The sequence below is a fragment of the Pseudomonas sp. Leaf129 genome (assembly GCF_001423465.1).
GTDB lineage: Bacteria > Pseudomonadota > Gammaproteobacteria > Pseudomonadales > Pseudomonadaceae > Aquipseudomonas > Aquipseudomonas coleopterorum.
Genome location: NZ_LMOC01000001.1, coordinates 511390 through 569060 on the forward strand (window position 1 = coordinate 511390; position 57671 = coordinate 569060).

47 protein-coding genes and 1 tRNA gene (2 of these 48 only partly in view) are annotated in these 57671 nt (G+C 62.9%); 27 read left to right on the forward strand and 21 right to left on the reverse strand.

Annotation, left to right across the window (positions count from 1 at the left end):
* Positions 1-190: the final stretch of a porphobilinogen synthase gene (gene hemB, locus ASF66_RS02275; RefSeq protein WP_056842544.1), read on the forward strand. 785 nt of this gene lie to the left of the window's left edge; the window shows 190 of its 975 coding nt (coding positions 786-975); its start codon lies beyond the left edge, outside the window; it ends in the stop codon at positions 188-190.
* Between the two features lie 8 nt (positions 191-198).
* Here the strand turns inward: hemB and ASF66_RS02280 are convergent, their stop codons facing one another.
* The gene (locus tag ASF66_RS02280; RefSeq protein ID WP_056842545.1) at positions 199-627 is read right to left on the reverse strand and encodes a DUF4174 domain-containing protein; all 429 of its coding nucleotides are present in this window, start codon (positions 625-627) and stop codon (positions 199-201) included.
* 112 nt (positions 628-739) lie between these two features.
* On the opposite strand from ASF66_RS02280, the gene ASF66_RS02285 reads away from it, so the two are divergent.
* The 16 genes from ASF66_RS02285 (at position 740) to ASF66_RS02360 (ending at position 25861) form a co-directional block, all read left to right on the forward strand.
* On the forward strand, positions 740-1069 hold the full coding sequence (locus ASF66_RS02285) for a hypothetical protein (RefSeq protein ID WP_056842546.1): 330 nt from the start codon (positions 740-742) through the stop codon (positions 1067-1069).
* Between the two features lie 235 nt (positions 1070-1304).
* The gene (locus ASF66_RS02290) at positions 1305-2240 is read left to right on the forward strand and encodes a hypothetical protein (protein WP_156463112.1); all 936 of its coding nucleotides are present in this window, start codon (positions 1305-1307) and stop codon (positions 2238-2240) included.
* Positions 2241-2570: 330 nt separating this feature from the next.
* On the forward strand, positions 2571-3491 hold the full coding sequence (locus tag ASF66_RS02295) for an aldo/keto reductase (protein ID WP_056842548.1): 921 nt from the start codon (positions 2571-2573) through the stop codon (positions 3489-3491).
* Positions 3492-3503: 12 nt separating this feature from the next.
* Positions 3504-4805: an NTP/NDP exchange transporter gene (locus ASF66_RS02300; RefSeq protein ID WP_056842549.1), complete on the forward strand. Its 1302-nt coding sequence runs from the start codon at positions 3504-3506 to the stop codon at positions 4803-4805.
* An 82-nt stretch (positions 4806-4887) separates the two neighbouring features.
* Positions 4888-6849 carry a putative bifunctional diguanylate cyclase/phosphodiesterase gene (locus tag ASF66_RS02305; protein WP_056843402.1) on the forward strand — a complete coding sequence of 654 codons (1962 nt, stop codon included), beginning with the start codon at positions 4888-4890 and terminating at the stop codon, positions 6847-6849.
* Positions 6850-7001: 152 nt separating this feature from the next.
* Entirely contained in the window at positions 7002-8279 is a 1278-nt protein-coding gene (locus ASF66_RS02310; protein ID WP_056842550.1) for a serine/threonine transporter, read from the forward strand.
* Between the two features lie 88 nt (positions 8280-8367).
* Positions 8368-8862 carry a hypothetical protein gene (locus ASF66_RS02315; protein ID WP_049860176.1) on the forward strand — a complete coding sequence of 165 codons (495 nt, stop codon included), beginning with the start codon at positions 8368-8370 and terminating at the stop codon, positions 8860-8862.
* A gap of 249 nt (positions 8863-9111) precedes the next feature.
* Positions 9112-9375 carry a DUF1652 domain-containing protein gene (locus ASF66_RS02320; RefSeq protein WP_056842551.1) on the forward strand — a complete coding sequence of 88 codons (264 nt, stop codon included), beginning with the start codon at positions 9112-9114 and terminating at the stop codon, positions 9373-9375.
* A gap of 126 nt (positions 9376-9501) precedes the next feature.
* Positions 9502-10002, forward strand: coding sequence for a thiol peroxidase (gene tpx, locus ASF66_RS02325; RefSeq protein ID WP_056842552.1), 501 nt, complete (start codon positions 9502-9504; stop codon positions 10000-10002).
* 322 nt (positions 10003-10324) lie between these two features.
* Positions 10325-11620 (forward strand): MdtA/MuxA family multidrug efflux RND transporter periplasmic adaptor subunit, encoded by a 1296-nt coding sequence (locus tag ASF66_RS02330; RefSeq protein WP_056842553.1) that lies wholly within the window; start codon positions 10325-10327, stop codon positions 11618-11620.
* Entirely contained in the window at positions 11617-14772 is a 3156-nt protein-coding gene (locus tag ASF66_RS02335) for an MdtB/MuxB family multidrug efflux RND transporter permease subunit (RefSeq protein WP_056842554.1), read from the forward strand. Before ASF66_RS02330 ends, ASF66_RS02335 begins: the two co-directional genes overlap by 4 nt.
* Positions 14769-17876 carry an efflux RND transporter permease subunit gene (locus ASF66_RS02340; RefSeq protein WP_056842555.1) on the forward strand — a complete coding sequence of 1036 codons (3108 nt, stop codon included), beginning with the start codon at positions 14769-14771 and terminating at the stop codon, positions 17874-17876. The genes ASF66_RS02335 and ASF66_RS02340 overlap by 4 nt, the downstream gene beginning before the upstream one ends.
* Positions 17873-19312 carry an efflux transporter outer membrane subunit gene (locus ASF66_RS02345; protein WP_056842556.1) on the forward strand — a complete coding sequence of 480 codons (1440 nt, stop codon included), beginning with the start codon at positions 17873-17875 and terminating at the stop codon, positions 19310-19312. The genes ASF66_RS02340 and ASF66_RS02345 overlap by 4 nt, the downstream gene beginning before the upstream one ends.
* 67 nt (positions 19313-19379) lie before the next feature.
* Positions 19380-21470 (forward strand): putative bifunctional diguanylate cyclase/phosphodiesterase, encoded by a 2091-nt coding sequence (locus tag ASF66_RS02350; RefSeq protein WP_056842557.1) that lies wholly within the window; start codon positions 19380-19382, stop codon positions 21468-21470.
* 128 nt (positions 21471-21598) lie between these two features.
* Positions 21599-24433, forward strand: a complete 2835-nt coding sequence (locus ASF66_RS02355) for a bifunctional diguanylate cyclase/phosphodiesterase (RefSeq protein WP_082484548.1) — start codon at positions 21599-21601, stop codon at positions 24431-24433.
* A gap of 30 nt (positions 24434-24463) precedes the next feature.
* Positions 24464-25861, forward strand: a complete 1398-nt coding sequence (locus ASF66_RS02360; protein ID WP_056842559.1) for an FAD/NAD(P)-binding protein — start codon at positions 24464-24466, stop codon at positions 25859-25861.
* A 36-nt stretch (positions 25862-25897) separates the two neighbouring features.
* Here ASF66_RS02360 and ASF66_RS02365 read toward each other — a convergent pair whose 3' ends face one another.
* Positions 25898-27004 (reverse strand): Gfo/Idh/MocA family protein, encoded by a 1107-nt coding sequence (locus tag ASF66_RS02365; RefSeq protein WP_056842560.1) that lies wholly within the window; start codon positions 27002-27004, stop codon positions 25898-25900.
* A gap of 105 nt (positions 27005-27109) precedes the next feature.
* A tRNA-Leu gene (locus ASF66_RS02370) sits at positions 27110-27195 on the reverse strand.
* Between the two features lie 235 nt (positions 27196-27430).
* Here ASF66_RS02370 and ASF66_RS02375 point away from each other — a divergent pair.
* From ASF66_RS02375 to ASF66_RS02385, 3 genes are all read left to right on the forward strand, one after another.
* On the forward strand, positions 27431-29698 hold the full coding sequence (locus ASF66_RS02375; RefSeq protein WP_056842561.1) for an ATP-binding protein: 2268 nt from the start codon (positions 27431-27433) through the stop codon (positions 29696-29698).
* A gap of 3 nt (positions 29699-29701) precedes the next feature.
* Positions 29702-30163, forward strand: coding sequence for a response regulator (locus tag ASF66_RS02380; protein ID WP_056842562.1), 462 nt, complete (start codon positions 29702-29704; stop codon positions 30161-30163).
* Positions 30164-30270: 107 nt separating this feature from the next.
* Complete coding sequence (locus ASF66_RS02385) at positions 30271-32649, forward strand: hybrid sensor histidine kinase/response regulator (RefSeq protein ID WP_056842563.1); 2379 nt, start codon at positions 30271-30273, stop codon at positions 32647-32649.
* Here the strand turns inward: ASF66_RS02385 and csrA (ASF66_RS02390) are convergent.
* Positions 32646-32852: a carbon storage regulator CsrA gene (gene csrA / locus ASF66_RS02390; protein WP_056842564.1), complete on the reverse strand. Its 207-nt coding sequence runs from the start codon at positions 32850-32852 to the stop codon at positions 32646-32648. The genes ASF66_RS02385 and csrA (ASF66_RS02390) overlap by 4 nt on opposite strands.
* A 197-nt stretch (positions 32853-33049) precedes the next feature.
* Between csrA (ASF66_RS02390) and ASF66_RS02395 the strand changes: the two genes are divergently transcribed.
* Complete coding sequence (locus ASF66_RS02395; protein ID WP_056842565.1) at positions 33050-33382, forward strand: hypothetical protein; 333 nt, start codon at positions 33050-33052, stop codon at positions 33380-33382.
* A 77-nt stretch (positions 33383-33459) separates the two neighbouring features.
* Here ASF66_RS02395 and csrA (ASF66_RS02400) read toward each other — a convergent pair whose 3' ends face one another.
* The 3 genes from csrA (ASF66_RS02400) to ASF66_RS02410 all read right to left on the reverse strand — a co-directional run bounded on the left by csrA (ASF66_RS02400) (position 33460) and on the right by ASF66_RS02410 (position 36524).
* The gene (gene csrA / locus ASF66_RS02400; RefSeq protein ID WP_056842566.1) at positions 33460-33657 is read right to left on the reverse strand and encodes a carbon storage regulator CsrA; all 198 of its coding nucleotides are present in this window, start codon (positions 33655-33657) and stop codon (positions 33460-33462) included.
* 256 nt (positions 33658-33913) lie between these two features.
* The gene (locus tag ASF66_RS02405; protein ID WP_056842567.1) at positions 33914-35731 is read right to left on the reverse strand and encodes a glycoside hydrolase family 15 protein; all 1818 of its coding nucleotides are present in this window, start codon (positions 35729-35731) and stop codon (positions 33914-33916) included.
* Entirely contained in the window at positions 35724-36524 is an 801-nt protein-coding gene (locus ASF66_RS02410; protein WP_056842568.1) for a glucose 1-dehydrogenase, read from the reverse strand. The genes ASF66_RS02405 and ASF66_RS02410 overlap by 8 nt, the downstream gene beginning before the upstream one ends.
* 153 nt (positions 36525-36677) lie before the next feature.
* Here ASF66_RS02410 and ASF66_RS22715 point away from each other — a divergent pair, with 153 nt between their 5' ends.
* Positions 36678-36830, forward strand: a complete 153-nt coding sequence (locus ASF66_RS22715) for a hypothetical protein (protein ID WP_177331280.1) — start codon at positions 36678-36680, stop codon at positions 36828-36830.
* A gap of 41 nt (positions 36831-36871) precedes the next feature.
* On the opposite strand, the gene uvrA is transcribed toward ASF66_RS22715, so the two are convergent.
* Together uvrA and ASF66_RS02420 are read right to left on the reverse strand one after the other, a co-directional pair.
* On the reverse strand, positions 36872-39376 hold the full coding sequence (gene uvrA, locus ASF66_RS02415; RefSeq protein ID WP_056842569.1) for an excinuclease ABC subunit UvrA: 2505 nt from the start codon (positions 39374-39376) through the stop codon (positions 36872-36874).
* An 81-nt stretch (positions 39377-39457) separates the two neighbouring features.
* Positions 39458-40483 (reverse strand): DNA topoisomerase IB, encoded by a 1026-nt coding sequence (locus ASF66_RS02420; RefSeq protein ID WP_056842570.1) that lies wholly within the window; start codon positions 40481-40483, stop codon positions 39458-39460.
* Positions 40484-40919: 436 nt separating this feature from the next.
* Between ASF66_RS02420 and ASF66_RS02425 the strand changes: the two genes are divergently transcribed.
* From ASF66_RS02425 to ASF66_RS02435, 3 genes are all read left to right on the forward strand, one after another.
* A complete protein-coding gene (locus tag ASF66_RS02425; RefSeq protein ID WP_049860194.1) occupies positions 40920-41546 on the forward strand; it encodes a response regulator transcription factor in 627 nt (208 codons plus the stop codon).
* Positions 41547-41596: 50 nt separating this feature from the next.
* Positions 41597-45184, forward strand: coding sequence for a transporter substrate-binding domain-containing protein (locus ASF66_RS02430; RefSeq protein ID WP_056842571.1), 3588 nt, complete (start codon positions 41597-41599; stop codon positions 45182-45184).
* A gap of 104 nt (positions 45185-45288) precedes the next feature.
* The gene (locus ASF66_RS02435; RefSeq protein ID WP_162240067.1) at positions 45289-46497 is read left to right on the forward strand and encodes an EAL domain-containing response regulator; all 1209 of its coding nucleotides are present in this window, start codon (positions 45289-45291) and stop codon (positions 46495-46497) included.
* Positions 46498-46909: 412 nt separating this feature from the next.
* Here ASF66_RS02435 and modC read toward each other — a convergent pair whose 3' ends face one another.
* The 11 genes from modC to tusD all read right to left on the reverse strand — a co-directional run bounded on the left by modC (position 46910) and on the right by tusD (position 54677).
* On the reverse strand, positions 46910-47989 hold the full coding sequence (modC, locus tag ASF66_RS02440) for a molybdenum ABC transporter ATP-binding protein (RefSeq protein WP_056842573.1): 1080 nt from the start codon (positions 47987-47989) through the stop codon (positions 46910-46912).
* 1 nt (position 47990) lies between these two features.
* Positions 47991-48674: a molybdate ABC transporter permease subunit gene (gene modB / locus ASF66_RS02445; RefSeq protein ID WP_056842574.1), complete on the reverse strand. Its 684-nt coding sequence runs from the start codon at positions 48672-48674 to the stop codon at positions 47991-47993.
* Positions 48674-49423 carry a molybdate ABC transporter substrate-binding protein gene (modA, locus tag ASF66_RS02450; protein WP_056842575.1) on the reverse strand — a complete coding sequence of 250 codons (750 nt, stop codon included), beginning with the start codon at positions 49421-49423 and terminating at the stop codon, positions 48674-48676. Before modA ends, modB begins: the two co-directional genes overlap by 1 nt.
* Positions 49424-49526: 103 nt before the next feature.
* Positions 49527-50369: a bifunctional DNA-binding transcriptional regulator/O6-methylguanine-DNA methyltransferase Ada gene (gene ada / locus ASF66_RS02455; protein WP_056842576.1), complete on the reverse strand. Its 843-nt coding sequence runs from the start codon at positions 50367-50369 to the stop codon at positions 49527-49529.
* A 73-nt stretch (positions 50370-50442) separates the two neighbouring features.
* On the reverse strand, positions 50443-51093 hold the full coding sequence (alkB, locus tag ASF66_RS02460; protein WP_056842577.1) for a DNA oxidative demethylase AlkB: 651 nt from the start codon (positions 51091-51093) through the stop codon (positions 50443-50445).
* 5 nt (positions 51094-51098) lie between these two features.
* The gene (locus tag ASF66_RS02465; RefSeq protein ID WP_056842578.1) at positions 51099-52106 is read right to left on the reverse strand and encodes a glutathione S-transferase family protein; all 1008 of its coding nucleotides are present in this window, start codon (positions 52104-52106) and stop codon (positions 51099-51101) included.
* 179 nt (positions 52107-52285) lie between these two features.
* Entirely contained in the window at positions 52286-53302 is a 1017-nt protein-coding gene (locus ASF66_RS02470; protein WP_056842579.1) for a glycosyl transferase family protein, read from the reverse strand.
* Positions 53299-53634 carry a TusE/DsrC/DsvC family sulfur relay protein gene (locus ASF66_RS02475; RefSeq protein ID WP_056842580.1) on the reverse strand — a complete coding sequence of 112 codons (336 nt, stop codon included), beginning with the start codon at positions 53632-53634 and terminating at the stop codon, positions 53299-53301. Before ASF66_RS02475 ends, ASF66_RS02470 begins: the two co-directional genes overlap by 4 nt.
* Positions 53631-53924: a sulfurtransferase complex subunit TusB gene (gene tusB / locus ASF66_RS02480; protein WP_056842581.1), complete on the reverse strand. Its 294-nt coding sequence runs from the start codon at positions 53922-53924 to the stop codon at positions 53631-53633. The genes ASF66_RS02475 and tusB overlap by 4 nt, the downstream gene beginning before the upstream one ends.
* Positions 53924-54283, reverse strand: coding sequence for a sulfurtransferase complex subunit TusC (gene tusC, locus ASF66_RS02485; protein WP_056842582.1), 360 nt, complete (start codon positions 54281-54283; stop codon positions 53924-53926). Before tusC ends, tusB begins: the two co-directional genes overlap by 1 nt.
* A 1-nt stretch (position 54284) precedes the next feature.
* Positions 54285-54677: a sulfurtransferase complex subunit TusD gene (gene tusD / locus ASF66_RS02490; protein WP_056842583.1), complete on the reverse strand. Its 393-nt coding sequence runs from the start codon at positions 54675-54677 to the stop codon at positions 54285-54287.
* Between the two features lie 594 nt (positions 54678-55271).
* Between tusD and ASF66_RS02495 the strand changes: the two genes are divergently transcribed.
* Positions 55272-55556, forward strand: a complete 285-nt coding sequence (locus ASF66_RS02495; RefSeq protein ID WP_049859760.1) for a hypothetical protein — start codon at positions 55272-55274, stop codon at positions 55554-55556.
* A gap of 7 nt (positions 55557-55563) precedes the next feature.
* On the opposite strand, the gene ASF66_RS02500 is transcribed toward ASF66_RS02495, so the two are convergent.
* Complete coding sequence (locus tag ASF66_RS02500) at positions 55564-57102, reverse strand: sensor domain-containing diguanylate cyclase (protein WP_056842584.1); 1539 nt, start codon at positions 57100-57102, stop codon at positions 55564-55566.
* 214 nt (positions 57103-57316) lie between these two features.
* On the opposite strand from ASF66_RS02500, the gene ASF66_RS02505 reads away from it, so the two are divergent.
* Positions 57317-57671: the beginning of a 2-hydroxyacid dehydrogenase gene (locus ASF66_RS02505; RefSeq protein WP_056842585.1), read on the forward strand. 605 nt of this gene lie beyond the right edge of the window; 355 of the gene's 960 nt are visible here — the first part of the coding sequence; its start codon is at positions 57317-57319; the stop codon falls past the right edge of the window.

Consider the following 57671-nt stretch of genomic DNA (forward strand, 5'->3'; position numbering starts at 1 on the left):
CGAAGCCTCGCGCCTGCCTCTCGCGGCGTATCAGGTCAGCGGCGAATACGCCATGATCAAGTTCGCCGGCCAGGCCGGGGCAGTGGACGAGCAGCGTATCGTGCGCGAGAGCCTGGGCGCCATCAAGCGCGCGGGCGCGGATCTGATCTTCACCTACTTTGCCATGGACATTGCCCGCGAAGGCATCTAAGGCTCGGTTCACTGCCCTTGGCGCATCGGCATGCGATCGATGGTAGTGAACAGCGACTCGGGATCGACCGGCCCTGGCCGGTCGACCTTGATCCCACCGTCCTTGCCCACCAGTATCACCCGCGCCCCGGCATCGCCCCGATGCCCGACTGCCTGCAACAGTGCTGCACTGGCTGAACCGTTCAGCGGCTGGCCATTGCGGCTGGCGGCACCCGCGACGATCTCGTAGAGCACCATCTCCCGTTCGACGAACCCTTCACGGGCGGCTGGCTTGCCGAGTGCTTCGCGCAGGTCCACCAGCGTTGCGTCTTGAGCATTGGGGACGATCACGATCAAAGGACGGCTCTGCCATCGCTCCGCCACCAAGGGGTTACTATCACTGGCCTCGGCCGCGGCCAGTCCAAGGCTCAATGCAAGCGCTGTGATCGTTGTTTTCATGTTCAATCTCCCGATGGGCCGAAGTCACGACTCGATAGTGTCATTCCCGGTAGAACTTGGTGATGGGCATGGGGTTCAAAGCCTCACCGCTCCTTCGCAATGGATCTACGCAATGACACTCCGAATTCAGCAACAAGACATCGAACGAGCGAATCTGCGCACCGTCAGCGAAATTTGGCTGGCCGGGCCGAAGTGCACCTATGACGTGGAGAGCGAGGTAGATAGCAAATGCTTCTGGCGCGGACAACCTACCGTCAGCCACGACATGCTCAGTGAAGGGACTCACGAACAGAATCTGCAGCGTCTGTGGCTAGTGGTCGCCAACGTTGACGATGACGCCGAGGTGGGTGCAGCCGAAGCCTTGCTCCGTGCGTCCCTGGAAAAACAGAACATGGAAGGGGAGTTCTACCCGGCAGAGCAGAAAAACACCACGGCTCAGTGATCTCTGCGATGCAATAGTCAATCTATTTTACGTGTCAAAATAATGCAAAACGCCCGGTCAGCCAGCGTCGATTCGGGCATTATGCCTGAAGCTGCTTCTAGCTTTGGCTTTTAAGTGGCTGAATTATAAAGGCATCTGTCAGTAATAGACTGGCATGCTGTGTGCACTGTTATCCCTGGCAAACCGTACGTGAGCGATCACACAGGTTCAACCTGCTAGGAGCACGACAACAATGATGAGCCCTGCCGAACACCTTCCTCCTGCCGCGCTATCCGCCTCCGCGGACAGCTCCAATCACTCGGGAGTCTCCTGGGCCGCGATCTTCGCCGGCGCTGCTGCTGCCTCCGCGCTTTCCATGATTCTCGTCGTACTGGGCTTCGGCCTGGGTTTCTCGGCCGTATCGCCGTGGGCTGATAAAGGCGTGAGCGCCACAACCCTCGGTGTCTCGACCGTCCTGTGGCTGACTTTTACGCAGATCGTCGCATCGGGCATGGGCGGCTATCTGGCCGGCCGGCTGCGGGTCAAGTGGGCCAATATGCATGGCGATGAAGTGTACTTCCGCGACACCGCCCATGGCTTCCTGGCCTGGGCCGTTGCTTCGCTGGTCACCGCCATGCTGGTGTTGGGTTCGGTGGGCAGTGCGATCGGCAGCGGTGTGCAGGCCACTGCCAGCGTCGCCGGTGGGGCATCCGTCGCAGCCGCGAGCTCCAACAGCGATAGCGCGAGTGACCCCTATGGTTACTTCGTCGACATGCTGTTTCGCGACAACCGTCCCGTCGCGGTCAGCGATGATGCGGCACACGCCGTGGTGACCCGCATCTTCGCCCGTACCGTGAGCAACGATGGACAACTCGCCGTCGAAGACCGTGCTTACCTGGCACAGCTGGTCAGCCAGCGCACCAACCTGACTCAAGCCCAGGCCGAACAGCGTGTGGATCAGGTCTACGGTCAAGCGTTGAAATCGGTGCAAGACGCTGAACTGGCTGCCCGCCAGGCCGCCGACACCGCCAAGAAAGTCGCTGCCGCCACTGCACTGTGGACCTTCGTTGCCTTGCTCTGCGGCGCGTTCTTCGCCAGCTTCGCAGCAACCTTCGGTGGCCGCAGCCGCGATGCCGTGGTCTGGCATGAACGCGACCGTACCCGCACTCACACACCCACTTCGATTCGCTGATCAAGGAGTACTACCATGCGCTCGATTCTCTTGTTCTTTCTCGGTGTGCCTATCCCGATCATCATCCTGATCGCGCTGTTCATGCATTGAGTCCCGCCGTATCGGCCGCTTGACCGGGTCGATATTCCGCACAACGCCCCTGGCGTAATTTCATTGCCCGGGGGCTTTGTGTTTGTGCCAGGCGAAATGCGGTGAGTGGCGAATTTTTATCTTCATGTTTCATCAGCAGACATCGGCGCCCCTTGTGACCGGTACTTCGCCATACTCAGTTCCACCCCTCTGTAGGAAGTCTCCCCACATTCCGCGTGAAAGATCTCAAGGAGCAGCGCCATGCCGACCCGCCGTCAGTTCGTTCAATACACCGCCGCGCTTGGCGCCCTGGCCAGTTGTGGCCCGCTGATGTCGCGCCTGGCGTTCGCGGCGCAGCCGCTGCTGCAACGCAAGATACCGGCGACCGGTGAGTTGCTTCCCGTGATCGGACTGGGTACGTCCCAGACATTCAACGTGGACCCGGAGTCGGCGGACATGGCCCCTCTGCGCGAGGTGCTGGCGGCGTTCGTAGCGGGTGGCGCCAAGGTCATCGATACGGCGCCCAGCTACGGCCGGGCGGAACGGGTCAGCGGCGAGCTGGTGGCTCAAGCCGCCGCACGCGACGAGGTGTTTCTGGCGACCAAGGTCTCGTCCACTGGTCGTGAGGCCGGCATGCGTCAGATCGAGGCCAGCTTCAAGGCGCTGCGCACCGACAGGATTGATCTGATTCAGGTCCACAACCTGCAGGACACCCGCACGCAGTTGGCGCTGCTGCGCGAACTCAAGGCCTTGGGCCGCATCCGCTACATTGGCGTGACGCACTACGTGGAGTCGGCCCACGATGAGCTGTTGGCCGTGCTCAAACAGGAGCCCGTCGACTTCGTGCAGATCAACTACTCGATCGGCGCGCGCAATGCCGAGCGCAAGCTGCTGCCGTATTGCGCCGACAAGGGTATCGCCACCCTGATCAATCGGACGTTCGAAGCCGGCCGCCTGTTCGCCAAGGTCAAGGGTCGTGCGGTACCTGAATGGGCCAGCGCCGAGCTGGATGCCAGTTCCTGGGCGCAGTTGATGCTTAAGTTCGTCCTGGCCAATCCTGCGGTGACCGCCGTCATTCCCGCCACGTCGCAACCCCGTTATGTGCTCGACAACCTGCTCGCCGGCCAGGGTCGTTTGCCCAATGCCGAGCAACTCAAGCGCATTGCCGCCGAGTTTGCCTGAGGTGCGTCTTCCATGACCCCCGTCGCTGCGCGCTTCACGCAGGTGATCAATGCCCGTCCTGGGGAGGGGCAGGCCGCGTTGGCCGGGTTCGCGTTGTTCTTCTGCCTGTTCTGCGGCTATTTCATGCTGCGACCGATCCGCGAGTCGATGGGCATTCAGGGCGGTGTGGAGAACCTGCAATGGCTGTTCACGGCCACCTTCATCGCCATGCTGGTGGCGGTGCCGCTGTTTGGCTGGCTCAACTCCAGGGTGGCCAGGCTTCACTATATCGATTGGGTGTACGGCTTCTTCTGCGGCAATCTGTTGCTCTTCGCCGTTGCATTCGGCGCAGCCGAACAGGGCATCTGGCTAGCCCGGGTGTTCTATGTGTGGATCTCGGTCTACAACCTGTTCGTCATCTCGGTGGCCTGGAGCCTGATGGCCGACGTCTTCGATGGCGCACAGGCCAAGCGCCTGTTCGCGTTCATTGCCGCTGGCGCGAGCGTCGGCGGTCTCGTCGGCCCGGCCCTGAGCGCCTTGCTGGTGGGTGTCATGGGCCCCAGCGGGCTATCGGTACTGGCCGCGCTGTTGCTTGCCATTGCCATCGCCCTCAAGCACCTTTTGATGAGCTGGCGCGCCGTGCACGGGGCAGGGCGGCCCGGCGCCGCTCAGGCCGAGAACCCGCGCCGGCCAGTGGCTGGCAATCCGTTCAGCGGGCTGACGCGTGTGCTGCAATCGCGCTACTTGCTGGGCGTCTGCGCCTTCGTGGTGTTATTGGCCACGGTCAGCACCTTCCTCTATTTCGAGCAGGCACGCCTGGTGGCCGAGTTGTTCCCCAGTCGCGAGGAACAGGTCCGGGTATTCGGCATCATCGATTTCGTCGTTCAGGCCGGCGCACTCACCGCGCAGCTGTTCATCACCGGCCGGCTGGCGCAGCGACTGGGGGTTAGGACCTTGCTGGCCTTGGTGCCGGCACTGGTGTGCCTGGGTTTCATCGGCCTGGCGCTGGCGCCGAGCTTCGCCATGCTGGCGGGGCTGATGATCGCCCGGCGCATCGGTGAATACGCGTTCGTGCGACCTGGGCGCGAGATGCTGTTTGCGCCGCTGGACGCAGAAACCAAGTACAAGGCGAAGAACTTCATCGACACCGTGGTTTACCGCGGTGGCGATGCCTTCAGCGGCTGGGTCAAGAGCCTGCTCGACCTGCTCGGTCAGGGCGTGGTGCTGATCGCGCTAGTGGGCGCCGCCTGCGCCGCGCTGTGGGGTGTGGTGGGCTGGTACCTGGGCGGTAAAGCCGACGCCGCCAGCGCCCAGCCTGTCGGGCCACACAAATAAACCGCCTCGATCGCGTCCGGTTGGCTACAGTAAAGCTGAGTTCGGCCGACACCCTCTGATTACACCCATACGTTCGGACATGATGTCTACGACCAGACGCTTTTCCTGCACCGGCCTGTTCGCTCTGATCAAACGGCTGTGCAGCGTACCTCAAGGCAACTCGCGTCTGCTCGCGGCCCAGTACAAGGCCCTGGCCAGGCAGATTCCTCTGATGTACTTCATCCTGCTGATCAACAGCTGGGCACTGGCCTTTACCCACATGGCCAGTTCGCCGGTGTGGATGACCGTGCACATCCCTCTGGTGTTGACCATCATCAGCCTGGTGCGGGCGGTGGCTTGGCGTCGAGGCTGGCAGCAGCAACCCGATGACGTCGAGGTCGCTCAGGCGCTGGCGCGCACCAACCGTATCTGCTGCGTGGTCGCCATCGGTTTCACGGTCTGGGCCCTGGCGCTGTTTCCCTATGGTGACAGTTACGCCAAGGCGCACGTGGCCTTCTACATGGCCATTACGGTAATCGGCTGCATTTTCTGCCTGATGCACCTGCGCTCCGCGGCCCTGATGACGGCGGTGGTGGTCAACGTCGCCTTCGTCGCATTCTTCGCCTCCACCGACAACCCGACCTTCATCGCCACCAGCGTCAACGTGCTGCTGGTCACCGGCATCATGCTGGTGGTGCTGCAGAACAACTATCGCAATTTCACCGGACTGGTGAACGCTCAAGCGCGCAGCGAAGCCCTCAGTGACGAAAACTTCCTGCTGGCCAACAAGGACAGCCTGACCGGATTGCCCAATCGGCGCTGGTTCTTCAACTGCCTGGACACCTGCCTGGCCAAGGCGGGCGAGGAGGGGCAACGCCTGGGTGTGGGCATCCTCGACCTCGATGGCTTCAAGCCGGTCAACGACCTGTACGGTCACAGCGTCGGCGACCGCCTGCTGGCCGAGGTCGGTACACGCCTGGCTGCGCTGCTGCCCGATAACGTCCAGGTTGCGCGCCTGGGAGGGGACGAATTCGCGCTCATCCTGCCTGACTGTGGCGACAACCTGGAGATTTCCCTGTTCGCCGAACGTATCTGTGTGGAGCTGAGCAAACCGTACCTTCTGGTCGATGTGCCGATCCAGGTGGGCGCATCCATGGGCCTGGCGACCTTTCCCGATCTGGCTGGCAATGCCCATGAATTGTTCGAGTACGCCGATTACGCGCTGTACCAGAGCAAGCACCATTTTGTCGGCCATATGTCGCTGTTCTCGGCTGCGCACCGCAAGCAGTTGCAAAGCGCGATCATCACCGAACAGGCCTTGCGACGGGCGGATCTTGAGGGTGAATTCCATGTCGCCTTCCAGCCCATCGTCGATCTGCAGACCGGTGCCACCGTCGCCTTCGAGGCCTTGGCGCGCTGGCAGAGCGTGGAGCTGGGGCCGGTTCCGCCCGGCCAGTTCATCCCGGTCGCCGAACGCAGCGGCATGATCAATCGCCTGACCCTGCCGTTGCTGGCCAAGGCCTTGCGGGGCGCCGCCGCCTGGCCGGCGCCGATTCGTCTTTCCTTCAACCTGTCGGCCCATGACTGCGGTTCGCCCGAAGCGGTCCAAGCCATCGTCAAGCTGCTCACCAGCGGGCTTCTCGATCCGAGTCGGGTCGACCTGGAGATCACCGAGACGGCGACCCTCAAGGATCTGGACCTTGTCCAGGAGGCGATCGCCACCCTGCGCTCGTTGGGTTGCGGCATTTCTCTGGACGATTTCGGCACCGGGTATTCAAGCCTCAGTCACTTGCATGCGCTGGCATTGACCAAACTCAAGGTCGATCGCAGTTTCGTCGCCCGCCTGCACGAGAAACCGGCCAGTTACAAAATCGTCAAATCCCTGCTCGCGTTGACCCAGGACATGGACCTGGATTGCATCTTCGAGGGCGTGGAGACCCGGGAAGAGGTGCAAGCCCTCGTGGCGCTGGGCTGTCGCTTCGTCCAGGGCTACTACTTCGCCCGCCCCATGTCCGCGCAGGATACCGAGGACTGGCTGGCTCTGAGCCCCGCAGCGCTCGATTAGGCCGCTTTGGCGCACCGTTGCTCGAGTAACCCTTTGCTTTCCTTGCACAATCTTGGACAATCACGCCCCTTTTCAAGGCCGGAGCGCTGCCAGCTGCACGTTTTTCCGCTTCCGGCCATCGATTGAACACCGGCAAGCGGAGATTCGAACGGATGAACGAGCAAGCCAACAGCCTTGACCCCCGATACGCGCAGGCGCCCGCCGCGCTGACGCCCTGGAACCGCCACGACACCACATGGATGCTGGGCCTGTTCGGCACCGCGATCGGCGCCGGCACGCTGTTTCTGCCGATCAACGCCGGCCTCGGCGGCTTCTGGCCACTGATGATTCTCGCAGTGCTCGCTTTTCCGATGACCTACTACGCGCATCAGGGCCTGACTCGCTTCGTGTTGTCCGGACGCGCCGGGACCGACATCACCGATGTAGTGGAAGAGCATTTCGGCATCAAGGCCGGGGCGTTGATTACGCTGCTCTATTTCTTTGCCATCTTTCCGATCTTGTTGATCTACAGCGTCGGCCTGACCAATACCGTCGGCAGCTTCATGGAGCACCAACTGGGCCTGCAGACCCCGCCGCGGGCGGTGTTGGCGCTGGTATTGATCCTGGGCCTGTTGATCGTGGTGCGTTGTGGCGAGCAATTCATCGTCAAGGCGATGAGTCTGATGGTTTATCCGTTCATCGTTGCACTGTTGCTGCTGGCCTTGTACCTGATCCCCCATTGGAACGGCGGCATCCTTGCCACCGCAGGTGAGATGCCCGCGCCGGGGGCGTTCATTCATACCCTGTGGCTGGCGATTCCAGTCATGGTGTTCTCGTTCAACCACTCGCCGATCATCTCGGCCTTCGCGGTGGACCAGAAACGCCGCTACGGGGAGTACGCCGACCAACGCAGCAGCCAGATCCTGGCCCGCGCCCATGGCTTGATGGTGGTGCTGGTGCTGTTCTTCGTGTTCAGCTGCGTGCTGACCCTGTCGCCTGCGCAGTTGGCCGAGGCCAAGGCGCAGAACCTGTCGATCCTGTCCTACCTGGCCAATCACTTCAGCAACCCGGTGATCGCCTTCGCCGCGCCATTGATCGCGATCGTGGCGATCGCCAAGTCGTTCCTGGGCCACTACATCGGCGCCAGCGAAGGCATCAAGGGCCTGGTGCTGAAGTCCGGCCGCCGTCCCAACCCCAAGGCCCTTGATCGTTTCACCGCATTGTTCATGTTGCTGGTCTGCTGGCTGGTCGCCACGCTCAACCCGAACATCGTGCGCATGATCGAGAGCTTCGGGGGACCGGTCATTGCCGCCTTGCTGTTTCTCATGCCGATGTACGCGATCCGTCGCGTGCCGGCCATGCGCAAGTACGCTGGTCACATGTCCAACGTATTCGTGACGCTGGTCGGCCTGGTGGCCATCTCGGCGCTGGTCTATTCCCTGAGCGTGTGACCAAGCCTGTTACACTGACCACCGATGCCCGACCTGCGGCGGCCGATTTGCGGTCAGTCCAGGGCGGGCGCGCACCGAGGTGGTAGCGATGGACGAAGTACAGCAACTGGCTGACATGCTCCAGCAACATGCCGCAACCCAGCAACGTCAGCAACAGGCGTTCAAGGATCAATGCCAGCACTGGCGGGACAGTATCCAGGCTCTGTTCGCTCAGATCGAAACCTGGCTGGCGCCGCTCACCGAGCGGCAACTGCTGGTGATCGAGCGCACGCCTTGGGTGGCCACCAGCAGCACCTACCCCAGCGATCACTCGCCCTTCATCAGCGAGTCCCTGGCGATCATCCTGGCGCAGCGTCGGGTCGAGCTGGTGCCTCAGGTCATGGGGCAGGGCGGGGCGATGGTCATTGCCGTGGCAGGCCTGACCTCGGATCGGCACGGCAGCATTTCCATCGTCAAGGACTCGGCCGACGGCGCCTGGTTCTGGCGCAAGGATCGCGGTACCAAAGAGGCGGAATCCAGCCAGCTGGACGCGCACTTCTTCGCCCAGCAGTTGCAGGGGCTGATTCCCAAGTCTCGCGACTGATCAGGGCTGCGCTGTCGACGACGGGTGTACAGGTCTTGAAGTGCTGAAACGCTTCTTCGAATGATCTGTACAACTATTTTATATCCTTATGTTTCAGCAGCTTATCGGAATCTTGGGGTGGGCTGAAAACTTCCGTTGCGCCTGCGTGAAAGCAGGTATATACCTTGAGAAACACGAAACGTTCTGCAGTCCCGAGACCGAATGCGTCACGGGTGGGACGCCAATCACCGGCTCCAAAGGAGATTGACCATGCTGCCCCCCGGACTCAGCGCGCTGGAACTGCGCAGGCTCGTCGAACTGGCGTTCCTGCCCCAGAAATGCGTGTGTACAGTCACTGGCGATCAGTCAGTGTGCGTGAAGTTGATGAATCCCCAGACCGATGAAGTCGAGATGGTTAGGGCGGACATTCCTCTTGACCGCGTCACCAATGCCCGCGAGCGCGCAAGGCTGGTTCTCGAACTGCGAGCGCGGCCCCGGCCAACAACGGCAGAGTCCCACGCCAGAGCCGGTTGATGCATTTCTGCGGCCAGCCTGAGTGCATCTCAGTACGGAACGTTTATTTTCACTTTTCGCGTAGGCCAGGCACTCGTTTTCATGCTTAACTTTGCCCTTTCTCATTCCCGAAAAAGGATAAGGTTCATGGCTCAAGTGACGCACAAAGGCAACGCGATCAAAGTCGACGGTGAGCTTCCACAGGTCGGCGCCCAAGGTCCGGCGTTCACTCTGGTGGGTGGCGGTCTGGCCGACGTTTCGCTGCAAAGCCTGGCCGGCAAGCGCAAGGTACTGAACATTTTCCCAAGCATCGACACGCCGACCTGCGCCACTTCCGTGCGCAAGTTCAACGCCCAGGCCAACGACGTGGCCAATACTGCAATACTGTGCATCTCGGCTGACCTGCCGTTCGCCCAGGCCCGTTTCTGCGGTGCCGAAGGCCTTGAGAACGTGCAGAACCTGTCGACCTTCCGCGCCCATGACTTCCACCGCGCCTACGGCGTCGACATCGCCGAAGGCGCCCTCAAGGGCCTCACCGCCCGCGCCGTCGTCGTCCTCGACGAGAACGACAAGGTGCTGCACAGCGAACTGGTTCCGGAAATCGGCCAGGAACCTGACTACGCGGCGGCCCTCGCTGTCTTGAAGTGACTCACTCCCTGTAGCAGCGGCGCAAGCCGCGTCCGATGGCACCGCGTAAGGTCAGATGCTCCGCGTAGCTCGTGTCGCGGCTCGCGCCGCTGCTACAGGGGTGCGATGTTGCTGTAGCAGCGGCGCAAGCCGCGTCCGGTGGCACCGCGTGGGGTCAGATGCTCCGCGTAGCCTGTGACGCGGCTCGCGCCGCTGCTACAGGTTGATCGCCTGTAACCCTCGCTGCATTTCCGGCCAAGGTAAATTGCCCGTAAAGGCGCTTTGATTATGCCCGCCGGTTCCTTATCGTTCAGCCTCCTCAAAGTAGAAGTCCTCCCGCACAATGGTCGATCATTCAATGCAGTCCCCAGGTCCCCGTAAATCGCGTCGCTGGCTGTTCGGCCTGTTGATGGTGCTGGTTGTCGCCGTGTTGTGCTGGTGGTTCTGGCCGGCCAAGAAAAGCCCGGAGAACGGCGCCGCCGCACCCGCCAGTGCAGGGCGCAATGCAGGTTCCGCGCGCCCCGGTTTCGGCGGTTCGGCCGAGCCTACCCCGGTGCGGGTAGCGGATGTGGTCACCGGTGACTTCCCGGTGTACTACAAGGCGCTGGGCACGGTGACCGCGATCAATACTGTCAATGTGCGCAGCCGTGTGGCCGGGGAGCTGGTCAAGGTCAACTTCCAGGAGGGGCAGCGGGTCAAGGCCGGCGACCTGCTGGCGGAAATCGACCCGCGCAGCTATGAAATCGCCTTGCAGCAAGCCCAGGGAACGCTGGCGCAGAACCAGGCACAACTCAAAAACGCGCAGATCGACCTGCAGCGTTACAAAGGCCTGTTCGCCGAAGACAGTATCGCTCGCCAGACCCTGGATACCCAGCAGGCGCTGGTGGGGCAGTACCAGGGCACCATCCAGACCAACCAGGCGGCGGTCAACGACGCCAAACTCAACCTGGACTTCACCCGCATTCGCGCACCCATCGCCGGTCGGCTGGGACTGCGCCAACTCGACATCGGCAACCTGGTAGCTGCCAACGACACCAGCGCGCTGGTGGTGATCACCCAGGTACAACCGATCACCGTGGCTTTCACCCTGCCTGAAAGCGAACTCACACCAGTGCTGGCGCGTTACCGCAGCGGCGCCAAGCTGACCGTGGAAGCCTGGGACCGGGGCGATACGCGCAAGCAGGCCACCGGCGTGCTGGGCAGCCTGGACAACCAGATCGACACCACCACCGGTACCCTGAAGTTCAAGGCTCGCTTCGATAACCAGGACGAGGCCCTGTTCCCCAACCAGTTCGTCAACGTGCGTCTGCTCTCGGATACCCTCAAAGGGGTGGTGCTGGTGCGCTCGGCAGCCGTTCAGTACGGCGTCGACGGCACCTTCGTCTACGCCATGGACGGTAACGACAAGGTCAAGATCCGTCAGCTCAAGGTGGGCCCCACCGACGGCACCAATACTGTAGTCGAACAAGGTCTGGCCCAAGGTGATCGGGTCGTGCTCGAAGGCACCGATCGGTTGCGCGATGGCAGCCGGGTCGAAGTGGTCGATGACAGCGCCAAGGTTCCTACCACGCCGGGGCAGCATCTGCAGGGGCAGGATGGCGCCGGTGTGCCGGGCGAGAAGGGCAAGACCGGGGCATGAATATCTCGCGGCTGTTCATCCTGCGCCCTGTCGCAACGACCTTGACCATGCTCGCCATCGTATTGGCGGGCGTGCTCGCCTATCGATTGCTGCCGGTGTCGGCGCTGCCGCAGGTCGACTACCCGACGATTCGCGTCATGACGCTGTACCCCGGCGCCAGCCCGCAGGTAATGACCAGCGCGGTCACCGCGCCGCTTGAACGCCAGTTCGGGCAGATGCCCGGCCTGACCCAGATGGCCTCGACCAGCTCGGGCGGCGCGTCGGTGCTGACCTTGCGCTTCAGCCTCGAGATCAACATGGACGTTGCCGAGCAGCAGGTGCAGGCAGCGATCAACGCCGCCAGCAACCTCCTGCCCTCGGACCTGCCTGCGCCGCCGGTGTACAACAAGGTCAACCCGGCCGACACCCCGGTGCTGACCATCGCCATCAGTTCCAAGACCATGCCGCTGCCCAAGCTCAACGACCTGGTCGACACCCGCATGGCGCAGAAGATCGCGCAGATCAGCGGCGTGGGCATGGTCAGCATCGCCGGTGGTCAGCGTCAGGCGGTCCGGATCAAGGTCAACCCCGAAGCGCTGGCGGCCAATGGCTTGAACCTGTCCGACGTGCGCACCCTGATCGGCGCGTCCAACGTCAACCAGCCCAAGGGCAATTTCGATGGCCCCACACGGGTGTCGATGCTCGACGCCAACGACCAGCTGCGTTCGCCCGAGGAATACGCCAACCTGATCCTGGCGTACAACAACGGCGGCCCGCTGCGTCTGCGTGACGTTGCGCAGATCGTCGACGGCGCCGAAAACGAACGGCTGGCTGCCTGGGCCAACCAGAATCAGGCGGTGTTGCTCAACATCCAGCGTCAACCGGGCGCCAACGTCATCGACGTGGTCGATCGGATCAAGGCGCTGCTGCCCTCAATCACCGACACCATGCCGGCCGGGCTCGACGTTACCGTGCTGACCGACCGCACCCAGACCATCCGCGCGTCGGTGACGGACGTCCAGCACGAACTGCTGATCGCCATTGCCCTCGTGGTGATGGTCACGTTCCTGTTCCTGCGCCGCTTCAGCGCGACCCTGATTCCCTCCATCGCCGTGCCGTTATCGCTGGTAGGCACCTTCGGGGTGATGTATCTGGCCGGGTTTTCGATCAACAACCTGACCCTCATGGCCCTGACCGTGGCCACGGGCTTCGTGGTCGACGATGCCATCGTGATGCTGGAAAACATCTCGCGCCACATCGAGGAAGGCGAGACACCGATGCAGGCTGCGCTCAAGGGTGCGCGGCAGATCAGCTTCACCCTGCTGTCGCTGACATTTTCGCTGATTGCGGTGCTGATCCCGCTGCTGTTCATGGCTGACGTGGTTGGCCGCCTGTTCCGTGAATTCGCCATCACCCTGGCCGTGGCCATCCTCATTTCCCTGGTAGTCTCGCTGACGCTGACCCCGATGATGTGCGCACGCCTGCTCAAGCGCGAGCCCAAGGATGAAGAGCAGAGCCGCTTCTACAAGGCCAGTGGCGCCTGGATCGACTGGCTGATCGCCCGTTACGGCGGCGGCCTGCGTTGGGTGCTGCGGCACCAGCCGCTGACGCTGCTGGTTGCCGTCGCCACCCTGGGCCTGACTGTGCTCCTGTACCTGGTGGTGCCCAAGGGCTTCTTCCCCGTGCAGGACACCGGCGTCATCCAGGGCATCTCGGAGGCGCCGCAGTCGATTTCTTTCAAGGCCATGGGCGAGCGACAGCAGGACCTGGCCAGGATCATCCTGCAGGACCCGGCCGTCTCCAGCCTGTCTTCGTACATCGGCGTGGACGGTGACAACGCTACGCTCAACAGTGGACGCTTGCTGATCAACCTCAAGCCCCACAGCGAACGCGACCTCACCGCCAGCCAGGTGATCGCGCGCCTGCAGCCGGAGGTCGACAAGCTGCTCGGCGTGCGCCTGTTCATGCAGCCGGTCCAGGACCTGACCATCGAGGATCGGGTCAGCCGCACTCAGTACCAGTTCAGCCTGTCCTCCCCGGACGCCGACCTGCTCGCAACCTGGAGCGCCCGTCTGGTGGACGCGCTGAAGCAGCGCCCTGAACTCACCGATGTGGCCAGCGACCTGCAGGACAAAGGCCTGCAGGTTTACCTGGTGATCGACCGCGATGCGGCCAAGCGGGTCGGGGTGGATGTCGCCGATATCACCGACGCGCTGTACGACGCCTTTGGTCAGCGACAGATTTCCACCATCTACACCCAGTCCAGCCAGTACCGGGTGGTGCTGCAGGCCACAGACGCCAGCACCCTCGGGCCGCAGGCGTTGGAGCAGATCTACGTCAAGGCCAGCGTCAATGGCACGGGCACGACCAATCAGACGGCCGACAGCGACACTACTGCCACCAGCGGCACCCAGGTGCGCCTGTCGAGCCTGGCCCACATCGAACAGCGCCAGGCCCAGTTGGCCATCGCCCACATCGGTCAATTCCCGGCAGTGATGATGTCATTCAACCTCGCCGATGGCGTAGCGCTGGGCAAGGCGGTCGACGTCATCGAGCAGGTGCAGCGCGACATCGGCATGCCACTGGGCGTGCAGACTCAGTTCCAGGGCGCGGCCGAAGCCTTCCAGGCGTCGCTGCAGAGCACCTTGCTGCTGGTGTTGGCGGCCATCGTCACCATGTACATCGTGCTGGGCGTGCTCTACGAGAGCTATATCCACCCCATCACCATTCTTTCGACCTTGCCCTCGGCGGCGGTAGGCGCCTTGCTGGCGCTGCTGATCAGCGGTAACGACCTGGGCATGATCGCCATCATCGGCATCATCCTGTTGATCGGTATCGTCAAGAAGAACGCGATCATGATGATCGACTTCGCCCTGGAGGCCGAACGCAATCAGGGGCTGGATCCCGAGACCGCGATCTACCAGGCGGCGCTCCTGCGTTTCCGGCCGATCCTCATGACCACCATGGCCGCGCTGTTCGGCGCGGTGCCGCTGATGCTTGCCAGCGGCTCGGGTGCCGAGTTGCGCCAGCCGCTGGGCCTGGTCATGGTCGGCGGGCTGCTGGTGAGTCAGGTGCTGACGCTGTTCACCACGCCTGTCATCTACCTGTACTTCGACCGCCTGGGTCGACGCTGGGGGCGCCGACCAGCCGCCGTGGAACAGGCTGAATCATGAACCTGTCCGGACCTTTCATCCGTCGTCCGGTGGCGACCTTCCTGATGAGCGTGGCGATCATGCTGCTGGGCGGGGTCAGTTTCAGCCTGTTGCCGGTCTCGCCGCTGCCCAGCATGGATTTCCCGGTGATCGTGGTGTCGGCCAACCTGTCCGGCGCCAGCCCCGAGGTCATGGCCTCGACCGTGGCCACGCCGCTGGAGCGATCGTTCGGCGCCATTCCGGGCGTGACCACCATGAGCAGCCGTTCCAGCCAGGGCTCGACCCGGGTCATTCTGCAGTTCGACCTGGACCGCGACATCAATGGCGCGGCGCGGGAAGTGCAGGCGGCGATCAACGCGTCGCGCAACCTGCTGCCCAGTGGCATGCGCAGCATGCCGACCTACAAGAAGATCAACCCGTCCCAGGCGCCGGTCATGGTCCTGTCGCTGACCTCCGATGTGCTGGCGAAGGGTCAGCTGTATGACCTGGCGTCGACCATCCTGTCCCAGAGCCTGTCCCAGGTACCGGGCGTAGGCGAGGTGCAGATCGGTGGCAGCTCGCTGCCGGCGGTGCGTATCGAGCTCGAGCCGCAACTGCTCAACCAGTACAACGTCTCGCTCGATGACGTGCGCACCACCATCGACGGGACCAACGTGAGGCGCCCCATCGGCTTCGTCGAGGACGGCGAGCGCCAGTGGCAGGTGCAGGCCAACGACCAGTTGGACAAGGCCGACGACTACAAGCCGCTGATCATCCGCTATCAGGACGGGTCGGTACTGCGCCTGAGCGACGTCGCCAAGGTCACCGACGGTGTCGAGGACCGCTACAACAGCGGGTTCTACAATGACAATTCGGCCGTGCTGCTGGTGATCAACCGCCAGGCCGGGGCCAACATCATCCAGACCGTCAGCCAGATCAAGGAACAGCTGCCGGCCCTGGAAGCGTTGTTGCCGGCCAGTGTCGAACTGAACATCGCCATGGATCGCTCGCCGGTGATCACCGCTACCCTGCACGAAGCCGAAATGACCCTGCTCATCGCCGTGGTCCTGGTGGTGCTGGTAGTGTTCCTGTTTCTCGGCAATTTCCGCGCCTCGCTGATTCCCACACTGGCCGTGCCGGTGTCGCTGGTGGGGACGTTCGCGATCATGTACCTGTGGGGGTTCTCCCTCAACAACCTGTCGTTGATGGCGCTTATCCTGGCAACCGGGCTGGTGGTGGACGACGCCATCGTGGTGCTGGAGAACATTTCCCGGCACATCGATAACGGTGTGCCGCCATTGCGCGCGGCCTACCTGGGCACCCAGGAAGTCGGCTTCACCCTGCTGTCGATGAACGTCTCACTGGTGGCGGTGTTCCTGTCGATCCTGTTCATCGGCGGGATCATCGAGAGCCTGTTCCGCGAATTCTCGATCACCCTGGCGGTGGCCATCGTCGTTTCCCTGTTCGTCTCGCTGACCCTGACGCCCATGCTCTGCGCGCGCTGGTTGACCCCGCACCAGCCCGAACAGGACAACCGCCTGCAGCGCTTCAGTCACCGCGTCAACCAGCGCATGGTCGCTGCCTACGACCGCAGCCTGGGCTGGGTTCTGCGTCACCGCAGGCTGACCCTGCTTAGCTTGCTGCTGACCATCATCGGCAACGTGGCCCTCTACGTGGTGGTGCCCAAGACCTTCATGCCGCAGCAGGACACTGGCCAGTTGATCGGCTTCGTGCGCGGCGACGACGGTCTTTCGTTCTCGGTCATGCAGCCGAAGATGGAAACCTATCGCCGCGCATTGCTCGCCGACCCGGCGGTCGACAGCGTGGCCGGCTTCATCGGTGGCAACAACGGCAGCAACAACGCGACCATTCTGGTTCGCCTCAAGCCCATCGAAGAACGCAAGATCAACGCGCAGCAGGTGATCGAGCGTCTGCGCAAGGAAATGCCCAAGGTGCCCGGCGGCCGCCTGATGCTGATGGCCGACCAGGACCTGCAGTTCGGCGGTGCCCGGGAGCAGAGCACCTCGCAGTATTCGTACATCATCCAGAGCGGCGATCTGTCCGCGTTGCGCACCTGGTACCCGAAAATCGTCGCGGCCTTCCGCGCGCTGCCGGAACTGACCGCCATCGATGCCCGCGAAGGCCGCGGTGCCGCCCAGGTGACTCTGATCGTCGACCGTGACAAGGCCAAGCGCCTGGGCATCGACATGAGCACCGTGACCTCGGTGCTCAACAATGCCTACAGCCAACGGCAGATTTCCACCATCTACGACAGCCTCAACCAGTACAAGGTGGTGATGGAGATCAACCCCAGATACGCGCAGGATCCGATCACCCTGGAGCAGGTCCAGGTGATCACCACGGACAACAAGCGCGTGCCGCTGTCGAGCATCGCTCACTACGAAAACAGCCTGGCCGATGACAGCGTCAGCCACGAGGGGCAGTTCGCCTCGGAGAGCATTTCCTTCGACCTGGTCAGCGGGGTGACCCTGGACGTTGCCACGCCACTGATCGAGCGCGCGCTGGTGCGTGTCGGCCTGCCCGAGGACATCATCGTCAAGGTCGCGGGCACCGGCGATGCTTTCGCGGCCGCGCAGAAAAGCCAGCCTTTCATGATTCTCGGCGCGCTGGTGGCGGTGTATCTGGTGCTGGGCATTCTCTATGAAAGCTACATTCACCCGCTGACCATTCTCTCGACCTTGCCATCGGCGGGGGTAGGGGCCTTGCTGAGCATCTACCTGACCGGTGGCCAGTTCAGCCTGATCTCGCTGCTGGGCCTGTTTCTGTTGATTGGCGTGGTGAAAAAGAACGCGATCATGATGATCGACCTGGCGCTGCAGCTCGAACGCAATGAAGGGCTGGGCCCGGCCGAATCCATTCGCCAGGCCTGCCTGCTGCGCCTGCGGCCCATCCTGATGACCACCATGGCGGCCATTCTCGGCGCGCTGCCGTTGATGTTCAGCACCGCCGCAGGCGCCGAGATGCGTCGTCCGCTGGGCCTGACCATCATCGGTGGCCTGGTGTTCAGCCAGATCCTCACGCTCTACACCACTCCGGTGGTTTACCTCTATCTTGACCGCCTGCGCCACCGCTTCAACAAGTGGCGCGGCGTGCGTACCGATGCCGCTCTGGACACTCCGCTATGACCGATTCCATTTTTTCGCGCGTCTCGCGCCTGGCCAGTGTGGCACTGTGCAGCTTGATGCTGGGCGCCTGCACTCTGGGCCCGGACTACCAACGCCCGACGATCACAACGCCGGTGCAATTCAAGCAGGCCGATGGCTGGCGTCAGGCCAATCCCAGCGATGCCATGGCGCGCGGCGCCTGGTGGGAGCTCTATGGTGACCGCCAGCTCGATGCCCTGGTGCTCAGGCTCAACCGCTCCAACCAGACGGTTGCCCAGTACGAGGCGCAATACCGGCAGGCCCAGTCGCTGGTCCGCAGCACCCGCGGCGCGCTGTTTCCGACCGTCGACCTGAGCGCGGGCAAGACCCGCTCCAGTCAGGGGACCGGCAGCAGCGGTTCGAGCCTGAGCCAGTCGAGCAGTGGTATTCGCGATACCTACAACACGCAGCTGGGTGTGAGCTGGGAAGCCGACATCTGGGGCAAACTGCGCCGCGGGCTGGAGGCTGATCGGGCCAGTGCCCAGGCCAGCCTTGCGGATCTAGCCGCGATGCGCCTGAGCCTGCAGTCGGAGCTGGTGCAGAACTACCTGCAATTGCGGGTCATCGATGAGCAGAAGCGCCTGCTCGAAGCCACGGTACAAGCCTATCAGCGCTCGCTCGACCTGACTCAGAACCAGTACCGGGCAGGGATTTCCGGCAAGGATGCGGTGTTCCTGGCGCAGACCCAGCTCAAGAGTACCCAGGCCGACCTGATCGATCTGGCCTGGCAGCGAGCCCAGCTGGAAAATGCCATTGCCGTGCTCATCGGCATGGCACCGGCCGAGTTCAGTCTGGCCGCGAGCACCGAGATCCCGGCGTTGCCGGCGATCCCGCTGGCCGTCCCGTCGCAGCTGCTCGAGCGACGTCCCGACATTGCCGCCGCCGAGCGCTCGGTGATGGCGGCCAATGCCGAAATCGGCGTGGCCAAGACCGCCTACTTTCCCGATCTGACCTTGAGCCTCTCCGGCGGTTACAGCAGCAGCAGCTTTAGCAACTGGATCTCGCTGCCCAACCGTTTCTGGTCGGTCGGCCCGCAACTGGCGATGACCCTGTTCGACGGCGGCCAGCGTGCGGCGGAGGTGGACCGCAGCGAGGCGGCCTACGACCAGACGGTCGCGCAGTATCGTCAGACCGTGCTCGACGGGTTCCGTGAAGTCGAAGACTACATGAGCCAGTTGAAGGTGTTCGACGAAGAAGCGTCGGTGCGCAACGAGGCCTTGCAGGCGGCCCGCGAGTCGTTGCGCCTCACATCAAACCAATACAAGGCCGGGCTTATTGGCTATCTTGACGTGGTCAACGTACAGGCAACGGCGTTGAGCAACGAGCGCAGCGTGCTGACCCTGATGCAGAGTCGGCTGGTCGCCAGCGTGCAGTTGATCGCGGCGCTGGGCGGCGGCTGGCAGGAACCGGCACAATAGGCCAGCGGCGTCGGCAACCGCGTTTCGTACCACCTCTGAAACCCCGCACGCCCTGGTCAAGATATCGATGCTGATTGGTACCTATTCCTCCGCCCTCGTGGCCGTATCGCTGTGTGTCGCCATCCTGGCGTCCTATACCGCACTCGATCTGGTCGGGCGCATCGCCACGGCGCAGGGTCGGGCGATCTATCTGTGGATGAGCGGCGGTGCGCTGGCGTTGGGTATCGGCGTGTGGTCGATGCACTTCATCGGCATGCTCGCCTTCGAATTACCTATCCAACTGGGCTACGACCTCGGCCTGACCGCCGCGTCGCTGCTCATCGCTGTCCTGAGCTCAGGGTTTGCCCTGTGGCTGGTCAGCCAGCCGCTGCTGCCCTGGCCACAATTGGCCGGCGGCGCGCTGATCATGGGCGCAGGCATCGGCAGCATGCACTACACCGGCATGGCGGCGTTGGAGATGCAGCCAGGCATCGTCTACGACCCGGTGCTGTTCGTTGCCTCCCTGGCCATTGCCGCGGGCGCTTCCGGCGCAGCGCTGTGGATCGCCTTCCGCCTGCGGCGCAACCGGCCGAACGTGCGACTGGCCCGGGCTGGCGCGTCGGTGGTGATGGGTATCGCCATCGTCGGTATGCACTACACCGGCATGGCAGCAGCCAAATTTCCCGAGGGCAGCGTGTGTGGTGGCGCCCTCGATGGCCTTACCGGGGATGGCCTCGATTACCTGGTGTTGGTCACGACCCTGGCGATCCTGGGCATGACCTTGCTGACTTCGGTGCTCGATGCGCGCCTGGAGTCGCGCACTGCGGCGCTGGCCAATTCCTTGACCCTGGCCAACCAGGAACTGACCCAACTGGCCCTGCACGACAACCTGACCGGCTTGCCCAACCGTATTCTCCTGGCCGACCGCATTGGCCAGGCGATCAGCCAGATCGATGCGGTCGGCGGTTGTCTGGCAGTGATGTTCATCGATCTGGATGGTTTCAAGCCGGTCAACGACGCCTTCGGCCATCACATGGGCGACCAGCTGCTGCGCGCCGTCGCCTCGCGCCTGCGCACCAGCCTGCACGGCCAGGACACCCTGGCGCGCATCGGTGGCGACGAGTTCGTCCTGCTGGTAAGCCTTGAAGCAGCGGCCTATGCCAAAGGTATCGCCGCGCGCCAGGTTCACCTGATCGGCCAGACGTTCGAAGTCGCCGGACACAGCCTGCATATTTCCGCCAGCATCGGTATCGCGCTGTACCCCGGCAACGGCATCGACCAGAACGAGCTGCTGATGAATGCCGATGCGGCCATGTACCACGCCAAGAGCATTGGCAAGAACGGCTACAGCTTTTTCGAAAACTCGATGAACACCAATGCCCGCAAGCGCTTGCAGCTGCTGCAGGAGTTGCGTCTGGCGGTGGCCGAGCGTCAGTTGCGGCTGTTCTACCAGCCCAAGTTCGATGCCCGCAGCGGCAAACCGGTCGGTGCCGAAGCGCTGTTGCGCTGGGAACACCCACGCATGGGCCTGCTGGCGCCTGCAGCGTTCATCGACCTGGCGGAGACCACCGGGTTGATCATCGACATCGGCCACTGGGTGCTTGACGAGGCCTGTCGGCAGATGCGCGAATGGGTCGAGCTGGGCTTCCATGACTGGCGTGTCGCGGTCAACCTGTCGGCCCTGCAGTTCGGCCACGCCGGACTGGTGCGCAGCGTTGCCGTCACCCTGGCGCGGCACGGGCTGGCAGCTGCCAATCTGACTCTGGAAATCACCGAGAGCACCGCCATGAGTGACGCCGATGCCAGCATGACGGTGCTGCAGCAGCTGTCGGACATGGGCGTCGATCTGTCCATCGACGATTTCGGTACAGGCTATTCCAGCCTCATGTACCTCAAGCGCCTGCCTGCCAACGAGCTGAAGATCGATCGCGGCTTCGTTCGCGACCTGGAGCAGGACGGTGACGACGCTGCGATCGTCTCGGCAATCGTGGCGCTGGGTCAGGCGTTGGGCCTGCGTATCGTCGCCGAGGGCGTGGAGACCAGTAACCAGCAATTGTTCCTGACCCAGCTGGGGTGTGATTCCCTTCAAGGCTACCTGCTCGGACACCCGCTGCCGGCGGAGCGATTCATGCATGACATCCAGGCCGCCAGGCACATCGAAAGCGTCACTCGGGCCTAGGGCCGCTCGCGGGGCTTGCCATTAGATGGCCATAGGCTCGAAGATGTAGACCGTTGGTTTTCAGGCATGGAGCGTCTATGAGTTCCGATCCCCCGACCTTTGCCAAGTTCGGCAAAGGCTCCACGTCCATGCTCGATGCCGCTTCGCTCGAAGCGATTCTGCAGCAGGCCCGTGACTGGTCCCACAGCACCGCGTGGGCCTGGTACCGGGCCGGTGAACAGTTGCACCTGGAAGGTCAGGGTGACCCGCAGCGCCATTGGCCGCTGGTCCTGGCCAACCACGAGCTGCAGCGTTTCTGCGACAGCTGTGGGCTGCAGCTATGGCCAACCGGGCAGGGCGAGGCGGTGCTCGGCTGGCTGATGGCGCCATTGCATATTCCCCATGACGGCGCTTTGGCCGACCTTGCCACAGCGATTGGTCGGCAGGTCCAGACCGATGCCCTCGCCCGGGCGCAGATCACCCAGCGCGTGCTTTACGAAATCACCTACCTGGCCAGCTCCACCCGTGACCGTGGGATCTTCCTGGTGGGTGTGCACAAGCTGCTGGCCACCTTGATCGATGCGGAAAACTTCTACCTCGCGCTCTACGATGAGCAAAGCGGCAAGATCACCTACCCTTATTACGTCGATGTGATCGATGTCGAGGCGCTCGAAGCAGAGAACTACGAGTACCTCATTCCCGACCACCTGTCGTTGACCGGCCAGGTGTTGACCAGCGGCCAGCCACTGTTGATCGACGCCAAGGGCATTGCCCTGGCCGGGCGTCAGGGACGTTTCCACTGTGTCGGGCATATTCCCGAATTCTGGATGGGCTCGCCGCTCAAGAATGCCCGTGACGAAGTGTTCGGCATGATCGCCATGCAGGTCTACGACGTCGAGCGTGCATACAGTGCCGAAGACCGCGCCTTGTTTCTGGTCGTGGCCCGGCATGTGGCCATGGCGCTTGACCGTATCCTGCACCGCGCCGACCTGGAAGAAACGGTGTCGCGCCGTACCCAGGAGCTGTCCCAGCTCAACGCGGCGCTGCGCCTGGAAGTCTCGGAGCGCAAACGTGCGGAGCATTTGCAGGTGGCGCTGTTCCAGATCGCCGAGTTGTCGAGCAAGCCCGGCGAACTCGATGGCCTCTATCACAGCCTCCACGTAATCGTCGGCGACCTGCTGTATGCGCGCAATTTCTACATCGCCATCTTCGACGGCGAAAGTGGTGAAGTGAGCTTTCCCTATTACGTCGACGAACAACTCACCGGGCGACCGCAGCCGCGTCGTGGCCGGCGTGGCCTGACCGAGTATGTGATTCGCCAGCGCTGCGCTTGCCTGATCGACTTCGACGCGGCCACCCGCTTGATGATCCAGGGCGAAGTCGATGACACCCGCGAACCGATCCGCTCGCAATCCTGGCTGGGCGTTCCGCTGTTCGATGACGACCGCGTACGCGGCGTCCTGGTGGTGCAGAGTTACGCCAGCGAAGTGCACTACACCCTGCGCGACCAGGACCTGCTGACGTTCGTGTCGCGCCACATCGATACCGCACTGTCCCGGCGCAGCGCGGCCGAAGCCATCTATGAGGCGAACCTGCGCCTGGAAGCCCGTGTCCAGAGCCGAACTCGCGAGCTCGACCACGCCAATGCCAAGCTGCAGTACGAAAACGCCCACGACGCCCTGACTGCGCTGCCCAACCGCATCCATCTGCAACAACGTCTGGCACAGGCGTGGCATGAGTATTGCGCCAATGACCGTGAGTTGGTGGTGATGTTCATCGATCTTGACCGTTTCAAAATGGTCAATGACAGCTTTGGCCATCATTTCGGCGACCAGCTGCTCCTGGAAGCAGGGGCCCGCCTGCGCAGTTGCCTGCGCGAGGATGACCTGCTGGCCCGCTTGGGCGGCGATGAGTTCGCCGTGCTGGCACCGGGCTCGAGCCTGGAGGAGGCCGTGGAGATCGCCGAACGCATCCTGGTGGCCTTCGATCGCCCGTTCTTCATCAATGGGCACGAAGTGTTCTCGTCTTGCAGCATCGGCATCGTCGGCGCCGACAGTCAGTTCCACAGCGAACCCGCCGACCTGTTGCGCGATGCCGACAAGGCCATGTACCGGGTCAAAAGCGCCGGCCGCGACAGCTATGCGGTGTTCAACCAGGCACTGCGCCGTGAAGTGTCCGACCAAGTCGAACAGGAAGGCGCGCTGCGCAATGCGCTCAAGCGCAGTGATGAGTTGCTGCCGTATTTCCAGCCGATCGTCGATGTCCAGACCGGTGAGGTGCAGGCACTGGAAGCATTGATTCGCTGGCATCAGCCGGATGGACGCATCATCGCGCCAGGACACTTCCTGCCGGCGCTCGAAGGTCTGCGGCTGATCGGTCGTCTCGACCTGTACATGCTTACCCGCGTGGCGCAGATTCTTGCCGAACCCGCCCACGCACACTGGCCTCCGGTGCATGTGAACTGTTCCAGCTACAGCATCACCCGCAGCGGTTTTGCCGATGAAGTGCTCGCCGTACTGGCGCGCCACCAGGTGGACGCCTCACGGATCTGCTTGGAGTTGACCGAGGGTGCGCTGGTGGCCGAGCCGGCCATGGCCCAGCGCACCATGCAGCAGTTGGCCGAGCATGGCATGAGCGTGGTGCTGGACGACTTCGGCGCCGGTTTCTCTTCGCTCAGTTACGTCCACCAATACCAGTTCAATGGCCTGAAGATCGACAAGTCGTTCATTCTCGAGTTGACCGGCAGTTCGCGCAGCCGGGCCATCGTCCGCGCCATCGTGCGCATGGCCGAGTCGCTGGGCTTGACCGTGGTGGCCGAAGGGGTAGAGGACCTGGCCACTCTGCAGCTGCTGCGCGAGATGGGTGCATCTCAGGCGCAAGGTTATTACTTCGCCAAACCCGCTGCCATGCAGGACCTTGATCTTACAGGGTGGAAGGCTGTCGTGACGGCAGTGCCACGGCCTGGCGTATTACATGACCTATGATCGGCGAAATCGTATTTTGAGAAACCAACCATGACCAACGTTGCAGCCAGGTACGCCGATGTGGTGATCATCGGAGGTGGCCTGAGCGGGACCCTGCTGGCCGTGCAGTTGCTCAGGCAGCCGCGCGGACAGCGTATTGTGATCATCGAGCCGCGTACCGAGTTGGGCCGTGGGGAGGCCTACAGTGCTACCGAACTGGGCCACACCCTGAACGGCAACGCAGCGCGCATGAGTGTCGACCCGGACAATGCCGACGACCTGACCCAATGGCTTACCCAGTTCGTCGACAATGGTGGTTGGCCCGAATCGGCCGAGCAGAATCTGCCTGTCGCGGAACTGTTTCCACCGCGCGGCATCTTCGGGCTCTACGCCCAGCAACGCCTGGCTGAGGCCCGCGCCCTGGGCCTCCGCTACGGCTCTACGGCGGAGCATGTGCAGGCGGAGGCGATCGACGTGCAGACGCACGGTGAGCAGGTCGAGGTGACTCTGGATGAAGGTCAAGTGTGGTTTGCACCCCACGCCGTGCTCGCCACCGGTATGTTTCCCGCTGCACGCACTGCTGTGAAGGCGCCCGGCGGACTGAACGCCGCCGCTATCGATCCGTGGGACGTGCAAACCATGCGAACGCTGGATCCGCAGGCGCGGGTGCTGATCATCGGTTCGGGGCTGACGATGGTCGATGCGGTGGTCTCCCTCGACCGCGCCGGTCACCGCGGCCCGATCACGGTGATCTCGCGGCACGGCTTGTGGCCTCATGTGCGTCGTCAGCCGCCGGCCTGGCCAGACTTTCTGGCGGCAGCCAGCGACTTGAGAAGCCCGCGCCAGCTCATGGCCGAGGTGCGCAATCAATGCCGCCAGGCGTTGCAGCAGGGAGTCGACTGGCAAGCGCCGCTGGACACCGTGAGGGTGCACATCGCACGGCTCTGGAGCCAGGCCAGCGAGCGGCAGAAACGGCAGTTCGTGCGCCATGTACGGCCATGGTGGGAAAGCCACCACCACCGCTCGCCACCGCCGAGCGATGCGCTGCTGCAGAAGGCCATCGCCGAAAGGCGGCTTACCCTGCAGGCGGCCTGCTACCTGAGCGCCGAAGGCACGACCTTGACCATCCGCCGCAGGGGTGAGTCGGCGCCTGTGCAACTGCACGGTGACGTACTGATCAATTCCAGCGGTATCGAGTATGACTGGCGTCGCGTCGATAAGCCGTTGCCGCGCCAGCTATTGGCGCGTGGTCTGGTCAAGCCCGGGCCGCTCGCATTGGGCCTGCTGGCTGACGATGAAGGGGCCTTGCTGGACAGCGACGGGATTGCCAGTCGGCGTCTGTTCGCCATGGGGCCGCCGCTGCGTGGGATGTGGTGGGAGAGCACTGCAGTGACGGATGTGGCGGCTCAAGCCAAACGGCTGGCCACCACCTTGCTGGAGCCCGACTGAAGCAGGGGCGGTGGACGCCGCTGCTTCACGGGTCGATCAGTCGTTGGGTTCGGTCGTGTTGACGTAAGGCGGGACCTTGGCCAACGGCAAGTGTCGGGCTTGATCGGCTTGTATCCCCTTGCGTGATGGCAGCGGTTCCAGCTTCTGCACCTCGCCGGTCTGCAGCGAGCGCTCGATGGCTGCCAGCACCCGCACATCACGCCAGCCTTCGTCGCCGTCCGCTTCAGGCTGGCGATCCTCCAGGATGCACTGGGAGAAATACTCGGTTTCGCCACCGAACTGATCGACGACCGGGAAGGTATGTTCCTGCTTTTCGCCGTCGATGATCGAACGATAGGCGATGGCCACGCCCTCGCCGAAACCGAAGCACGGCGAGGCCTCGAATTCACCTTGAGTGCCGATCAGTTGGAAGCGCTCGGTCGCCGGCAGGCTGAAGCTGACGGTGAAGGTCGCTTGCCGTTGTTCGGCGAAGCGTAGCGTGACGCTGACGGTGTCGGACGTATTGATGGGACGCCCGGGTGTTAGTGCGCCCACGGCGTGCACTTCCAGCGGCTCGCCGCCGAACAGGTTGCGCACGGCATTGAGCGGGTAGGGCCCCATGTCGGCAGCCGGGCCGGCCCAGAAACCACTTTTCATTCGATGATTTTCCGCATCGGTGTGCTGAGTGAAGGTGGCGGTAAACAACCGGGGCTCGCCAATATCACCGTTGCGCACCCGCTGTACCATCTCCACGGTGCCGGGCTCGCAGTGCAGGCGGTAGGCGATCATCAGCTTGGCGTTGCCCCGTTCGGCGGCGGCGTTGATCGCCAGGCAATCTTCCTCGCTGGCTGCCATGGGCTTCTCCAGCAAGACATGGATACCGGCTTCCAGCGCCGGAACAGCGAATTCGCGATGGCGGAAATTGGGCGTGGCCAGGTAGATCGCATCGATTTCGCCGGACGCCAGCAGTTCGGGAAACTGCTCGTAGCTGTAGCTCTTGAGGTCATACAGCGCGGCCAGTTCGTCGGCCTTGATCGGGTCGCCGGTCACCAGTGCGGTCATCACCGAGTTGCGGGTCTGGTCCACACCGGGCATGAATGCACCTTGCGAAATCCAGCCGCCGGCAACCACGGCATAACGAATCTTACCCTGAGCATCAGGCATGGTTTGGGCCTCCTTGTATCACCCGCGAAATGCGTAGTGTCTAGGAAGTCGGCAAGCACGAAGGGCAGGAGTTCCCGAAGATTGGGAGGAGGGGGTGAATCGAGGTGGTGCGAGGTGCGGGAATCGAACCCGCACAACCAAAGGTCGTCAGATTTTAAGTCTGATGCGTCTACCAATTTCGCCAACCTCGCATGCTCGCGCATCATACTGATAAGGCTGGGAAATGTCATGCCCTAATGCCGCGCAACGATTGTCTGCGGTGAGCTCCCACATGCTAATAATCATTTCGCCATTATTGCGTGCGAACCTCCCGGTCCTCGCCTTTGTTTGCTAAAGTGGTCGCTGATTGAAAAAAGTTTTCATATGCCACGGTTGGCGACCATGCAATGGCTTGCAGCGCGCTGATGGGCCGCCAGGAGATACACTGTGACATCCAGCCAGACTTCGGTGTTGCTCGCCGCTGCCCTCGAGCAGTGCGCGCGCGAACCCATCCGCACACCGGGCAGCATTCAGCCGCAGGGCTTCATGATGGCGCTCGATGCCGCCGCCGAGCGCGTGCTGCAGGTCAGCGACAACGTGCGTCATTGGTTGCAGCTCGAGCCTGCGCACGTGCTCGAATGCGCCGTTGCAGACCTCTTCGAGCAGGGCAGTAACCTTTCGGCGCGCCTGGCCGCCTGGCCCGGAGAGGAGCGGCAGCCGTTCCATTTCGCCGATGTGCGTTTCGTGCCAGGCGGCCACCCGCGCGCCATGGCGATGATGGTGCACCGTGCCGACGGCGTCATCATTGCCGAGTTCGAGCCCGCCGCCGACGAGGCCCATGCCTATGGTGCCCTGTATCCGTTGGTGCGGACTTTCATCAGCCAGTTGCACAATGCGGCAGACATCATCGAGCTGTGTCAGCGCTCGGTGGTCGAGGTCAAGCGCGTGACCGGCTTCGGCCGCGTCAAGGCCTACAGCTTCGATGCGGCCGGTAACGGCACGGTGCTGGCCGAAGTGCGCGATGACAACTATCCCAGCTACCTGGGGCTGTGCTTTCCGGCCTCGGACATTCCAGCCCAGGCCCGGGAGCTCTATTGCAGCAACCGTATCCGGGTGATCGAAGACGCGAACTATCAGGCCTCTCCGCTGGTGCCGTCCGACAACCCCCTCACCGGCGCGCCGCTGGACCTGAGCCTCGCGGCCTTGCGCAGTGTTTCGCCGGTACACCTGCAATACATGCGCAACATGCAGACCATGGCCTCGATGTCGATCTCGATCGTGGTCGACGGTCAACTCTGGGGTCTGATCTCCTGCCACCACGACCAGCCCCATGCGGTGGGCTTCCAGACCCGTACGGCCTGTGAGCTGTTGGGCAGCGTACTGTCGCTGCAGATCGAGACCAAGACCGTCCACGCGCAGAACGAGCGCATGCTCGAACTGCGCCGCCACATCGTCCAACTGCTCTCGGCCATGGCCGACAGCGATAGCGTGCGTGCCGGCCTGATGGCTTTGCCGGAAACCTTTCTGGGCTTTACCCGCGCCAGTGGCGCGGCGATCATCGCCGAGGCGCGCTGCGAGTTGCTAGGCGATACGCCGCCCCAGGCGATGGTCGATGCTTTGGCGCTGTGGTTGGCTGAGCGCGGCGGACAGGAAATCTTCCACAGCGACAACGTTGGCCGCGACGTCCCCGATCTGCCGGAGCTGGCTCGGTACTGCGGCGGTGTCCTGGCCGTAGCCATTTCCGAAATCCATTCGCACTACCTGATCTGGTTCAAACCCGAGCAGGCCCGTACCGTCACTTGGGCGGGCCGTGCGGAAAAGAGTCTGGACAGTTCCGGGGTACTCAACCCGCGTGCCAGTTTCGAGAGCTGGCGCCAGGAAGTCAGTGGCTTCTCCAGCCCCTGGGATGCGCTTGAAATCGAAGGCGTACATGAGCTGCGCACTGCCGTGCTGGGCATTGTGCTGCGCAAGGCCGAGGAACTGGCGCAACTGGCGGGGGAACTGAAGAAGTCCAACAAGGAACTCGAAGCGTTCTCCTACAGTGTTTCCCACGACCTGCGTGCACCGCTGCGGCACATCGCCGGCTATGCCGAACTGCTCACCGACTTCGAAGGGCCCAAGCTGTCCGAACGGGGCTTGCGCTTCCTGGAACACATCGGCGAATCGGCACGGTTCGCCGGGACCTTGGTCGACAACTTGCTGAGCTTTTCCCAGATGGGGCGTTCGGCCTTGCGCTTCACCGACGTCGACCTGAATGCGCTGGTCGAATCGATCCGCCTGGAGATGCGACCCGACTACGAAGGTCGCGATCTGCAATGGCACGTCGGACCCTTGCCGCGTCTGGTGGCCGATGCCGCTTTCGTGCACCTGGCGCTGCGCAATCTGCTGTCCAACGCCATCAAGTACAGCCGCACCCGCGAACACGCCGTGATCGAAGTGGGTGCCTACCAGCAGGACGCCGAGACGGTCATTTTCGTACGCGACAACGGCGTCGGTTTCGACATGGCCTACAGCGGCAAGCTGTTCGGCGTGTTCCAGCGCCTGCACCGCATGGAAGAGTTCGAAGGCACCGGCATCGGCCTGGCGAGCGTGCGCCGCATCATCGAACGACACGACGGCCGAGTCTGGGCCGAAGGTGCCCTGGATCAGGGTGCAACTTTCTACATGGCGTTGCCCAGACGCGCACATTCCGCCAGCACGAATCAACCGAGGTAAGCGATGCTCAAACCCATTCTTCTGGTCGAGGACAATCCCAAAGACCTGGAGCTGACCCTGGTAGCGCTGGAGCGCAGCCAGCTGGCCAATGAAGTGATCGTCATGCGCGACGGCGCCGAAGCGCTGGATTACCTGCTGCGCCGTGGCACCCATGCCAAACGCGACGAAGGTAACCCAGCGGTGTTGCTGCTTGATCTGAAGCTGCCGAAAGTCGATGGTCTGGAAGTACTCAAGATCGTGCGCGAGACCGCTGAGCTGCGGAGCATCCCTACTGTCATGCTGACCTCCTCCAAAGAGGAGCCTGATCTTGAGCGCGCTTACTCATTGGGAGTGAACGCCTACGTGGTGAAGCCGGTCGAATTCAAGGAGTTCGTCTCGGCCATATCCGATCTGGGCATCTTCTGGGCGGTCCTGAACGAGCCCCCACCGGGTTCGTCGCGAATCATTCGCCGTCCCGGCTCCTGATCCCGGATCACGCTGCCAGCGGTCCGGATCGCAACCGCACGCAGCGTGCCCAATGGCGCACGGATGGCGCACAGAGCGCCATACTCCAGTCACGTTTTCGGAATTCTATGTCGCCCAAGCCCTTGCAATTGCTGTTTGTGGAAGACAGCACTCACGACGCCGAGCTGGCGCTGCTGAATCTGGAGCGCGCCGGTCTGTCCGTCGAGCCTACTTTGGTGTTCAATCATCAGGCCGTAGAGCAGGCGCTGGCCAATGGCACGTTCGACCTGATCCTGTGCGATTACATGTTGCCGGGCTCTTCGGGACCTCAGGTATTGCAGGCAGCGCAACGGCTGGCGCCGATGACACCCTTCATCTTTTTGTCCGGTGTCTATGGCGAAGAGCACGCAGTCGAGATGATGCGCCAAGGCGCCATCGACTACGTGCTCAAGCAGAACCTGAGTCTGTTGCCTCGGGCTATCCAGCGGGCGATGGACGAAGTCCACGAGCGTCGTCGTCGACGTAGTGCGGAGCGCTCGCTGCAGCACGCTGAAGTCCGCGCACACATTGCCACCAACGCCGCGCGCATGGGCATTTGGGATTATGCGCCGCTCACCGATACGCTTCTGTGGGACGAGCGCTGCCGGGAGCTGTACGAACTGCACCCCAACACTGAAGTGAACATCCAGCTGTTCCTCGACCACTGCCACCCGGATGATCTGCCTGTGGTACAGGAACGCATGGCGGCGGCGCTAACCGTGGACGACCAGCATCGCTTTCATATCGAATACCGCGTGCGTCTGGACAGCGGCACCCTGCGCTGGATCGCCAGCCATGGCCAGGCCTTCTTCGAAGACGGCGTGTGCGTGCGCTTCACCGGTGTCATCCAGGACGTCACCGAGCAGAAGCAGGCGACTCAGGCCCTGCAACAGCTCAACGAGATGCTCGGTGAGCGCGTGGTCAAGCGCACTCGCGAACGCGACCGTACATGGGAGCTGTCCCGCGAGCTGCTGGGCGTGATGCGTTTCGATATGTCACCCGTTTCGCTCAACCCCGCCTGGGAATCGACCTTGGGCTGGACCCGCGAACAGCTGGGCAACATGCAGCTGTGGGAAATCATTCATCCCGACGATCTCGCCGCCACACGTCGCGAAACCGAGAACATCGCCAATGGCAATGTCTCGACACGCTTCGTCAATCGCATGCGCCATGCCGACGGCGATTACCGCTGGTTGTCCTGGACCATCGTTCCCGATGAGGGCCTCATGTACGCGGCCGTTCGCGACATCACCGGCGAACGTGAAGTGCTGGACGAGTTGGCCGGGGCCAACCATCAATTGCGCGAGCAGATCGATGAACGTCAGCGCATCGAGGCCACTTTGCATCAGTTGCAGCGCCTGGAAGCGGTCGGCCAGTTGACGGCGGGCGTAGCGCACGACTTCAACAACCTGTTGACGGTCATCTTGGCCAGCACCACCTTCATTGCTCGGGATTTCGAAAAGGGCAAGACCGAACGCATCCAGGGCCGTTTGCAGAACATCAAGGAAGCCGGTGAGCGTGGCGCCAAGCTGACCGGCCAGCTGTTGGCGTTCTCCCGTCGTCAGCGTCTGGAGCCGGTTGCGGTGAACCTCAATGGTACCGTGGAAGGCATGATCGAGCTGTTGCAGCGCACCTTGGGTGGCAGTATCTGGATCGAGACCGACACCGCGCCCGACCTCTGGAATGCTTTGGTCGACCCGACCCAGACCGAGATGATCATTCTCAACCTGGCGATCAACTCGCGCGATGCGATGCCTGGCGGCGGCACACTGCGCCTGTCCACGGCCAATGAAACCGTCAGCATGCCCGCCCAGCGTCCGGAAGATCCGGAACCTGGCAACTATGTCGTGCTGTCGATCCAGGACTCGGGGACAGGCATGAGCCAGCAGGTACTGGCCAAGGCGTTCGAGCCGTTCTTCACCACCAAGGAAGTGGGCAAGGGCTCAGGCCTGGGCCTGGCCCAGGTGTTCGGGTTTGCCAAGCAGTCGGGCGGGGGCGTGGCGATCATGACGTCGCCGGGCTATGGCACCACGGTCAAGGTGTACCTGCCAGGGGTTCCCGACCAGCTATTGACCCGTGAAGACGAGGCGGTCGACGTTGCCGCTGCTCAGCAGGGCGGCGAACGCCAGACCATCCTTCTGGTAGACGACGACCATGACGTGCGCGAAGTGACTGCCACCATGCTGCAAGGGCTGGGTTACAGCGTGGTCGAAGCTGATAGTGCCGAGCAGGCTTTGAACAAGCTCGACCCCAATGTTGATCTGGTGCTGACCGACTTCGCGATGCCTGGAACCAACGGCGGCGAACTGGCGCACATGATTCGTCGACGCCATCCGCGGTTGCCGATCGTTTTCATTACCGGCTACGCCGAGTTGGAGGGGCTGGATTCCGAGCACTATCCACTGGTGCAGAAACCATTCCGCGAGCAGGATCTGGCCAGCAAGCTGCGTGCTGCGTTCGGCGCCTAGTGGCCTGCGGTCTTGGGCTCGGTTTTCGGGATCATGGGCACGCCAGCCTGGATCCGCTCATGGATTTCCTGGCGATGCACGGCAACATGGCGAGGTGCATCGATGCCCAGACGGACCTGTCCGCCCTTTATGTCGATGATGGTGATGAAGATATCGTCGTCGATCACGATGCTTTCGTCGGTGTTGCGCGTCAAGATCAGCATGATGGGCTCCCTGCGCTTGAAGACGGGTGTTCAAGGGCTGTCTGATTAGTGACGCGTGAGCCGTAGGAATAATTCCTTTTTATAATCTGTCTCAATTGCCAGGGCGTCTTTGGTCAGGGTTTTCTGAACCTCGTGGCGTCCAACCGGTCACTTACTTACATAAGGCACCGCCTTTATTACCCACATGAGGTAGGCATATGACAGACGTAGAGTTGCAAACCACTCCGCAGTTCGAGGAATGGGACAAATCGTCGCAGAACTATGTGGACGAACAAGTTCGCCATGAAGAAACGCTCAAGAACGGCTGCCATATCGTGGTACGCGCACGCAAGATCGCCGAAGACAAGGTGTCCGTGTTCTTCGGAACCTATGGCCCAGACGGCCGGGTGATCAAGGAGCAAACCGAAATACGCGATGGATTGACGTGCGCGAAAGATGCGCTGGATTTTGCGACCGACAAAGCGAAACGCCACGCTGGCGGTGGGGCAGGGGCTCCGGACGATAATCATCACCAGGCAACACCTATCTGACACTCACTTCGCGCCGCGCTGCATCCTGGCTCGAGCCAGGTGCATGGCGGCGCATCAGGGACTGCGGCAGTAGCCGATCAGGCTTTGCTATCTCCCTTTTCCGGAGCAGGACTACCTGCCTGGATACGCTTGAAAATCTCTTCTCGGTGTACCTGTACATCCTTCGGTGCATCGATGCCGATTCGCACCTGCATCCCTTTCACGCCCAGGATAGTAATCTTGATGTCGTCATGAATGACGATGCTTTCGCCTACCTTGCGGGTGAGTATCAGCATGAACGGCTCCTTGATTCCTTTGCTTAGAATTTATCCGGTGTATGAAGTGTGTCCATTGCTACCTGAATAGGAGCGCGGCACGACAAATTTAATTCCCTCGAAGCGCCGGGTTTATGAACATTCGGCAGCCATGGCGCAACGAGTGGTAACAGGTGCCAGTATGGCGTGCTTCTTGGCAGGCGCCTAGCAGATTGGCATTACGTTTGGTTTATGGGTGTGATAGTGGCACTCTTGCCACCATCATCGTTTGAAACCTTCAAGGTTGCCATTGAGTACGCTGACCACTCAACTTTCTGTCGAGAAAACTGGCTGCGCTGATCAATGCCAGATGGCTCAATCCCTGAGGCGTATTGCCCAGATGATGACCATGCCGATCGAACTCTTCGGCGAATAAGCCCAGCGGGTTGGCATAGCGCAGCAATTGCTGAAACTCCAGATGCGCTTTTTCCACCTGTCCGGCCCTGGCCAGACATTCCACGTACCAAAATGAACAGGCCGTGAACGCACCTTCATCGCCCGGCAGGCCGTCGTCCTGACGGTAGCGATAGACCATGCCGTCACGCACCAGCGTGCGCTCGATCGCCGCCAGCGTGCTGAGCCATTGCGGGTCGCTGGCACCCACGAAACGCACCAACGGCATCAATAGCATCGAGCCGTCGAGTTCGACACCGCCCAGCTTCTGTACGAAGTGTCCGGCGTCGGCGTTCCAGAAATGGGTCCAGATATCGTCGTGAATCGCCTGCCGTTCCTTGTCCCAACGCTCGAACGGTGCTGGCAGGGAGCGTTTTTCGGCCAAGCGTAACGCCCGATCGATGGCCACCCAGCACATTAGCCGGGAATGCAGGTAATGCTCGGGTGGGTTGCGCATCTCCCAGATACCGACATCCTTCTGCTGCCAGCTGCTGCAGACCTTGTCGACGATGTGGGTGACGTGTTTCCACCCCTCATGGGAAATGGCTTCGCCGTATTTGTTGGCCAGGTACACCGCATCCAGCAATTCACCGTAGATATCGAGCTGGACCTGATCATGGGCACCGTTGCCCACCAGCACGGGACGGGCACCACCGTGCCCGCTCAGGTGATCGAGTTCCGATTCGGGCAGCTCCTCGCGGCCATCCAGGCCGTATACCACACCCAGGCGGGCCGGTTCGTCGGTGCATTCGCCGACCCTATCGCGCACCCAGCGCATGTAGTCGTTGGCCTCCGTGGTGAACCCCAAGCGCATGAACGCGTATACGGTGAACGACGCGTCCCGGATCCAGGTATAGCGGTAATCCCAGTTGCGTACGCCACCCGGCGCCTCCGGCAGACCAAACGTGGCCGCCGCAATGATTCCGCCGTGCCGGCGTGACGTCAGCAGCTTGAGCGCCAAGGCAGAGCGGTCGACCATTTCCCGCCAACGGCCCTTGTAGTTCGAATGGCCGATCCAGTTGCGCCAGAACGCCAGGGTTTCTTCCAGACAGCTCTGCCCCGTGCCGGCGCTCACCATGGGGTCTTCTTCGCCACCCAGGATGAATTCGGCGCATTCGCCTTCCTTGAGTTCGAACACGGCAATGGCGCTGTGCTCGTCGATGCTCAGGGCCTGGGTCGCCGACAGACGCAAAGTGGGCTGACCTTCGGCGCGGAAGCAAACGTCCTCGCCGCTGGTGTAGGCCTGGGTATCGGCGCGGCTGTAGTCGTGCCGAACCCGACAACGCAAGCGAATGGTGGCCGTGCCATTGCGCGCCTCGACCCGGCGGATCAGCCGGGGCAGGGCGTCGGCAACGGCGGCGACTGGCATCAGGTCGGTGATCTCGATCACCGCGTCGTGGTCGATCCAGCGCGTCTGCAGAACATTGCTGTCGGGCAGGTAGATCTGTTGCCGGCGTGCACCGGGCAGGTCTGGGGCCAGTTCGAACACACCGGCACGATCGCAATCGAGCAGGGCGGTGAATATCGAGGGGCTGTCGAATTCGGGCCAGCAGCAGAAGTCGATGCTGCCATTGTCGGCGACCAGTGCGGCGCTGCGCATGTCGCCGATGATGCCGTGGGCCTCGATGGGGCTTTGCGTAGTGCTGCAGACATCTTTAGCCATTGTTTCGGAACCCCGGATACAGGCTCATGCCGCCGTCGATGAACAACGTGGTGCCATGTATGTAGTCACTCAGATCGGACGCCAGCCAGACCACTGCGTTGGCAACGTCGTCCACTTCGCCGACGCGACCGTAGGGAATCAACTCCAGCAGTTTCTTTTCCGCATCGCCCTGGGTGTTCTCTTCGTTGATCGCCGTGCGGATGGCCCCGGGTGCGATGGCATTGACGCGAATGCGCTGTTCGCCCACTTCCTGGGCAATGCTGCGCATCAGCAGGTCGATACCGCCTTTGGACGCGGCATAGTTGACGTGGCCTGCCCACGGAATGAGCTGGTGCACTGAACTCATGTGAATGATCTTGCCAGCTGCGCGGGATAGCCACGAGCGCGGGCCTTGGCTCTGGAACTGGCGCAAGGCAGCACGAGCGCACAGGAACTGGCCGGTGAGGTTGACTTCGATCACCTTGTTCCAGTCCGCCAGGGTCATGTCGACCGTGGCGGCATCGCGTTGCAGCCCTGAATTGGCGATCAGGATGTCCAGGGCGCCATAGGTGTCGATGGTCGTGGCGAACAGACGCTCGACGTCATCTTCCTTGGACACGTCCGCGCCCACCGCGATGGCCTTGCCACCCGCTTCGCGGATCTGCGCGACGAGTTTTTCGGCAGGCTCTGCGTGGGAGTTGTAGTTGACCACCACGCTGGCACCGGCTTCGGCCAACGCCTTGGCAGCTGCGGCACCCAGACCGGAGCTGGCGCCGGTGACGAGGGCAACCTGTTTATCCAATGAAATCTGCATCCGGGATGTTCCTCCGATAATGGCGTTTCAATGCTGACTGGTAACGCGGTGCGGGAGTTCAGCCTGGAAACGTTTGGGCACGAATGCCATGCGCAGATGCCTAAACTGCATGACGGCCCAATATGTCGTCCGCGCACTGCCAGGAGAAGTACCGTGACTACCGAGAATAAAGAATCCGATCGCGAAGACCTCGACCACAAGCCGGAAAATGCCGGCAAGGTTGGTGAAGAGCACAAGCGCGAGAATCAGCAAGGTGAGAAGGAACGCACTCCATCCGATGAAGGCCAGAGCAAACCTGTCGGTTGAGTAGCGCTCGGCAGCCCCGATCCTTCAGGGCTGCCGGCCTGCTACACGGGTTCCGCCAGAGCGCTTTGCAAGTAAGGTGCAGTCTGACTGGCGCTGGCCTTGGCCACTGCTTCCGGCCTCCCGGCTGCAACCACCTCGCCGCCTTGGTCACCGGCTTTGGGTCCGATATCGATCACCCAATCGGCCTGAGCCACCACACGCATGTCGTGCTCCACCACGATCACGGTGTTGCCAGCATCGACCAGGTGATTGAGTTGCTGCATCAGCCGGTCGACATCGCTGGGGTGCAGACCTGTGGTGGGTTCATCGAGTACATACAACGTAGCGCCGCGCTGAGTGCGCTGCAGTTCGGTGGCCAACTTGATACGTTGCGCTTCACCGCCCGACAGCTCGGTCGCAGGCTGCCCCAGGCGTAGATAGCCCAAGCCGATGTCGCGCAGCACGCTCAAGGGACGCAGCACCGCTGCCTGCTCGGCGAACACCTCACAGGCCTGCAGAACGGTCAATTGCAGCACGTCGGCGATCGTACGTCCTTCCCATTTCACCGCCAGGGTCTTGGGGCTGTAGCGGGCGCCATGACAGGTCGGGCAGGGGCTGAAAACGCTGGGCATGAACAGCAACTCGACGCTGACGAAACCTTCACCTTCGCATTCCGGGCAGCGCCCCTTGGCCACGTTGAACGAGAACTGACCGGCGTCGAAGCCGTGACGACGGGCATCCTTGGTGGCAGCGAACAGTTTGCGCACGTGATCGAACAGTCCGGTGTAGGTGGCCAGGTTCGAGCGCGGTGTGCGGCCGATCGGTTTCTGGTCGACCTGCACCAGTCGCTTGATGTGATCCATACCCTCGACGATGTGGCCCGATTCGGTCTGCGGCGCGGCGTCTTCCAATACGTCCTCGACTTCTTCCTGGGCCTGGCCCAGGTGTTCACCGACCAGCTCCAGCAACACTTGGCTGACCAGGCTCGACTTGCCCGAGCCGGAGATACCGGTGACGGCGGTGAAGCATTGCAGGGGAAACTCTGCAGCCACCTTGCGCAGGTTATTGCGGCTGACATCCGCCAGCTTCAGCCAGCGGGTGGTGTCTCGACGTGGGCGCGGCAATGGCGCGGCGCCGCCGTGAAGGTACGCACGGGTCTGCGAGGCGTCTATCTGAGCCAGGCCCTGGGGCGGGCCGCTGTAGAGCACCTGGCCGCCCTGTTCGCCGGCTAACGGCCCGACATCGACCACCCAGTCGGCGCGCGCCATAGTATCCAGGTCGTGCTCGACCACGAATAGAGAATTGCCTGCCGCCTTCAGTCCCTGCAGAGCGGCATGCAATGACTCGCCGTCGGCCGGATGCAGGCCGGCAGTGGGTTCGTCCAGCACATAGACCACGCCGAACAGTTGCGAGCCCAGCTGGGTAGCCAGGCGCAGGCGCTGCAGCTCGCCGGACGACAGCGTCGGCGTGCTGCGTTCCAGCGACAGATAGCCCAGGCCCAGATCGATCAGGGTGTGCAGGCGACCGAGCAGGTTTTGCGCGAGCTGCTGAGCAGCCAGACGCTTTTCCTCGCTGAGTCGCTTGCCCACTTGCTGACCCTCGGCCACCGGCTTGAGTTTCTGCGCGAGTTGGCTGAGCGGCAGTTGCGAGAACTCACCGATGTCCAGGCCGGCAAAGGTCACGCTCAGTGCTTCAGGTTTGAGCCGTTTGCCGGCGCAGACTTCGCACGCCGCGCCGATCATGAACTGGCTGACGCGCTTCTTCATCAGCGCGCTCTGCGAGTGAGTGAAGGTGTGCAGTACATAGCGTCGGGCTCCGGTGAAGGTGCCCTGATAGCTGGGTTCCATCTTGCGCTTGAGCGCTTCGCGGGTCTGTTCCGGCGTCAGCCCGCCATACACCGGCACGGTCGGGGTTTCTTCGGTGAACAGGATCCAGTCGCGCTGTTTCTTCGGCAGGTCGCGCCACGGTACGTCCACGTCATACCCCAGGGTCACGAGGATGTCGCGCTGGTTCTGGCCTTGCCATGCCGGCGGCCAGGAAGCCACCGCGCGCTGGCGAATGGTCAGGCTGTCGTCGGGTACCATGGTTTTTTCGGTTACTTCGTACACCCGGCCCAGTCCATGGCAGTGCGGGCATGCACCTTGTGGGGTATTGGGCGAAAAATCCTCGGCGTAGAGCAACCCCTGGCCCGGCGGATAGGCACCGGCTCGGGAATAGAGCATGCGGACCAAACTGCCCAGGGTGGTGACGCTGCCCACCGAGGAGCGGGTGCTGGGCGTGCCGCGCTGCTGCTGTAAAGCGACGGCAGGCGGCAGGCCTTCGATGCTGTCGACGTCGGGCACGCCGACCTGATCGATCAGGCGTCGAGCGTAGGGAGCGACCGATTCGAAGTAGCGCCGTTGCGCCTCGGCGTACAGGGTGCCGAATGCCAGCGATGACTTGCCCGAACCCGATACCCCGGTAAAGACCACCAGGGCATCGCGCGGGATATCGACATCGACGTTCTTGAGGTTGTGTTCGCGGGCGCCGCGAACCTGGACGAAGCCGCTGGGAGCGGTAGGTTTCATGAAAAGCCTTGGAATGGATGAGCAGTGCAATAACCGACCGCAGTCTGCACCCACAATTCCGGAAGCCTTCTATGAGCGACTTTACGCAGCCGCTACCAGTCGTTCGAGAAACGTCGCCAGGGCGACCTCTTCCAGACGCAGCCCCTTGCGTTGGCGAGGTTTGGGCAACTTCGCCAGCTCGCCCATGACGAAATGCTCCAGCACCTTGGGGTGGATGTAGCATTTGCGACACACCGTCGGGGTATTACCCAGTTGCTTGGCCACCGCTTTGACCATGTCGACGATGTGCTTCTTCGCATCGGGTTCGGGCTGCCAGTGCAGCTCACGCAACATGGCCAGGGCCAAGGCACTGCCTGCCCACGTGCGGTAGTCCTTGGCGGTGAAATGAGCGCCAGTGATCTGGTGCAGGTAAGCGTTCACGTCGTGGGAGCTGACGCTGTGCCGTTGGCCATCCTCGTCAAGGTACTGGAACAGATTCTGCCCCGGCAGCTCCATGCAGCGCTTGACGATGCTGGCCAGGCGCCGGTCCTTTACCGTTACCGAGTGTTCGACGCCACTTTTGCCCCTGAATTGAAAGGCAATGGTATGGCCTTTGACCTCGACATGCTTGTTGCGCATCGTCGTCAGTCCGTAGGACTTGTTGTCTCGGGCGTACTGGGTGTTGCCGACGCGAATCAGCGTGTTGTCGAGCAACGACACCACCGCCGCCATGACCTTGTTACGATCCAGCCCCGGTGCGGCCAGGTGTGCCTCCAGTTGCCGGCGCACCTTGGGCAGCATCTTGCCGAACTCGATCATGCGCGAATACTTGTCTTCATCGCGCACTTCGCGCCAGCGCGGATGGTAACGGTATTGCTTGCGTCCGCGAGCATCGCGTCCGGTTGCCTGCAGGTGACCTTGGGGGTCGGCACATATCCACACATCGGTGTAGGCCGGCGGGATGACCAGCGCGTTGATGCGCTTGATTTCGGCCTCGTCGCGAATGCGTTCGCCATCTGCCGTGAAGTAGGCGAAATGGCCACGCACTGTCTTGCGGCGCAGGCCCGGCAGGGTGTCGTCAACGTAATGCAGATCGGCAGGAAGTTCGATTTCGAGAAGGTCGGACATTTGTGCGCAAAACCATGGCCTGTGTCTGCAATGGACCGCGGCCACGCGCGGAAGTCCCGTCGGCGATGTTCGAAGAATGTTCGCTAGAAGCAAGCGTAGGAGATTTCCCCGAAAGCTTGGGAATTGTCCGGCTTTCGTGTCAGCACGTCCCGGTAATACTGGCGCCGCTGCACAAGGGGGCACTGGGAGCGTGGCCATCCTACGACGCTAGGGAAAATTTCACTCAAGGGTTTCGGAACCTTCCCATAGCCAAATCGGAATAAGCCGACCGACGTCGTCCGCGATTTACGGAACACTCCTACAGCAGGTGGCCTCGTCCTGCGCTTGACCACTGTCCCCTGATCCAGAACCAGAAGAGGCGCTGCAGAACGCTGCAAAGGAAGCACGCGCCGGGCACGCAAGCGCCGTCCGGCGCCCTCGCAATCAGGAGAAAGACATGCGTACAGCACTGATAATCGACGATCACCCGTTCATCCGGTCAAGCGTCAAACTGTTGCTCAAGCAGGAAAGGTTCAGCGTGGTTGCAGAGGCAAAGGACGGTGTCGATGGAGTCTTGATGGCCAAGACACACCATCCCGATCTGATTGTCCTCGACATCTCCCTGCCCGGGCTGGACGGCATGGACGTCATCGCCCGGATCAAGGAACTGGGGGCCAGCAGCCGAATCGTCATTCTCACCTCCCAACCTGCCGAGCATTTTTCCCTGCGCTGCATGAAGCTGGGCGCCATGGGCTACGTATCCAAGTGCGATGACCTCAACGAACTGCGCAAGGCGGTAACGGCCATCGGTACCGGATTCACCTACTTCCCGGTGGTTGCTTTCAGCTCGGTGCGCAACAGCGATGCGCTGGTCAGTGAGGCGGACAGCATCGCGCGCCTGACCAACCGCGAGCTGACCATCCTCCAGCACCTGGCCCGCGGCCTGAGCAACAAGGCCATCGGCGAGCTGATGCTGCTCAGCAACAAGACCGTGAGCACGTACAAGTTTCGCCTGATGGACAAGCTGCAGATGGGCTCACTGGTCGAGCTGGCCGAGCTCGCCAAACGTAACTTTCTGGTTTGACGGGTGAGTTGATGAGCCTGATGGCGAGGACCGGTCGTGGCGTTCGCTGCATGCTTGTGTGGCTGGCCGGTACGGCACTGGTCCATGCCGAGATGCTGCCGTTGCACGGCCGGTCACAGCCCGAGATTGCCTGGTTCGACCGCCTGCAGGTCCAGTTGGCCGACCGCGATCGGCAGTGGCTGCGGGCGCGACGTACCTTGCGGGTGGGCGTCAGCCGCCCCGATTACGCGCCGTTCGACCTGTCCGCCAACGGCGCCAGCTATGAAGGGGTGAGCGCCGACTATCTGGCCCTGCTGGCACGGCTGCTCGAGTTGCAGGTGGAGGTGCAGGCCTATCCGTCCCGTGAGCTGGCGATGGCCGCGCTCAAGGCGGGCGAGGTCCAGGTGCTGGGCACCGCCAGTCGTCGTGAAGCACTGCGTCACGGCCTGCTGCTCTCGAGCCCCTACATCGAGGACCGGCCGGTGCTGGCCACGCGCCAGGAGTCCGCGCTGAACGCCGATCCTGCCTTGCCGGTGCGCGTCGCCCTGGTACGAGACCATGTTTCGCCCAGTGAGGTGCGCGAACGTTTCCCGACGGCCCAACTGCAATTTCACCCAACCCCCCTGAACGCCATGGCAGCAGTGGCGTACCAGCAGGCAGACCTGTTCGTCGGCGGGGCCCTCGCGGTGTTCCATCAGGCCGATGGCAGCCAGTTGCCCGCCTTGCGCCTGCAATCGGCGGTGGGCATCGAGGGGCACGCCTTCGGCTTTGCCGTCGGCCCGCACGATGCGCGCCTGCTGCGGGTATTGGACAAGGCCTTGGCGGTGATACCGGATGAGGCACGGGCGAGCATTCTGCGACGCTGGAGCGTCGAGCGTCCGGACGTGGCGGAGCCTGCGGCATTGCCCTTGAATGCAGTGCAGCGCCAGTGGCTGGCCGGACGTCGAGAACTGCGTGTGCTGATGGATCCGCGTTTCGTGCCCGTCAGCTACCGCGACGATCAAGGCCGCTTCGCCGGTGTGGCTGCCGACGTGCTGCAACAGATTGCCCGGCGCACCGGGCTGGCCATCGAAGTGATCGAGGGCACTTCCCTGACGCGCATGAGCGAAATGATCGAGCGCGGTGAGGCCGACCTGATCGCAGCGATGATCCCGAGCCCCGAGCGGCAGACCCGCCTGGCGTTCAGCCGAGGGTTCCTGAGCAGCTCACCGGTGCTGGTCACCCGTGAAGGCCAGCGAGGTCTGACCTCCCTGGAGCAGGCCAGCGGCAAGCGAATAGTGCTGGTGGAGGGCAGTCGTGTGCATGAATGGCTTCAGGAACACTACCCCTCGATCACCCGACTGGACGCGGTCAGTACGGCCGCGGCACTGGCCATGCTCGACCGCGGCCAGGCCGACGCCGCAGTGCTGCCCTTGATCGCCGCGCGCTACATGATCGCGCGACAATACCGCGAGCGGCTGCGCATCAGCGTGGCGCTGCCGCTGGCCCCGGTCCATTTCGCCTTCGCCGTATCACCGCAGGCTCAGGTGCTGCAATCGATCCTCGACAGTGCCCTGCAGGACATTCCTCCGCCGCACATGAGCGAGCTGACACGCCACTGGCGCACTGAAATGATCGTCACCGACGGCCTTTGGCAGCGCTACCGCTGGGCGATCATGCAGGGATTTGCCGCAGCTTTGCTCCTGCTGTTGCTGGCGTTGGGCTGGGTCAGCTACCTCAAGCGCCTGATCCGCCAGCGCGTGGATGCCGAGCGTGCGTTGACCACGCAACTGGAGGTCATGCGGGTGATGATCGACGGCACGCCCCATCCGATCTACATCCGCGATCGCCAGGCGCGTCTGATCAACTGCAACACCGGCTACCTGCAGGCCCTGGGCGTCACCCGCGAGGCCATACTGAACAAGCCGCTGGCCGGCTATGGGTTGCTTCAGGAGGCCCATGCACAGGTTGCGCAGGACATATACATGCAGGTCATGGAGCGCGGCGAACCGGTGGTCGAGGACCGCACGCTGACGCTGCAATCAGGTGAGGTGCTGATCATCCACCACTGGATGTTGCCTTACCGCGGTGTCGACGGCCGCATACAGGGCCTGATCGCCGGGTGGGTCGATATCACCGAACGTCAGCGCCTGTGCGAAGCCTATCGCGAAGCCCAGGCCCAGGCCGAAGCAGCCAACCAGGCCAAGACCACTTTTCTGGCAACCATGAGCCACGAGATCCGGACGCCGATGAACGCCGTGCTGGGCATGCTCGAACTGGCCCTGAAGAAAGCCGAGCAGGGCATGCTCGACAAGCCGGCCCTGGAAGTCGCCTCGCAATCGGCCAACGGTCTGCTCGCGCTGATCGGCGACATTCTCGACGTCACCCGCATCGAAGCCGGGCGGCTGGAACTGCTGGCCGCGCCCTGCCAGTTGGGACAACTGGCAGGGGATACCGTCGGCCTGTTCCAGGCCCAGGCCCGGGAGAAACACTTGCGGCTCAAGCTCGACATGCTGGGTGCACCCGATACCTGGCTCAGCGTCGATCCGGTGCGCTTCAAGCAGATCATCGCCAACCTGCTCAGCAATGCGATCAAGTTCACCCGCGAGGGACAGGTCACGGTGAGCCTCGGCGTCTGGCCGCAGACCCACGGCGCGCGGGTCGAATTGAGCGTGGAAGACAGCGGTCAAGGTATCGCTCAGGCCGATCTGGCCCGCCTGGGCGCTCCTTATCGGCAGGCTGCCGGCGGCCGCGGCAGCCGTGTCGGCGCCGGGCTGGGCCTGAGCATCTGCCGTAGCCTGGCGGCGCTGATGAAAGGCCGATTGGAACTGCACAGCGTGCTCGGCTGTGGCACTCGGGTCCAGGTACAGTTCGACGCGGTACCCCGCGCCATCGCCCCGCAGCAGATCGCCCGCGAGACGTCGCGCAGCAACTTGCCGGCGCTGCAGGTGCTGGTGGTCGATGATTACCCGGCCAACCGATTGCTGCTGGAGCGTCAGCTGACTTTTCTCGGTCATCGCGTAACGGTCGCCGAACACGGCGCCGCCGGTCTGCGCGCCTGGTTGCGGGGTGCCTACGACGTGGTGATCAGCGATTGCAACATGCCGGGTATCAACGGCTATCAGTTGGTCAAGGCCGTGCGCGAGCACGAGCGCCGGAAGAAACTGGAGCCGTGTCTGTTCCTCGGCTGCACGGCGAACGCGCAGATACGCGAGCGCCTGCGCTGCCTCCAGCAAGGCATGGACGACTGCCTGTTCAAGCCATTGAGTCTGGAAAGTCTGGCACTGCACCTGGATCCACATCGCGCACGCCGCAGGGTCGAGACAGAAGATGATGAGGTGGACCTCGGCAGCCTCGATCAACTGACCGGCGGCGATGCAAGTTCCCTGCGGCGCCTGCTCGATGATCTGGCCGAGAGCAACCTGCAGGACCTCAAGCGCCTGCATTCGTTGGCGCAACCCTACGCCATCGGCGAGGTGGCGGAACTGGTGCACCGAATCAAGGGCGGCGCCCGCATCGTCCGCGCTCGACGGCTGCTGGCGGCCTGCGAAGCACTGGAACAGGCCTGCACGGCTCAGCCTTCGGCCGAACGGATGCGTCGCGGGGTCGAGGATCTGGCGGCTGCCATGGTCAGCCTGGACGACTATCTGAAACGGCACGAAAGATCCGGCAAGGCGTAGGAATTTTCCAGTGCGTATTGGGAATTTGCCTGCATCCCGCGGATGGCACGGAGTTGAACATAGGCATGAAGAAACAGGGGCATGAGGTAACAGGGGAAGTGATCGTGTCAGATATCAAGCCAACGGTGTTACTGGTCGAAAGTCATGGGTTTCAGCGTGCGATCGCCGTGCGGATGCTCAATCAGCTGGGTTGCAGTTGCGTGTATCAAGCGCAGACCAGCGAGCAGGCGGTGCAGTTGCTGCGCGAGCACCAGCCCATCGACGTGCTGGTGTGCAACGTCGATGTACTGGGGGTGGGTGCCTTGCGCATTATCCAGGAGGCGGTCACCCGCAAGCGTGTGCGCGCGGTGCTGATAGGTGGCGGACTCGATCCGGAGGTGCGCACCGGGCTGTACCAGTGGGTGTCGATGCTGGGTGTCGAGTATTTGGTGGATGCCGGCAGCCCGTTGGACTTTGATCGGTTGCAACGTTTCTTCGCGGCGTTGAACACGCCACGCGAGGCGGTCCTGGCAACACCGTCGACAGTGCGCATCAGCCGTGCCGAGGTGCAGGCGGGGATCGCCAGCGGCCAGTTCGACATCTGCTTTCTGCCGCGTTGCACGGTTGCCGACGGGCGTATTCGCAGTGTCGATGCGCAGTTGAGCTGGCGGCACCCGCGGCACGGCCCGCTGGCCATGTCGCAGTTCTGCCCGGCGGTGGAGCGGGCAGGGCTGGGCAATGCGCTGCTGTTGTACATGGCCGAGCAGGCGGTAGAGGTTCAGCATCAGCTTGCCGATGCCGGTCTGCAGGTGGGGTTGAGCCTGGGCATGCGACTCGAGCAGCTGGGTCATCCACCGCTGATGAACGAGTTGCTCGGCATACTGCGCGGACATTTGACGGGCAAGCATCGCGTGGCACTGGAGCTCAGCCATGTCGGGCTGGCGCGGCCCAAGGCCGAATACTTGGAAACTCTGCTGCGAGTTCGGCTCATGGGTTGCGACCTGGGCATGCAGGGCTTCGGCTTCGGCGGGGCGTCGCTGCAGCGCCTGTGTCAGTGGCCGATCAATCAGTTGCGTCTGGCTGCACCGTTTCTGCTCGAAGCGCCGCATCAGTCGCGCCACTTGGCCGTGGTCCAGCACATGTCGGTCGCCGCGCGTACCTTGGGCATCGAACTGACGGTGACCGGCGTGCAGAGCGCGGTACACCATCTGCTGCTATACGACCTTGGCTGCCTGCGCGGCCAGGGCGACTATTTCGCCGCACCCCTGACCGCCGCCACCCTGCAGCAGCGGCTCCAGCAACCCAGGACGCTGCAACCCATACGCCGCGAGTAGCCCCGCCCGGACGCATCACGCGCCTCGCCGGCCCTGTAGCAGCGGCGCGAGTCGCGTCCGGGTTTGTGGCGTTCTTTCAGGCGTACCGCATCCACCGTTGACGCGGCTTGCGCCGCTGCTACAGGGGATCGCGGTTTCTGTAGCAGCGGCGCGAGCCGCGTCCGGGTTTGTGGCGTGCTTTCAGGCATACCGCGTTCACCGTTGACGCGGCTTGCGCCGCTGCTACAGGGGATCGCAGTTTCTGTAGCAGCGGCGCGAGTCGCGTCCGGGTTAGTGGCGTTCTTTCAGGCGTACCGCATCCACCGCCGACGCGGCTTGCGCCGCTGCTACAGGGGATCGCGGTCTCTGTAGCAGCGGTGCTGCGGAGTGTCAGATCCGCCGTGTGCGGCAATCACGCGGTTTGGTGCGATCTTCAGGCCAACACGGCAACGGCCTTGATCTGGGCCCAGGCCTGCAAACCTGCCACGACGCCCAACTGGTCCGCCGAAAAGCGGGTGATCCGAGCCAATATCAAGGTCTCACCCGCGCGCAGGCTGAGCTGTACGTGCGCTGGATTATGTGCCGCCGACACCTGCTCGACGGTAACGGCAAAGCGATTGAGAATGCTGCTGGCGTCGTCCTGGCTCAGGCTGAGGCTGACGTCCCGGGCCTGGATCTTGATCCGCACAGTCTCGCCATCGGTCCTGAGTTCGTGAGCGACACGCAGGGGTTCGACAGCGCCGGGCAATTGCAGTGAGAGCAGTTGGTAAGTGGGATCGTAGCCCTGCACCCTGGCCTGGACCACCACCCCGGCATCGGCTTCCTGCGCCATGGGCAGGTCGAGGCGCGCCAGGGTCGGGCCCAGTGGCCCGCTGGCCAGCACCCGGCCCTGTTCCAGCACCACCAGGTGGTCGGCCAGACGCGCGACTTCGTCCTGCGCGTGGCTGACGTACACCACCGGAATCTCCAGCTCGTCGTGCAGCCGTTCCAGGTAGGGCAGGATTTCACCCTTGCGTCGGCTGTCCAGCGCGGCCAAGGGTTCGTCCATCAGCAACAACCTGGGGCTGGTCAACAGCGCCCGAGCGATCCCCACACGTTGCCGCTCGCCACCGGACAGATGCGCCGGCTGACGTTCCAGCAGGTGTTCGATGCCCAGCAGACTGCACGCCTGATCGAGCGCGACCTTGCGCTGCTCAGGCTGGATTCGGCGCCAACCGTATTCCAGATTGCCGCGCACCGAGAGATGCTCGAACAAGCTGGCCTCCTGAAAGACATAGCCCAGCGCCCGCTTGTGCGGCGCCACGAAAATGCCCCGGGCGCTGTCCTGCCAGACCTCGCCGTTGACCTCTATGTAAGCGTTCGCAGCCTGCGACAAGCCGGCCAGGCAGCGCAGGCAGGTGGTCTTGCCTGAGCCTGAATCACCGAACAGCGCACTGACCCCGCGCCCCGGCAGTTGCAGGTCGACGTTCAGCGAGAACGCGCCATAGGTCATGTCGATACGGGCATGGATCATTTCATCGACTCCAGGCCGAGTGCGGCTGGCGACTGCGGTGCAACAGCAGCAGCACCACGAAGGAAAACACCAGCATGGCCCCGGCCAGCCAATGGGCCTGGGCATATTCCATGGCTTCGACATGGTCGAAGATCTGCACCGAGACCACCCGGGTCTTGTCCGGTATATTGCCGCCGATCATCAGCACCACGCCGAATTCACCCACCGTGTGGGCGAAACCCAGGATGCTGGCGGTAATGAAGCCAGGTTTGGCCTGCGGCAGCACGACGCTGAAAAAACAGTCCCAGGGACTGGCGCGCAGCGTCGCCGCGACCTCCAGCGGCCGCTCGCCGATAGCGCTGAATGCGTTCTGCAATGGCTGAACCACGAACGGCATGGAGTAGATCACCGAACCGATCACCAGCCCGGTGAAGCTGAACACCACCGTGCCCAGACCGAGCGCCTGCGTGGCCTGACCAATGAAGCCATGGGGGCCGAGCGCCAACAGCAGATAGAAGCCGATGACCGTCGGCGGCAATACCAGGGGCAGGGCGACCACCGCGCCGACCGGACCGCGCCAGCGCGAAGACGTGCGGGCCAGCCACCAGGCGATCGGCGTGCCGACCAACAGGAGGATCACGGTGGTCAAGGCCGCCAGCTTGATCGTCAGCCAGATAGCGCCCAGGTCGCTGGCATCCAGCGGCATCAGATCTGGTAGCCGTACGATTTGATGATCGCGGCGGCAGCCGGGCCTTTGAGGTACTGCATCAGCGCCTCGGCGGCTTCACTGTCGCGGCCTTTGTTGAGGATCACCGCGTCCTGCTTGATGGGATCATGCAACTGCGCCGGTACGATCCAGGCCGACCCACTGGACACCTTGCCATCCTTGTAGATCTGCGACAGTGCCACGAAACCCAGTTCGGCATTGCCGGTGGACACGAACTGGAACGCCTGGGTGATGTTCTGCCCTTCGACCAGCTTGGCCTGAGTGGCTTGGGTCAGGCCCAACTTGTCCAGCACCTGGGTTGCCGCCAGGCCATAGGGTGCCGCCTTGGGATTGGCGATCGACAGATGTTGGTACTCGTTTTTCTTGAGCACCGCGCCGTTGGCGTCGACGTAGCCGGGCTTGGCCGACCACAGCGCCAGGGTGCCGGTGGCGTAGGTGAAACGCGAACCGGGAACGGTCTCATGCTCGCTTTCCAGCTTCGTTGGCGTGGTGTCGTCGGCGGCGAGGAACACTTCGAACGGCGCGCCATTCTTGATCTGCGTATAGAACTGACCGGTCGACCCATAGGCCGCCACCAGCTTGTGCCCGGTGTCGGTTTCGAAAGCCTTGGCGATGGCCTGGATCGGCGCAGTGAAGTTGGCGGCGACGGCCACTTGAACTTCGTCGGCGTGGGCGGCATTGAATGCCAACGCGGTACCGATGGCGAGCAGCGTGGTGGTGAACTTCATGTAGGCAGACTCTGCGGGAAGGAAGACCGTCGTATAGCAAAATATATAGCGTAATGCCAGCGTGATGCGTGGTGCCTCAGGCAGTGCGCAGACACTGCCACCCTCAGACGTTGTCCGGATGACGCTCGCGGGCGAGCAGTTCGCGCTTGCGCTCGACCCCCCAACGGTAACCCGAAAGTCCGCCATCGGTGCGTACCACGCGATGGCAAGGCACCGCTACGGCCAGGGCGTTCGCTGCACAGGCCCCGGCCACGGCGCGCACCGCGTTCGGCGCGCCGATGCTTGCCGCGACTTCGGCGTAACTGGCCGTGGTCCCAGGTTCGATCCTGGCCAGCGCCTGCCATACCCGTTGCTGGAACGCGGTGCCGCGGATGTCCAGGGGCAAGTCCAGGCCTGCCCTTGGCGCCTCGATGAAGCCCAGCACTTTGGCCACGATCGCTTCGAAGTCCGCGTCGCCTCCGACCAATGTGGCTTTGGGGAAGCGTCGCTGCAGATCGTCGAGCAAGGCTTGCGGCTCGTCTCCCAGCAGGATCGCGCACACGCCGCGCTCGCTGCAGGCCACCAGCACCGCGCCGAGGCTGCATTGGGCAAGCGCGAAGTGGATCGAAGCATTGCTGCCACCCGCGCGAAAGGCCGTGGGGCTCATGCCGAGCATGCCATTGGCCGCCTCGTAGAAACGCCCGGATGAATTGAAGCCGCTGGCGTACAGGGTTTCGGTGACGGATTTGCCTTGAAGGAGCTGTTCGCGGACTTTCTCTGCTCGCCGGGCGTTGGCATAGCTGCGCGGCGTGAGGCCGGTCGCGGCCTTGAACACCCGGTGAAAGTGCCATGGACTCAAGCCCGCCTGCGACGCAAGCTCGCCCAGTTCGGGCACGCCGTCGCTGGCCTCGATCTGGCGGCAGGCGGCGGCGATCAATTGGTTGTGAGGGGCAGAAGGGCTGGGCATGGCGCGATTCCATCGATCGTCGAGGCAGGCATGGTAGCGCCTGGTACCGGGGCTGACACTCCGTTGCTTGCGCTCAGCCGGCCTTGCGCAGGGTGAAATTGATGCGCTGCGGCCCCATCACCGGATGCACGCCCTCCTTGAGCGGCAACACGCCATGGAAGCGCAGGCGATCGACCCCGCCCCAGACCATTACGTCGCCGTGCAGCAAGGGCACACGCAGCGGACGATCGCCGCGCTGCAGGCCACCGAGCTGGAACATCGCCGCAAGACCCAGGGAAACCGAAACGATAGGGGCGCCATAGTCGCGCTCGTCGCGGTCCTGATGCAGGGACATCTTGGCGCCTGGCACGTAGCGGTTGAGCAGGCAGGCATCCGGGCTGAAATCATCGAAACCGGCCGCTGCCGCCGCTTCCCGCGCCAGCGTGTGCAACACGTCGGGCAGCGCTGGCCATGGTCGGCCGGTAAGGGGATCGTCGCTGACATAGCGATAGCCTCTTGCATCCGTGCTCCAGCCGAACTGACCGCAATTGCTCAGGGCTACCGACATGGTGTGCCCGCCGGGTGTTTCCATGCGCCGGAAGGGGGCTGCCTTGAGTACCTCACGCAACGCCGGCAGGATCTCGTCAAGCCAGGGCAGAGCAAAGCCGCGCAGGACGAAGGTCTGCTCGCCCAAGGCCTCGCGGCGACTGGGTTGTCGTGGATCATCGAACAATGAAGGCTGCATTGCGCTCAGCCTTCGCCGCGCTGCCAGATGCCCTGGCCTTGCAGGCGCTCGCGATCATGGGCCGCAGTGAACTCCTGCAGCGGTCCCTTGGGCACGATGCCCGTCGGATTGATGGTCGGATGGCTGGTGTAGTAATGGCCCTTGATGTGTTCGAAGTCGACCGTCTGGGCAATGCCGGGCCATTGGTACAGCTCGCGCAACCAGTTGGACAGGTTCGGGTAGTCCATAATGCGCCCCAGGTTGCACTTGAAATGCCCGTGGTACACCGCGTCGAAGCGGATCAGGCTGGTGAACAGCCGCCAATCGGCCTCGGTCAGGTACTCGCCGGTCAGGTAGCGTTGGGTGTCGAGGGTCGTTTCGAGGCGGTCGAGCTCGGCGAACACGTCATCGAAGGCGCTGGCATAGGCCTGCTGCGAGGTGGCAAAGCCTGCACGGTAGACCCCATTGTTGACGTTGGGGTACACCGCTTCGTTGATGCGGTCGATGGCCGATCGCAGGGGCGCTGGATACAGGTCCAGGCGGTTGCCGGTGATGGCATCGAACGCACTGTTGAACATGCGAATGATCTCGGCCGACTCGTTGCTGACAATGCGATTCTGGTGCTTGTCCCACAGTACCGGCACCGTCACTCGGCCGGTGTACTGCGGATCGTCGCGGGTGTAGCGTTCATGCAGATACTGCAGCGGCCCCAGGTGATCACCGCTCGAACCGGTATCGCTGTCGAAGGTCCAGCCATGCTCGCCCATGTGCCAGCTCACTATCGATACGTCGATCAGCGTCTCCAAGGCCTTGAGCTTGCGCACGATCAAGGTTCGATGGGCCCACGGGCACGCCAGCGAGACGTACAGGTGGTAGCGGCCCGCTTCGGCCTTGAAGCCGCCTTCACCATCAGGCCCCGGGGCGCCGTCGGCCGTGATCCAATGACGGCGCTGCGAGGTTTCACGCTCGAAGGCGCCGTCCTTGCTGCTTTCGTACCACTGGTCATGCCAGCGCCCTTCGATCAGCAACCCCATGTTCGTCTCCCCAATGCGTGTCGATGAACTGTATCACGGTGCCAACGTGTCCATTCAGGCGCACGGTGAGTACTGCTGCTACGGGATCGATCTACGCAGCCACGGCTTAGCAACCCCTGTAGCAGCGGCGCGAGCCGCGTCGGCGGCACACGCGGTCGATCTGGCATCACGCCGATTGGCTACGACGATTTTGCACATGCTTCCAGATCCCGCGCCGCCCACAGGGCGCGGGCTTCTTCGAACGCCTCTTCGCGGGAACTGCCCAATCCGCGCAGGGCCAGGGCCATGGTCGAGATCAATGCCAGCTCGCCGTAACTGTCCTGACGCTCGCCCTGCCAGAATTCGACCAGGTGATGGCTTTCCAGGCTGGGCGGCTTGACGTGGCGCTGGGCGGCGAGCGCGGGCCATTCCTCATCCCAGGGTAGATGGTCGCGGGTGCCATAGAGGTGGCTGGCGCTGTCCGGGTTGATCTCGATCTCGCCGCCGTCGCCCTTGACCACAATCGCGGTGTCACCAAGCAAACCGCTGGCGTCGCGGTGCACCGCCTGGTAGCCAGGGTGGAAGATGCTCTGCAGGCCACACCGTGCACTCAACGGATTGAGAATCCGCGCCAGCGAATGAATGGGCGAACGCAGGCCCAGGCTGTTGCGCAGGTCGATCATGCGCTGCAGGGGCGCGGCCCAGTCCACCAGTGGCGCGAACGCCAGACCCTGCTGGTCCAGCGCCTGGCCCACCGCGTCCCAGCCCCGACACAAGGGAATGTTCAAGGTGCCGAGCAACTGCTCGCTGTACAGCCGCCCGGCCGTATGGGCCCCGCCGCCGTGCATGAAGATGCGCCGCCCGCTGCCGCCCAGGCACTTGGCGGCGAGCAGGTACCAAGGCAGATGGCGCTTCTTGCCGGCGTAGGTCGGCCAGTCCAGATCGACGGCCAGCGCAGGCGCCTGCAAGCGCTCGCGCAGGGCAAGGGTGAACCCGGCCAGCTCCTCGGCGCTCTCTTCCTTGTGCCGCAGCAGCATCAGGAAGGCGCCCAGTTGCGCGTCCTCCACCCGGCCGTCGAGCAGCATGCCCATGGCTTCGCGGGATTCTTCGCCAGTGAGATTGCGCGCGCCGCGCTTGCCTTTACCCAGCGCCCGCACGAACTGGGCGAACGGATGCTCTTCGGGGGTTTCCAGGGTCAGTGCAGGGTAGTCGGTCATATGCAATTGGTCGGTTTGGGCAGGCCCGCCAGTTTCGCAGCGAGTTTGGCAGGAGTGCCGTTGAACAGGCGATTGAGGTGCAGGCTGTTACCTTTTTCAGCGCCCAGTTGCTGCGCGACGTACTTGATCAGCGGTCGGGTAGCGGGCGAAAGCTGGTACTGCGCATAGAAGCTACGCAACAGCTCGATGATCTGCCAGTGCTCGGGGGTCAGCTCGAGGCCTTCGGCACTGGCGAGGGCGGACGCAACCTCCGGGTTCCAGTCGTCGAGCGACTCCAGGTAGCCGTCCTGATCCAGCGCAATGTTCCGATTGGCGACGGTAAGCGTATTCATAGCCAGCTGTTGACCTTGTCATAGGCCAGGGTCAATTCGACGAACCCGGGGTAGTCGAGCAGTTCCACGGCGGGGTTGCCTGGCAGCGCTCGTGCTCGTGCGTCTTCAGCCAGGGCGAACACCGCGACCCCGGCGCTGGATAGCGACACCCAGGGCTCGCTGCCTGGTGCGAGGGCGTAGACCGCATCGCCACTGAGCAGGATGGCGTCGTCGTGGCCCATCAAACGCAGGCAGCTGGACAGGCGTTGGTCGCTGAACGGCGAATGCGACAGTACATGAAGGGTACTCATTACAAGGTCACCACCAGGTCGAAGCGCGGCAGCAGCTCGCGCAGTTGCTCATCCGTTTGCGTCTGCGCGGCTAAGGCCAGCGCTGCATGTGACAGGCCGCGACGGGCCAGGCTGGCGGCGCAGACGAACAGCTCATCGACACCGAACAACGGCAGCGCCTGCAGGTTGGCGGCGAGGTTCTTCTGCTGCACAGCGTCGGGTGCCTGGGCGTCCGCCAGTTGGTAGACCCCGTCGTCGAGAAACAGCATCGAAACCGGCAGGTCATAGGCGCCGCCGGCCAGGGCGATGTCCAGGGCCTCGCGAGCGGCAGGGCCGGCCCATGGCGCCTGACGGCTGATGATCAACATGGATTTGGCCATTTCAATGGCCTCCGAAGCTGACGAGCCGATCTGCTTGCTGGGCGGCTTCGTGCAACTGTCCCAGCCCGGACAGCTGCCAAGGTTCGGTCAGGTTGGCGGCCGGACGTTGATAGCGGCGTGCTTCTTCTTCATTCAGGACGCCGCGGCGCAAGGCGGCGGCGATGCAGACCACCGCATCGACCTGGTGCTCGATGATGAAGGCGCGCCATTGCGCGGCCGTGTCCGATTCGTCTTGCGCGGTGACGACATTGCTGGACGCCGTATGTACGCCGTCCTGATAGAAAAACACCCGCAGCAGTTGATGGCCCTGGGCCAAGACCGCCTGGGCGAACAGTAATGCCCGCCGCGAGGCCGGCGAATGAGCGGGCGAATAGACAGCGATGGCAAACTTCATGGGCGGCTCTGATGTGGAACTGTGGCCATGATAAAGGCTGCCTTTGCAAAAAGCCTAGCGAGAAGCGCTGCGCGGAGAATCTGCAAGTACACGCAGCCCCCGGACGCGGCTCGCGCCGCTGCTACAGGGGTACGCGGTCGCTGTAGCAGCGGCGCAAGCCGCGTCGGCGGCGTATGCGGTGTGTCTGGATGAACGCGGTGAGGCCGGAACAGAGGTACGCGGTCGTAGTAGCAGCGGCGCAAGCCGCGTCGGCGGCGTATGCGGTGTGTCTAGATGAACGCGGTGAGGCCGGAACAGAGGTACGCGGTCGCTGTAGCAGCGTCGCAAGCCGCGTCGGCGGTGTGACAGCGTGCCGCAGTGTCGTCGCGCAGCGCTCTGGCCCGCAGGATGGCGGGCGTTTGCTGTCGAAGTCGTCATACCTCTTCATGTCGGCACGGTTTACAGCGCCCGCCAAGCTGCCTAAAATTCATCCAAAGTGTTGGGATGTGTTCGGTTCACAGCACGCTACCTATAAAAAAAGCCCGTCAAAGACGGGCTTTTTGCGTTTCTGATGCGCACTCATCGCCATCCGCCACCCACCGAGGCCTTTTTTCCATGCTCCGCCTGTTGCTGCTGTTGCTGTCCTATTGCTACAAACGCGTCACCACCAGCCTTGCGTCCATGCGTGATCAACGCATCGACAACGGCTACTCCACGTTCGAAGAAGTCGAAGAGAGCGGACGCTGGTCCTGGCTGACGTTGCTGACCATTGCCGTTTTGAGCTTCTATATCCTTGGCAGCCTCGGCTTCTACGCCAAGGTGCACATCTGGGACGCGCTGTCCGAAGATCAAAAGAGCATGGTCATCGAGTCGATGGCCGCCAATCAGCAGATGCTCTGAGTTGCGATCAGCGCTGCACCAACGGCTGCAGCGGATAGACACGATTGCGGCCCGAGGTCTTGGCCCGGTACAGCGCCTGGTCCGCGGCTTCGACCAGATTCTGGGCGCCCGCGTCCGGGTCATTGTTGCGCCACACGTGCACGCCTGCACTGATGGTCACGATGCCCAGATCGCTTCCAGCATGGGCAATGGCCAGTGCGCGCACGGCCAACAGCACTTTTTCAGCGACCTGCCAGGCCCCGGTTTCATCGCTCTCGGGCAGCAGTACCAGAATCTCCTCACCGCCGTAGCGCACCACCAGGTCGCCTGACCGCCCCACACAGCTCAGCACTGCCTGACCCACTGCCTTGATGCATTCGTCACCGGCGGGATGGCCATACAGGTCGTTGAAACGTTTGAAGTGGTCGATGTCGAGCATGATGACCCCGAGCGGGCGAGCGTTGCGTCGAGCCCGGCCAATCTCGTCAGGCAGCGCCGCATCCAGTTGCCGGCGGTTCGCCAGGCCGGTCAAGCCGTCCTGCATCGCCAGCTTCTGCAACGCGGCGTGGGCATTGCGCAATTCTGCCTCGGTACGCAGACCATGGCGGATCTGCCGGATCAAGGTCATCGCGCAGAGCGCCAGGGCTATGCCAACCACCAGCACGAACGCGGCCGAACGCAGCAGGTTCTCGTACCAGCTGGCCAACACTGCGGCCTTGGATTCAGCGGTCTCCAGTACCAGCGGGTAGGTGCGCAAGGCATGGTAGCTGTACATGCGCTCCACATCGTCCACCAGCGAGCGCTGCAGCAATGTGCCGTGATCGGCCTGAGGCAACATCTCGCTGAAGATCCTGCCCTTGGCCACGCTGCTGCCGATGACGTTCTCGTCGAACGGTCGGCGCAGCAGCAGGGTGCCATCCCTGAGCAGCAGGGCGATGACGCCGTGCTCGTCCAGATCGAAACCTGCATAGAATTGATTGAAATAGTCCACTTTCATGGTCGCCAGCACGACACCGGCGAACCTGCCGTCGGCGCCGGTCAAGCGCCGCGACACGGGAATCACCAGGGCGTTGGTGGAACGGCTGCGAATCACCGGGCCCACATGCACGCCGGGGTCGGGACTGGCCCGGTGGTAGCGGAAGTAGTCGCGATCGGCATTGTTCAGCCCCGGCGGATCGACGGCGTTGGAACTGGCGATCCATCGTCCCTCGCTGTCATAAATGAACAGCCCCTGCAACTGCGCCAGCGAGCGTGTCCACCCCTGCATCAGGTTGCGCAGACGCTGCACTTGAAGGGGGGCGGTGCCGTCCACTTGAATCCGCTCGATCAACCCCAGCAGCACGGTGTCCGATTGCTTGATGGTGTCTTCGGCATGCTGCGCCAGGGAGCGAGCCAGGTTCGAGGTGGTGATCTCGCTGACCCGCAAGGCCTGTGCTCGCGCAGTCAGGGTCTGCCAGACGTCCAGGACGATGAGCGAGACCACCACCAGCCCCACGAACAGGATCGCCATGCGCTGCGCCGAACTGTTGGACTTCAAGGCGATTCGATACTGCGCTTCATCTGCCATCAGCGGCTTCTTTCTGGGCGTGTACCTGCAGTCTAGTGGGTTACGCTCGGCACACAACCATTGGCTGCGCTGCACGCCTGGCCGGTACCTGCGGTTGTCATTACATCAGGGCAAGTTGTACGATGACTTCGGTCATCATTGTTGCTGACTGCGTGGCGTCGTTGCGCCGCGTGGCGGTACGATAACAATACCAACGATGCAAACAGGAGGTTTCATGACACAGCCATCGACCCGCGACGTTCCCGTCTTGATCATCGGGGCACTGCTGCCCAGCCTGCAGGAGGCGGTGGAAACCCACTTCGATGCGACCCGTTTCTGGGAGTTGCCGGATCAGAACGTCTGGCTTGCCCAGCACGGCAGCCGAATCAGGGCCATCGTCACTTCGGGTGCCTTGGGCGCCAGCAGCGAAGTGATCGGCAAGCTGCCCAATCTCGAAGCCATTTTCAGCTTCGGTGTCGGCTACGATTCGATCGCCGTGGATGCCGCCCGCGACCGCGGCATCGTGGTGACCAACACGCCGGCCGTGCTGGATGACTGCGTGGCCGATACTGCCATGGCATTGACCCTGG

Excerpts from the sequence above, each read along its gene's own strand:
- tusC (WP_056842582.1), bottom strand. The coding sequence starts at position 54,283 with ATGGCCAAATCCATGTTGATCATCAGCCGTCAGGCGCCATGGGCCGGC.
- ASF66_RS02300 (WP_056842549.1), top strand. The coding sequence starts at position 3,504 with ATGACCCCCGTCGCTGCGCGCTTCACGCAGGTGATCAATGCCCGTCCT.
- ASF66_RS02340 (WP_056842555.1), top strand. The coding sequence starts at position 14,769 with ATGAACCTGTCCGGACCTTTCATCCGTCGTCCGGTGGCGACCTTCCTG.
- ASF66_RS02295 (WP_056842548.1), top strand. The coding sequence starts at position 2,571 with ATGCCGACCCGCCGTCAGTTCGTTCAATACACCGCCGCGCTTGGCGCC.
- ASF66_RS02395 (WP_056842565.1), top strand. The coding sequence starts at position 33,050 with ATGACAGACGTAGAGTTGCAAACCACTCCGCAGTTCGAGGAATGGGAC.
- ASF66_RS02430 (WP_056842571.1), top strand. The coding sequence starts at position 41,597 with ATGCTTGTGTGGCTGGCCGGTACGGCACTGGTCCATGCCGAGATGCTG.
- modA (WP_056842575.1), bottom strand. The coding sequence starts at position 49,423 with ATGAAGTTCACCACCACGCTGCTCGCCATCGGTACCGCGTTGGCATTC.
- ASF66_RS02290 (WP_156463112.1), top strand. The coding sequence starts at position 1,305 with ATGAGCCCTGCCGAACACCTTCCTCCTGCCGCGCTATCCGCCTCCGCG.
- modC (WP_056842573.1), bottom strand. The coding sequence starts at position 47,989 with ATGATCCATGCCCGTATCGACATGACCTATGGCGCGTTCTCGCTGAAC.
- ASF66_RS02425 (WP_049860194.1), top strand. The coding sequence starts at position 40,920 with ATGCGTACAGCACTGATAATCGACGATCACCCGTTCATCCGGTCAAGC.
- tusD (WP_056842583.1), bottom strand. The coding sequence starts at position 54,677 with ATGAAGTTTGCCATCGCTGTCTATTCGCCCGCTCATTCGCCGGCCTCG.
- uvrA (WP_056842569.1), bottom strand. The coding sequence starts at position 39,376 with ATGAAACCTACCGCTCCCAGCGGCTTCGTCCAGGTTCGCGGCGCCCGC.
- ASF66_RS02355 (WP_082484548.1), top strand. The coding sequence starts at position 21,599 with ATGCTCGATGCCGCTTCGCTCGAAGCGATTCTGCAGCAGGCCCGTGAC.
- ASF66_RS02495 (WP_049859760.1), top strand. The coding sequence starts at position 55,272 with ATGCTCCGCCTGTTGCTGCTGTTGCTGTCCTATTGCTACAAACGCGTC.
- ASF66_RS02410 (WP_056842568.1), bottom strand. The coding sequence starts at position 36,524 with ATGCAGATTTCATTGGATAAACAGGTTGCCCTCGTCACCGGCGCCAGC.
- ASF66_RS02350 (WP_056842557.1), top strand. The coding sequence starts at position 19,380 with ATGCTGATTGGTACCTATTCCTCCGCCCTCGTGGCCGTATCGCTGTGT.
- ASF66_RS02500 (WP_056842584.1), bottom strand. The coding sequence starts at position 57,102 with ATGGCAGATGAAGCGCAGTATCGAATCGCCTTGAAGTCCAACAGTTCG.
- ASF66_RS02330 (WP_056842553.1), top strand. The coding sequence starts at position 10,325 with ATGGTCGATCATTCAATGCAGTCCCCAGGTCCCCGTAAATCGCGTCGC.
- ASF66_RS02470 (WP_056842579.1), bottom strand. The coding sequence starts at position 53,302 with ATGACCGACTACCCTGCACTGACCCTGGAAACCCCCGAAGAGCATCCG.
- csrA (WP_056842566.1), bottom strand. The coding sequence starts at position 33,657 with ATGCTGATACTCACCCGCAAGGTAGGCGAAAGCATCGTCATTCATGAC.
- modB (WP_056842574.1), bottom strand. The coding sequence starts at position 48,674 with ATGCCGCTGGATGCCAGCGACCTGGGCGCTATCTGGCTGACGATCAAG.
- ASF66_RS02345 (WP_056842556.1), top strand. The coding sequence starts at position 17,873 with ATGACCGATTCCATTTTTTCGCGCGTCTCGCGCCTGGCCAGTGTGGCA.
- ASF66_RS02310 (WP_056842550.1), top strand. The coding sequence starts at position 7,002 with ATGAACGAGCAAGCCAACAGCCTTGACCCCCGATACGCGCAGGCGCCC.
- ASF66_RS02285 (WP_056842546.1), top strand. The coding sequence starts at position 740 with ATGACACTCCGAATTCAGCAACAAGACATCGAACGAGCGAATCTGCGC.
- alkB (WP_056842577.1), bottom strand. The coding sequence starts at position 51,093 with ATGCAGCCTTCATTGTTCGATGATCCACGACAACCCAGTCGCCGCGAG.
- ASF66_RS02465 (WP_056842578.1), bottom strand. The coding sequence starts at position 52,106 with ATGGGGTTGCTGATCGAAGGGCGCTGGCATGACCAGTGGTACGAAAGC.
- ASF66_RS02475 (WP_056842580.1), bottom strand. The coding sequence starts at position 53,634 with ATGAATACGCTTACCGTCGCCAATCGGAACATTGCGCTGGATCAGGAC.
- ada (WP_056842576.1), bottom strand. The coding sequence starts at position 50,369 with ATGCCCAGCCCTTCTGCCCCTCACAACCAATTGATCGCCGCCGCCTGC.
- tpx (WP_056842552.1), top strand. The coding sequence starts at position 9,502 with ATGGCTCAAGTGACGCACAAAGGCAACGCGATCAAAGTCGACGGTGAG.
- tusB (WP_056842581.1), bottom strand. The coding sequence starts at position 53,924 with ATGAGTACCCTTCATGTACTGTCGCATTCGCCGTTCAGCGACCAACGC.
- ASF66_RS02405 (WP_056842567.1), bottom strand. The coding sequence starts at position 35,731 with ATGGCTAAAGATGTCTGCAGCACTACGCAAAGCCCCATCGAGGCCCAC.
- ASF66_RS02385 (WP_056842563.1), top strand. The coding sequence starts at position 30,271 with ATGTCGCCCAAGCCCTTGCAATTGCTGTTTGTGGAAGACAGCACTCAC.
- ASF66_RS02320 (WP_056842551.1), top strand. The coding sequence starts at position 9,112 with ATGCTGCCCCCCGGACTCAGCGCGCTGGAACTGCGCAGGCTCGTCGAA.
- ASF66_RS02365 (WP_056842560.1), bottom strand. The coding sequence starts at position 27,004 with ATGCCTGATGCTCAGGGTAAGATTCGTTATGCCGTGGTTGCCGGCGGC.
- ASF66_RS02315 (WP_049860176.1), top strand. The coding sequence starts at position 8,368 with ATGGACGAAGTACAGCAACTGGCTGACATGCTCCAGCAACATGCCGCA.
- ASF66_RS02380 (WP_056842562.1), top strand. The coding sequence starts at position 29,702 with ATGCTCAAACCCATTCTTCTGGTCGAGGACAATCCCAAAGACCTGGAG.
- csrA (WP_056842564.1), bottom strand. The coding sequence starts at position 32,852 with ATGCTGATCTTGACGCGCAACACCGACGAAAGCATCGTGATCGACGAC.
- ASF66_RS02335 (WP_056842554.1), top strand. The coding sequence starts at position 11,617 with ATGAATATCTCGCGGCTGTTCATCCTGCGCCCTGTCGCAACGACCTTG.
- ASF66_RS02305 (WP_056843402.1), top strand. The coding sequence starts at position 4,888 with ATGTCTACGACCAGACGCTTTTCCTGCACCGGCCTGTTCGCTCTGATC.
- ASF66_RS02420 (WP_056842570.1), bottom strand. The coding sequence starts at position 40,483 with ATGTCCGACCTTCTCGAAATCGAACTTCCTGCCGATCTGCATTACGTT.
- ASF66_RS02280 (WP_056842545.1), bottom strand. The coding sequence starts at position 627 with ATGAAAACAACGATCACAGCGCTTGCATTGAGCCTTGGACTGGCCGCG.
- ASF66_RS02360 (WP_056842559.1), top strand. The coding sequence starts at position 24,464 with ATGACCAACGTTGCAGCCAGGTACGCCGATGTGGTGATCATCGGAGGT.